Origin of the sequence: Parabacteroides sp. AF27-14 (assembly GCF_003635425.1) — a bacterium.
GTDB classification, from domain to species: Bacteria; Bacteroidota; Bacteroidia; order Bacteroidales; family Tannerellaceae; genus Parabacteroides; species Parabacteroides distasonis.
The window spans coordinates 1-57,671 of record NZ_QTLZ01000018.1 but is presented as its reverse complement, the minus strand read 5'-3'; the positions used below and the strand labels follow the sequence as shown (position 1 = coordinate 57,671).

The 57,671-nt window shown below is 47.1% G+C and carries 47 protein-coding genes and 4 pseudogenes (1 of these 51 running past the window's edge); 6 read left to right on the top strand and 45 right to left on the bottom strand.

Annotated features, from left to right (window positions below):
- Nucleotides 1–971, bottom strand: partial view of an efflux RND transporter periplasmic adaptor subunit gene (locus DWY79_RS16570; protein ID WP_008778321.1) — the 5' portion only. It extends 79 nt beyond the left edge of the window; the window shows 971 of its 1,050 coding nt (coding positions 1–971); its start codon is at nucleotides 969–971; the stop codon falls past the left edge of the window.
- Between the two features lie 93 nt (nucleotides 972–1,064).
- Nucleotides 1,065–2,078 (bottom strand): DNA/RNA non-specific endonuclease, encoded by a 1,014-nt coding sequence (locus DWY79_RS16565; RefSeq protein WP_057326361.1) that lies wholly within the window; start codon nucleotides 2,076–2,078, stop codon nucleotides 1,065–1,067.
- A 236-nt stretch (nucleotides 2,079–2,314) separates the two neighbouring features.
- Between DWY79_RS16565 and DWY79_RS16560 the strand changes: the two genes are divergently transcribed.
- Nucleotides 2,315–3,373, top strand: a complete 1,059-nt coding sequence (locus DWY79_RS16560) for an ankyrin repeat domain-containing protein (RefSeq protein ID WP_122369823.1) — start codon at nucleotides 2,315–2,317, stop codon at nucleotides 3,371–3,373.
- A gap of 294 nt (nucleotides 3,374–3,667) precedes the next feature.
- Here the strand turns inward: DWY79_RS16560 and DWY79_RS16550 are convergent, their stop codons facing one another.
- The 5 genes from DWY79_RS16550 to DWY79_RS16530 form a co-directional block, all read right to left on the bottom strand.
- Complete coding sequence (locus tag DWY79_RS16550) at nucleotides 3,668–4,153, bottom strand: agmatine deiminase family protein (RefSeq protein ID WP_233564000.1); 486 nt, start codon at nucleotides 4,151–4,153, stop codon at nucleotides 3,668–3,670.
- A gap of 28 nt (nucleotides 4,154–4,181) precedes the next feature.
- The gene (locus tag DWY79_RS16545) at nucleotides 4,182–4,694 is read right to left on the bottom strand and encodes a hypothetical protein (RefSeq protein ID WP_233563999.1); all 513 of its coding nucleotides are present in this window, start codon (nucleotides 4,692–4,694) and stop codon (nucleotides 4,182–4,184) included.
- Nucleotides 4,695–4,838: 144 nt separating this feature from the next.
- Nucleotides 4,839–6,194: an ATP-binding protein gene (locus DWY79_RS16540; protein ID WP_122369821.1), complete on the bottom strand. Its 1,356-nt coding sequence runs from the start codon at nucleotides 6,192–6,194 to the stop codon at nucleotides 4,839–4,841.
- Nucleotides 6,195–6,389: 195 nt separating this feature from the next.
- Nucleotides 6,390–7,421 (bottom strand): DUF1848 domain-containing protein, encoded by a 1,032-nt coding sequence (locus DWY79_RS16535; protein WP_122369861.1) that lies wholly within the window; start codon nucleotides 7,419–7,421, stop codon nucleotides 6,390–6,392.
- 280 nt (nucleotides 7,422–7,701) lie between these two features.
- The gene (locus DWY79_RS16530) at nucleotides 7,702–8,895 is read right to left on the bottom strand and encodes an Ig-like domain-containing protein (protein WP_158593853.1); all 1,194 of its coding nucleotides are present in this window, start codon (nucleotides 8,893–8,895) and stop codon (nucleotides 7,702–7,704) included.
- 535 nt (nucleotides 8,896–9,430) lie between these two features.
- Here DWY79_RS16530 and DWY79_RS16525 point away from each other — a divergent pair.
- A complete protein-coding gene (locus DWY79_RS16525; RefSeq protein WP_122369817.1) occupies nucleotides 9,431–9,844 on the top strand; it encodes a hypothetical protein in 414 nt (137 codons plus the stop codon).
- Between the two features lie 72 nt (nucleotides 9,845–9,916).
- Here the strand turns inward: DWY79_RS16525 and DWY79_RS16520 are convergent, their stop codons facing one another.
- Nucleotides 9,917–11,197 (bottom strand): ATP-binding protein, encoded by a 1,281-nt coding sequence (locus tag DWY79_RS16520; RefSeq protein WP_121960916.1) that lies wholly within the window; start codon nucleotides 11,195–11,197, stop codon nucleotides 9,917–9,919.
- A gap of 411 nt (nucleotides 11,198–11,608) precedes the next feature.
- Here DWY79_RS16520 and DWY79_RS16515 point away from each other — a divergent pair, with 411 nt between their 5' ends.
- Together DWY79_RS16515 and DWY79_RS16510 are read left to right on the top strand one after the other, a co-directional pair.
- Nucleotides 11,609–12,250, top strand: coding sequence for an HU family DNA-binding protein (locus tag DWY79_RS16515; protein WP_122369815.1), 642 nt, complete (start codon nucleotides 11,609–11,611; stop codon nucleotides 12,248–12,250).
- Nucleotides 12,251–12,296: 46 nt separating this feature from the next.
- Nucleotides 12,297–13,400 carry an esterase family protein gene (locus DWY79_RS16510; protein WP_122369813.1) on the top strand — a complete coding sequence of 368 codons (1,104 nt, stop codon included), beginning with the start codon at nucleotides 12,297–12,299 and terminating at the stop codon, nucleotides 13,398–13,400.
- A gap of 8 nt (nucleotides 13,401–13,408) precedes the next feature.
- On the opposite strand, the gene DWY79_RS16505 is transcribed toward DWY79_RS16510, so the two are convergent.
- The 7 genes from DWY79_RS16505 to DWY79_RS16475 form a co-directional block, all read right to left on the bottom strand.
- Nucleotides 13,409–15,628 (bottom strand): alpha-L-rhamnosidase C-terminal domain-containing protein, encoded by a 2,220-nt coding sequence (locus tag DWY79_RS16505; protein WP_122369811.1) that lies wholly within the window; start codon nucleotides 15,626–15,628, stop codon nucleotides 13,409–13,411.
- 205 nt (nucleotides 15,629–15,833) lie between these two features.
- A complete protein-coding gene (locus DWY79_RS16500; RefSeq protein ID WP_122369809.1) occupies nucleotides 15,834–18,431 on the bottom strand; it encodes a family 78 glycoside hydrolase catalytic domain in 2,598 nt (865 codons plus the stop codon).
- A gap of 20 nt (nucleotides 18,432–18,451) precedes the next feature.
- Entirely contained in the window at nucleotides 18,452–20,200 is a 1,749-nt protein-coding gene (locus tag DWY79_RS16495; protein ID WP_122369807.1) for an alpha-L-rhamnosidase C-terminal domain-containing protein, read from the bottom strand.
- 3 nt (nucleotides 20,201–20,203) lie between these two features.
- Entirely contained in the window at nucleotides 20,204–21,004 is an 801-nt protein-coding gene (gene rhaD / locus DWY79_RS16490) for a rhamnulose-1-phosphate aldolase (RefSeq protein WP_008771954.1), read from the bottom strand.
- Nucleotides 21,005–21,015: 11 nt separating this feature from the next.
- On the bottom strand, nucleotides 21,016–22,041 hold the full coding sequence (rhaT, locus tag DWY79_RS16485; protein ID WP_122369859.1) for an L-rhamnose/proton symporter RhaT: 1,026 nt from the start codon (nucleotides 22,039–22,041) through the stop codon (nucleotides 21,016–21,018).
- On the bottom strand, nucleotides 22,041–23,300 hold the full coding sequence (locus DWY79_RS16480; RefSeq protein ID WP_005856475.1) for an L-rhamnose isomerase: 1,260 nt from the start codon (nucleotides 23,298–23,300) through the stop codon (nucleotides 22,041–22,043). Before DWY79_RS16480 ends, rhaT begins: the two co-directional genes overlap by 1 nt.
- 38 nt (nucleotides 23,301–23,338) lie before the next feature.
- Nucleotides 23,339–24,760 carry a rhamnulokinase family protein gene (locus DWY79_RS16475; RefSeq protein ID WP_122369805.1) on the bottom strand — a complete coding sequence of 474 codons (1,422 nt, stop codon included), beginning with the start codon at nucleotides 24,758–24,760 and terminating at the stop codon, nucleotides 23,339–23,341.
- A 94-nt stretch (nucleotides 24,761–24,854) separates the two neighbouring features.
- Here DWY79_RS16475 and DWY79_RS16470 point away from each other — a divergent pair, with 94 nt between their 5' ends.
- Nucleotides 24,855–25,742, top strand: a complete 888-nt coding sequence (locus DWY79_RS16470) for an AraC family transcriptional regulator (RefSeq protein ID WP_005856470.1) — start codon at nucleotides 24,855–24,857, stop codon at nucleotides 25,740–25,742.
- Between the two features lie 15 nt (nucleotides 25,743–25,757).
- Here DWY79_RS16470 and DWY79_RS16465 read toward each other — a convergent pair whose 3' ends face one another.
- Nucleotides 25,758–27,629 carry a glycoside hydrolase family 127 protein gene (locus DWY79_RS16465; RefSeq protein WP_005868312.1) on the bottom strand — a complete coding sequence of 624 codons (1,872 nt, stop codon included), beginning with the start codon at nucleotides 27,627–27,629 and terminating at the stop codon, nucleotides 25,758–25,760.
- 196 nt (nucleotides 27,630–27,825) lie between these two features.
- On the opposite strand from DWY79_RS16465, the gene DWY79_RS16460 reads away from it, so the two are divergent.
- Complete coding sequence (locus DWY79_RS16460; protein WP_122369802.1) at nucleotides 27,826–29,370, top strand: HAMP domain-containing sensor histidine kinase; 1,545 nt, start codon at nucleotides 27,826–27,828, stop codon at nucleotides 29,368–29,370.
- Nucleotides 29,371–29,486: 116 nt separating this feature from the next.
- On the opposite strand, the gene DWY79_RS16455 is transcribed toward DWY79_RS16460, so the two are convergent.
- The 29 genes and pseudogenes from DWY79_RS16455 to DWY79_RS16315 form a co-directional block, all read right to left on the bottom strand.
- The gene (locus tag DWY79_RS16455) at nucleotides 29,487–30,569 is read right to left on the bottom strand and encodes a dipeptidase (RefSeq protein WP_122369800.1); all 1,083 of its coding nucleotides are present in this window, start codon (nucleotides 30,567–30,569) and stop codon (nucleotides 29,487–29,489) included.
- A gap of 47 nt (nucleotides 30,570–30,616) precedes the next feature.
- The gene (locus tag DWY79_RS16450; protein ID WP_122369798.1) at nucleotides 30,617–31,720 is read right to left on the bottom strand and encodes a D-TA family PLP-dependent enzyme; all 1,104 of its coding nucleotides are present in this window, start codon (nucleotides 31,718–31,720) and stop codon (nucleotides 30,617–30,619) included.
- Between the two features lie 3 nt (nucleotides 31,721–31,723).
- Nucleotides 31,724–32,197, bottom strand: a complete 474-nt coding sequence (locus DWY79_RS16445) for a RidA family protein (RefSeq protein ID WP_005856453.1) — start codon at nucleotides 32,195–32,197, stop codon at nucleotides 31,724–31,726.
- A gap of 40 nt (nucleotides 32,198–32,237) precedes the next feature.
- A complete protein-coding gene (locus DWY79_RS16440) occupies nucleotides 32,238–32,759 on the bottom strand; it encodes a DUF4833 domain-containing protein (protein ID WP_005856451.1) in 522 nt (173 codons plus the stop codon).
- A gap of 18 nt (nucleotides 32,760–32,777) precedes the next feature.
- Complete coding sequence (locus DWY79_RS16435; RefSeq protein WP_122369796.1) at nucleotides 32,778–34,097, bottom strand: gluconate:H+ symporter; 1,320 nt, start codon at nucleotides 34,095–34,097, stop codon at nucleotides 32,778–32,780.
- 63 nt (nucleotides 34,098–34,160) lie between these two features.
- Nucleotides 34,161–35,252, bottom strand: coding sequence for an ABC transporter permease (locus DWY79_RS16430; RefSeq protein WP_008771944.1), 1,092 nt, complete (start codon nucleotides 35,250–35,252; stop codon nucleotides 34,161–34,163).
- 3 nt (nucleotides 35,253–35,255) lie between these two features.
- Nucleotides 35,256–36,341 carry an ABC transporter permease gene (locus DWY79_RS16425; RefSeq protein WP_122369794.1) on the bottom strand — a complete coding sequence of 362 codons (1,086 nt, stop codon included), beginning with the start codon at nucleotides 36,339–36,341 and terminating at the stop codon, nucleotides 35,256–35,258.
- Nucleotides 36,342–36,344: 3 nt separating this feature from the next.
- Complete coding sequence (locus DWY79_RS16420) at nucleotides 36,345–37,079, bottom strand: ABC transporter ATP-binding protein (RefSeq protein ID WP_122369792.1); 735 nt, start codon at nucleotides 37,077–37,079, stop codon at nucleotides 36,345–36,347.
- A gap of 44 nt (nucleotides 37,080–37,123) precedes the next feature.
- The gene (locus DWY79_RS16415; protein WP_008771941.1) at nucleotides 37,124–38,044 is read right to left on the bottom strand and encodes an ABC transporter ATP-binding protein; all 921 of its coding nucleotides are present in this window, start codon (nucleotides 38,042–38,044) and stop codon (nucleotides 37,124–37,126) included.
- On the bottom strand, nucleotides 38,022–38,912 hold the full coding sequence (locus DWY79_RS16410; protein ID WP_005856439.1) for an HlyD family secretion protein: 891 nt from the start codon (nucleotides 38,910–38,912) through the stop codon (nucleotides 38,022–38,024). Before DWY79_RS16410 ends, DWY79_RS16415 begins: the two co-directional genes overlap by 23 nt.
- Before the next feature lie 27 nt (nucleotides 38,913–38,939).
- A complete protein-coding gene (locus DWY79_RS16405) occupies nucleotides 38,940–40,226 on the bottom strand; it encodes a TolC family protein (protein WP_122369857.1) in 1,287 nt (428 codons plus the stop codon).
- Between the two features lie 37 nt (nucleotides 40,227–40,263).
- Complete coding sequence (locus DWY79_RS16400) at nucleotides 40,264–40,893, bottom strand: TetR/AcrR family transcriptional regulator (protein ID WP_005856435.1); 630 nt, start codon at nucleotides 40,891–40,893, stop codon at nucleotides 40,264–40,266.
- Between the two features lie 132 nt (nucleotides 40,894–41,025).
- The gene (locus DWY79_RS16395) at nucleotides 41,026–42,030 is read right to left on the bottom strand and encodes a glycoside hydrolase family 43 protein (protein WP_122369790.1); all 1,005 of its coding nucleotides are present in this window, start codon (nucleotides 42,028–42,030) and stop codon (nucleotides 41,026–41,028) included.
- 39 nt (nucleotides 42,031–42,069) lie between these two features.
- Complete coding sequence (locus tag DWY79_RS16390; protein WP_008771936.1) at nucleotides 42,070–43,281, bottom strand: L-serine ammonia-lyase; 1,212 nt, start codon at nucleotides 43,279–43,281, stop codon at nucleotides 42,070–42,072.
- 27 nt (nucleotides 43,282–43,308) lie between these two features.
- Nucleotides 43,309–44,445, bottom strand: a complete 1,137-nt coding sequence (locus DWY79_RS16385) for an acyltransferase family protein (protein ID WP_036651084.1) — start codon at nucleotides 44,443–44,445, stop codon at nucleotides 43,309–43,311.
- Nucleotides 44,446–44,452: 7 nt separating this feature from the next.
- A complete protein-coding gene (locus DWY79_RS16380; RefSeq protein WP_122369788.1) occupies nucleotides 44,453–45,571 on the bottom strand; it encodes an acyltransferase family protein in 1,119 nt (372 codons plus the stop codon).
- A 185-nt stretch (nucleotides 45,572–45,756) separates the two neighbouring features.
- A pseudogene (locus DWY79_RS16375) lies at nucleotides 45,757–45,936 on the bottom strand (AAA family ATPase); the annotation flags it as partial.
- Between the two features lie 230 nt (nucleotides 45,937–46,166).
- Nucleotides 46,167–46,919 carry a glycosyltransferase family 2 protein gene (locus tag DWY79_RS16370; protein WP_122369786.1) on the bottom strand — a complete coding sequence of 251 codons (753 nt, stop codon included), beginning with the start codon at nucleotides 46,917–46,919 and terminating at the stop codon, nucleotides 46,167–46,169.
- Between the two features lie 15 nt (nucleotides 46,920–46,934).
- Nucleotides 46,935–48,392, bottom strand: a complete 1,458-nt coding sequence (locus DWY79_RS16365) for a B12-binding domain-containing radical SAM protein (protein ID WP_005868285.1) — start codon at nucleotides 48,390–48,392, stop codon at nucleotides 46,935–46,937.
- Nucleotides 48,393–48,425: 33 nt separating this feature from the next.
- Complete coding sequence (locus DWY79_RS16360; RefSeq protein ID WP_005868283.1) at nucleotides 48,426–49,544, bottom strand: glycosyltransferase family 1 protein; 1,119 nt, start codon at nucleotides 49,542–49,544, stop codon at nucleotides 48,426–48,428.
- A gap of 13 nt (nucleotides 49,545–49,557) precedes the next feature.
- Nucleotides 49,558–50,589 (bottom strand): EpsG family protein, encoded by a 1,032-nt coding sequence (locus tag DWY79_RS16355; protein ID WP_005868281.1) that lies wholly within the window; start codon nucleotides 50,587–50,589, stop codon nucleotides 49,558–49,560.
- Nucleotides 50,589–51,320: pseudogene (locus tag DWY79_RS16350) on the bottom strand (glycosyltransferase); the annotation flags it as partial. The pseudogene DWY79_RS16350 and the gene DWY79_RS16355, both read right to left, overlap by 1 nt.
- Before the next feature lie 128 nt (nucleotides 51,321–51,448).
- Nucleotides 51,449–53,377: a hypothetical protein gene (locus DWY79_RS16345; RefSeq protein ID WP_008780476.1), complete on the bottom strand. Its 1,929-nt coding sequence runs from the start codon at nucleotides 53,375–53,377 to the stop codon at nucleotides 51,449–51,451.
- A 42-nt stretch (nucleotides 53,378–53,419) separates the two neighbouring features.
- Complete coding sequence (locus DWY79_RS16340) at nucleotides 53,420–54,859, bottom strand: lipopolysaccharide biosynthesis protein (protein WP_008780475.1); 1,440 nt, start codon at nucleotides 54,857–54,859, stop codon at nucleotides 53,420–53,422.
- Between the two features lie 300 nt (nucleotides 54,860–55,159).
- Nucleotides 55,160–55,270: pseudogene (locus DWY79_RS23335) on the bottom strand (DNA-binding domain-containing protein); the annotation flags it as partial.
- Nucleotides 55,271–55,320: 50 nt separating this feature from the next.
- Nucleotides 55,321–55,965: a sugar transferase gene (locus DWY79_RS16330; RefSeq protein WP_122369784.1), complete on the bottom strand. Its 645-nt coding sequence runs from the start codon at nucleotides 55,963–55,965 to the stop codon at nucleotides 55,321–55,323.
- A gap of 72 nt (nucleotides 55,966–56,037) precedes the next feature.
- Complete coding sequence (locus DWY79_RS22800; protein WP_005856415.1) at nucleotides 56,038–56,184, bottom strand: hypothetical protein; 147 nt, start codon at nucleotides 56,182–56,184, stop codon at nucleotides 56,038–56,040.
- 555 nt (nucleotides 56,185–56,739) lie between these two features.
- The gene (locus DWY79_RS16320; RefSeq protein WP_122115058.1) at nucleotides 56,740–57,129 is read right to left on the bottom strand and encodes a hypothetical protein; all 390 of its coding nucleotides are present in this window, start codon (nucleotides 57,127–57,129) and stop codon (nucleotides 56,740–56,742) included.
- Nucleotides 57,130–57,169: 40 nt separating this feature from the next.
- A pseudogene (locus DWY79_RS16315) lies at nucleotides 57,170–57,671 on the bottom strand (transcriptional regulator); the annotation flags it as partial.

Here is a 57,671-nt window from a genome sequence, read left to right as displayed (position 1 = left end):
AAGCCATCCGTTACGATCACGCCATCCTTGCCGATCAGCATAGACTCGGTAATCTTGCGACGCTCAACCTTTTGAGACTGCCCATTATAAACAAACACATACTTATCGCTATTGGCATCGTCAGCCACGACAGCGGCTAGCGGAACCAATACGGCGCCTTGCGTGAAACTCTCGCTATCCACGTTCAAGATCACACGGCAAGAGAAACCTACGGCTACCTTATATTTCTCTAAATTAAAGTTCGGATCGTCGATATACAGATACACGGGAACGCCGGAACCATCCGGAGAGGCTTCCACGTATTCTTTCACCTTCGCCTTGAAGCGAACGCCCTTGTAATTATCGAATTCCACATAAACAGAATAAGGAGAAGAGAAGTAATTGATATTACTCTCCGGCATCGTAAACACGACCTGTAACTTATTCGGGTTGATCAAGCAAACGATTCCTTGTCCGGCCTGTACCTTCTGGTAATTCTCCACATATTTCTTCTGGATAAATCCATCGAACGGCGCACGAAGCTTTGTCTGGTTCAATGTATTTTGCGCATACTCGAAAGCCGCCTTGGCATTTGAGTAAGAGGCTTCCGTAGACTCATACTCTTGCTTGGAGATAGCTTGTTTGGACAATAACTTCTTCGCACGTTGCAATTGCGCCTCAGCGGTCTGGAAAGACGCTTTCTTCGCCTCATATTCCCATTTAAAGTCCAGCGGATCAATCTCGGCCACGATCTGTCCCGTACGGACCTTCTGGCCTTCATCCACGTTTAATGAGATCAGCGGGCCGGACATCTTAAACGCCAAATCACTGAATTGATCGGGCGATACCACTCCACTGAATGATTTCTCAACCATGTTCAGAGAAGTAACGTCCGCCAATTTAACTGGACGAGGACCTTGCTCCTTAACGGGTGGTTGACTACAGGAAACCAATGCTGCCAAAACAAACACAGGGATTAATTTTCCTTTCATGATAACTTGCATTTTGTTATTTAATTATGATTTCTTTTTCTTCACAGTAAATATAAAACATTCTCGCCTAGAGATTGTTGAGCATAACGTGCCTTAAAAAGACCAACTACCATCATTCACGTATGCTTCCATCGGATTTTCTATCGAATCAGGCAAAGAAGGGAAAAAGTCAATTCCGGTAACCTTCTCAACGCTATCGATAGGGATCATCATCGATTTCAACGGAGTCTTTCCATAGTCTTTATTATCAAACAGAAAACCTACCCCTTCTGGTTTACCGTTCGTTATCGTACAGATTACCTTATAAAAGGTCTTCGGGATTCCCACCCGATTCTTACCTAACCGTTTCAGGTCGTCCGTGATCACCGGGCCGGTCACGATCAACAAAGAGCCATTCTCTTTCGCCCACAAACGAGCCTGCTCTTCCAGATCTTTCCAGATACCCCGGTTCAAGCCGGGCTTTTGCGGACAGATATTACTTAGGTAGAACGATTCCCGCATGGCCTTGGCGGACCATTTCATATCGCCGGCAGGCGCCATATGTCCTCGGTCATAGCCGGAACGGGTATAGTCCTCGTTCGTGGCGCTAACCCCTTTCACCATGGGGTCCGAGACGAACTTATTAGACCGCTCGTTCTTCTTACTTGTCGCCTCTTTCGAGGTCAGTTCATAGGCTACCCAATTGGCGATCTTATAATCGGAATTATAAGAAACCGTATAGCCCTCATGCTTTATAACCTGCTCTTTTTGTTTATTCTTTAGTCTCGGTATCTCAGCTCCCTCTTGAAAAGTATAAGCGGAGGTCCCTTTCTTTGGGTTTGTCGTTTGCTTGTTTTTCGTCGCTTGCGCGGCTTTCTTACCCGATGTTCCGGAACCGCCCTTGTCCGAGATCTTCGGACGGACTATTGTCTCCGCCCGATCCTGTTTCTTCTCTACAGGCCGTGTCTTGGATACCGGATAAAACCAGTTATATATGAATAATACACCGATAAAACAAACAACTACCGCAAAAGCGCCAAGAAGCATCTTCTTTACAGAAGACATGAATGATGATGCCCGCTTCTTCTTGCTTTTCCGGGGTTGAGGCTTACCTTTCTTTTTTGCCATACCTAAAACTTCCTATTCTTAACCTTTCGTATTGGGCGCAAAAATAGATAAATCCGGCATGTTATACAACACTATTCTAGGATAGTATTGGTCTCGATTACTATAAAAGACGGCTTAATTTAATGCAGACAGCATCCGGTGCAAATTCTTAGGGAAAATCATCGGTTGAATAATAAATATCTGTAACTTTGCTTACGGTAACAGAGTGGTATTTAATTTGTCAACAAATATTTCTTATGGAAGAACTCTTTCGACTCGTACGGGATGAAAACGACATTGACAAAGCCTTGTCTATGATTCGTTCGGGCTACATGCTAGAACCGTCTTACAAGGACCAATACAATTGCAGTCTCTTGTTCCATGCCGTTTATCGGAAAAGCCTGGAGCTGGTCAAAACACTGGTGGAAAAAGGCTTTGACGTGAATGACAGGTTGCCCGATGGTGCGACACCCTTGATGTCTGCGGCCAAAAACAATGTCATCGACATTGCAGAATACCTGCTGGAGAATGGGGCGGAGCTGGACGCGTGTGACGAGGAAGGTTGGACTGCCTTGATGACTTCCGCTTCTTTCAAACATTTCGACATGATGCGTTTTTTGGTTGAAAAAGGCGCAAATATTCATGCAAGAGCCAACTGGGGATACACAGTCCTGTTCTATGCCGTGATAAAAGGAAGCCTTGCCGATGTCCGATACTTGGTAGATAAAGGTGCGGACGCCAACGATAAGAACGATGGCGACCGAACCGTACTGATGGACGCGGTAACAAGAAACGACCCGGAAATGGTACGTTTTCTCATAGAACGAGGTGCCGATGTGAAGATACGGACAACTGAAAACAACTGTTGCGTGTTGGGAGAAGCCGCCCGTTGGGCTAACGCAGAGATTGTGCAACTGTTAATTGAGCATGGAGCGGATGTCAATAATGTCGATACGATGGGAATGACCCCATTGTTGTATGCTGCCACACACGATAATGTCGAAGCTGCCCAAATGTTGATAGAAAACGGAGCTAACCTAGAAGCTCGCGAACGATATAAAGGTTTCACCCCTTTGCTGTATGCCTGCCATTTGCTCAAGCCGAAAATCATACCTTTGCTGGTAGAGAAAGGGGCAGATTTAAACGCAAAAGACAAGAAAGGCAAGACCCCATTGGGGAATGCCTGCAAAAAAGGAGGGCTTGAAATCGTGAAGTACTTAGTGGGACATGGAGCCGGTTTACAGGTCGGCAAAAAGAATGTAGCGGATGTGGTAAAAGACAAAGCGATCAAGCAGTATCTTTCCGAATTGCCATGAATCTCATATTGAATCAGACAATCCTTAATAAATTACTGTAGTTATGTCAATGCATGCAATAGAAAGTTTGGTGGAATATTCCGTAATAGCCGTAGCGACCGCTTCGCCTGTTCCGCCTACGGCACAAAGACTGCGGGTACACGGTCTTGCGAGTTCGTGACGAACTGGAAAAATCGGTTATCTCTCCCTGCTCTCACCGGAGCAATTGCCCAAACCCGAGCGTTCTGAACACTGAGCCACATTCTTTTGTACGCATCCTTTCCCTATCATTTTGACAATTCCCGATTGTAGAGATCATCCTTGTCTTATAGTCCAACTTACACAATTCAAACAGCCCTCGTGAAGAATCAAGTCTTTTGCATTTATCATTTCAGCATATCCTTGATACATAGGCATAAGTGCTGTTATCTGTTTAAAGGCTTGCTCATCTTCTGGATAACCGAAAGAGGGGATGAGCAACACTTTGTCCGTTTGAAGCCAATTGATGTATGCCCAATTATGTTTGTGTTGGCGTTGTACGTTATATTCCAGCTTAAAAACCTCCTTGAAATGTTGTCGCAGAGCTTCAATAACCTTACGAGTAAAACTTTTGTCAAACCGATCGTAGTTGGTTATCAATACTCGGTCATTGCCTATATACCTAACCAATCCATCTGCATGGCCATAAATTTCAGATTCATCCCATGGCAGAACAATCAACTCAGCCATAAAATGTTCTTCTATGGCTTTGGCAAGATTGTCTTTTGAATAGTTGTTCTCTCTAAACACCTTTTCAATCATGATAATTTTATTATCACAGCGAATCACATTACCGCCATCTATTATCAAAGGTGTTGCATATACCTATGCGTTTTGTGGCATCACCAATGCTTCTGTCTTTCTTGAATGTATCAGGAATGGCAATGACATCTGGCATCCTAGAACAATGATTGAATATCTCATACATTGATAGTTTGGGGCCACCGACAACTCCAATCTGTTCCCATTGTTCCTGTTGGTTCTGCTTGTATATTTCAATACCTCGAATGAGAACGCCGCCGAATCGCATCAATTCATCACCATCTCTAACCGTTTCAAAGGCTATATCTACACCGCTGCCATGAAAGAACCATTCCACACGTTTGCAATCACGACTGTATGTACTTATATCCTTGTCCTGTTCCTTGATATCATATAGGTAAAACTCTATCTCTGCAAACCGATAAATGATATCGCTGTTATCTCTTGAATCATGTTTGAGAATGCAATAGTGGTTCATTAACTCTATTGCAGTTTCTCTGAAACACTTCCTTTGTATATCTGTAAGAAAACTCAAATCCATAATAACCTTAATTCCGCAACATTTTAATTAAACATTCTTATAATATGCTGAGCAACGAAAGATTGCAAAGGATATTACCATGTCAGAATAAACCAATTCATAATCCTCCCCTAACGCACGTTCCCTAAAATCTCCCATACCACATTATTCTATAATTTGCCAATACCCTTGTTTCCTACCACCTACACGTCTCAATAATCCAAGTTCTTGAAGACGTGAAAGATTATATTTAACACCATTCTCTGTAATATTAAGAAGTTCTTCGCTTATTTCCTTTCGGGTCGCTTCGGGATGTTCTTTTAGAAAAGATAGTATAGCTTGTTGCTGCCCCGTCAAGTTTTGTATAGTCTTTTGGGTAGTCTTTTGGGTAGTCTTTTGGGTAGTCGCTCTTTCCGGATACTCAAACTTGAATATAGTCCAAATACCCGAAGCGTCATAACGAAACTCCGGTGTAGAGAATCCGTCATTCTTACAAGCCATGATGATACGTTCAATACCACGTCCCCATGCTTCAATCTCCCCAGAGCGAAAGAACGTATTAGCTATGTCGGGGTTGTAAGGGAAACTTCGATGAGAAGATAACAATGTTTCTACAGTCCAACCATCTGGCAATACACCACCATTTACGATTTCTAGTTTATTCTCATATACACGGATTTGTATAGGAGAAGGCTCTGCATAATCTTTATTGATACAAGCGTTCAGTAACGCCTCACGTAGAGCTTCCCTAGGCATAGGTAATGTTTCTATTCGATGAATGCCCTCGTAGGTAATAATGGCTTTCATGTATTTGGTACACAGCAAATCCATCAGTTTCCCAATTTGCTGAAACAGATTGCCATGTACTTCATCCTGATACACCAAATCCATACCTTCGCAAAAGAAACCGACTTTAACAAAAGCTCCAGCCACATATCGTTCTGGGTCAGGATGGAACAACAAGGTAGCGGCCCGTTTCAGATAACAGCCTTCATAAAGCCGAAGTTTCTCTAACAAGCCATGATTATCGTCCATCAAATCCGCATCCTCCATGCGTCCGCTTCGTTTGGCATATTTACGGAACAAATCGAACGTAACGTTATCCAAATCCTCTGCTTTTAGATAAGGTACAGGTACACCATCCCATGTCTTGCCTTGCTTGCGAAGCATAAAGCGATCGAGTGCGACTCCTTTCAATTCTTGATTGGTGGCACCGCTCCGCTGGTAATACTTACCACGAAAACTAATTGGATAAGGATATGCCTCTGTCACAATTTCCAGATATTGCTTTTCATCTTTCTCTTTAAGGTTGACATCTACTAAGATACCGAGCATATCACGAACCTTGTTCGGAATATCCTCCATTAATTTCTGGGCATCCTTCACACCGCATACTTCGCCTTTGTCCTCAATACCGACAAATAGTGTTCCACCCTGTGCATTGGCAAAGCCACATATCCATTTCAGATATTCGTCACGCCAAGATTCTTTAAATTCTATGTTTTGGGATTCAATGCTCATATCTTATGTTTATATTACAAAATGCTTCCGTAAAGAAATTGCATAACAACTATGTTTATTTATCGGTCAATATACAATAATTATAGTTCACGACATATAGCTATTGGATCAATTATGCACTCTGTATCAAATCTTCGACAAATATTTCAAAAATACAAATAAAATCCGATAACTCACACCTTTTGGCAAAGTATTCTAAATTAGATTTTCACTATTGCCTGAACACTGAGCCACATTCTTTTGTACGCATTCCCTACTTGTATTGGCATAACAATAGACACAGAAATGGGAGCAAGTGTTATACCTACCGATATCTTTGCTTATCATGCAACCACAGGCTTTCCGTTGGCCTTTGTCTTTTAGCTCTTTGCGTTTGTCGGGTAAAGCGGGAAACGTACCAAAAAGATCCGGTTCGGGTAATTGGCCTGTTCGAAGATAATAAACCAATTCATAATCCTCCCCAAACACACGCTCCATTAAATCACCGTCGATACACCGGTTATGCTCAATGCCATAAACCGTAAGGTCAATATCCTCGGCACAAGTAGCGAGTGTCACATTCCAACCAGTAGAAGCCCAAATTTCCCTCAACTTCACCAATCCCTCTACAGTTTCTTGACGTTGCATCGCATTCATCTCAGCGGTTTCCACATCCTCTTTCGTAAAGCAATTCGTCTCTTTTATAAGATTGTTCTGTACCTTACGATACGCCTTTACATCTACGAAACTGAACACGAGCTTATCAGTATATCCTTTCAACTGATTGCCGATCTTCCAAATACGGCTAAGCAGGACACGAGGCGTGATAGATGGAGTTATAATCAATGGGTCGAATCGCCAGATCACCCGTTCCTTCCCTATCATTTCCGACAACTCCCGAAATGTCTCCACCCGTTGCGTAACGCTCGGCACATTCGGCTCAAAGCCTTCGCTCACATAGTCATTCAACGTGAACTGAAAATAATAATGGATACCCCTCCTATCCAACTCATGCAAATAAGGCAATATCGGCTTCGGGTTCTTTGTCCAAAACACGATTGCCTTACACCGCTCAAACGACACATACATCTTCCGCCGATTAAACGGATTATACCAAACACAATACCCCTTGGCCAAACGATTAAAGAACCACTTGACATAAAAGGCCGGGATATCCGTTGACCGGCTGGCCGAAATGATGATGGGAGCAAGTGCCTCGACTTGCTCACCGGAGTCGCTGGTGATAATAGATTTATGACTCATCTTTCTTTTCACCAATTAAAACAAAGATCATTACCTTTTTATTTTTTTAGTATATGCTTTGTTCCCGTATTGGAAATGTAATATATAATATGGTTGATATATGTTTTGAAAACTATTCAACCAATATTTCGACCTTAGATACTCTATTTCTCCATTATATTTGAAGTATGCAGAATTTGAGTTTCCACTGCCGGGTGATGGCAAAACTTCTAGGCCGGTAACCCGTATTGGATCATTATTATAGTTCCAAACTTGACATTTTAAATTAGCAGAAGTGTAACCTGCAATAACAGCCCATCCTGACAAAGATATTTTTAACTTCAATATTAGCTACAACTTTATTCAGAACTACGACCTTACATACATCCGTATACCCGCCCTCTTCTGATATAGCTTTAAAATAAGCTACACCTTCTTGTAATCCTATAATACTTTTACCATCTGAAGATATTTGGGCAACATCATGTCCTGATATTTGTTCCAATTTAAAATTTTTGATTGATGCATTGTATGGCGAAACTGAAATATATTCATCATCAAGAAGAAAAGACTCACCTTCACCTATTTCAAATTCTTTATCATCAGCAAAAAATATACCATCCACTTTCACTTCTTGAACTTTTATCTCATATGAAGCTGTAAATTTACCATCTACGGATGTAGCTGTAATAATACAAGTTCCTGCGGATACAGCGGTAAGCCATCCTTCTTCATCTACTTTAACTATATTGGCATTGGAAGTACTCCATTGTATTTTAGGACATATAGCTCCTTCGGGATAGCAATAAACATTCAGCATTATACGACCTTCCCCCAATCCACTAAAATAAAAGTCATTTTCTTCCAGTGAAATCCTTTCTAATGTAGGCGGTGTTACCGTACAAATACATTTCGCTTCTATTCTATGAACAAAAATATTAGTGACATGTTCTTCATAATAAGCCGTAATTATACACTCTCCAGCACGTTTCGCCTCAATCCTACCATCGTTAACTATTGCTATGCTCTCATCCGAAGATTCCCACTTCACATCAGATATTGATGCATATTCTGGTTCAATCGCACATGACAATAAAGTATCGTTTCCAGCCTCTATAGCAATAGTATCATTTGAAAATCGAATTGAAGAAATAGGCAAAGCCTCTACTATCACATTGCTAGATGCCGAAAAAAAATTCTCTTTCGCTGTTACACTCACAGTAAAAGAACCGGGGTTAGTTGATTTAAACAATCCCGTATTCGATATTTCCGCACCTTTATCTTGTGGAGATAGGCTCCATTGACAATTCGGGATAGGCGCATCCGAAGGTTCAGTTATAACTACAAACTGAAATTCAGCACCTGCATTTACAGTAACCTCATTAGGTTCTAAATAAATTGCAGTTACACTTTTTTCTTTATCACACGAAGATAGAATAAAAGAAAACAACAATAGAGACAAAACACCTTTCATGTCCATAATTAAATTCATTTCCCCGCTTGGCTGCCTTAGCGATGGTTCATAATAAATTAGATACCTCTATACACACAAAACGTGGAGCCAGTCCTGTCACCCGTTCCACTGTTTGAAGGCCTTCGCATTGCCCTGTTCGTCGAAACGAGCAACGTCGAAAGCCCCACGCCGATGTGAATATATAGTCTACCCTTTACGCTTCAACGCCTTTCTTTGGCATCGAATCGATCAAGGTAGTATATAATACACCCAAGGGGCATTCACCGTTGCTTTGTTTTTGACGAACAGTTGGAAGTTGCGAAGTTCTCAAACAGTCAAAACCAAAGCGTTCAGTAAACGCCTTTATGTATATGCCCTCCCTCGCCCGCCGGCTTTAACGGCATCGGCGTAAGGAGACTTCGCAAATATACGGAATTTCCATCATCTTCTCCATAAAGAACAATAAATATAACAGCTCAAATGAAAATATCCATTACCTTTGCCCCAAACCTTAGCCTAGGTTTCATACTAGAACATTAATAACTTTATAAAAATTTACGCTATGGATATTTTTGATTTACTATTCGGCTGGGGCGGGCAAGCCATGCAGTTAACATTCCAATATGGATTTATCCTTAAAGAAGAAGATTTCCTTGAGCTTACCGATGAACAATACGTGCAGTTTCACATCAAGATGGGGGAATGTAACGAAAAGATCTTTTTGATCGCACCGGCAGATCCGAGAAACGCAATAGAGGCGGACTCAACGAAGCTACCGATCGTGACCGAATCCCAAAAGGACGCTTTTCTTGAGGCTGCCAAAGACATAGAGAAATATTGCGAAGGAAAGGATTTCCATACGGATGAGGAGAAGTTACGGTTCGCGGCGAGACATATGCCGAATGTATTCTCCAAAGGCTCCAAGTATGAGAAATACTCTAAATTCACAGTCACCAAGCGACAGAAAGGCAAGTAGATAATGCTTTCCCGTATCGTCATCGCCTTGGGTGTAGGCGATGATGATAACCGGGATCAGCCCTTTGCTACTTCATACCGCATAAAGAGGAATATTCGTCAGGTTGCCTTGCTCCTTGTAAGGCAGCATGGAATATCGCTCCGCATGCAGGCTTGGTACCTTGTCCAATAAGTTCATCAAGGAATTAGCCCGGACATTTCCTTCGGCCTTCACTTCTATCGGGATCATTTCCGCTCCCCGCTGGATGATGAAATCAAGCTCTAGGCGCGAATTGTCCGCCGTATGATAATAAATGGGAGACACGCCTTTGCTTTTCATCTGTTGCAAAACGTATTGCTCAGTTAGTCCACCCTTATACTCCTTGAATATATCATTCTTTATTAAGACTTGCGCAGGATCGGTCTGGACCATCGCTCCCATCAAGCCAAGGTCTACCATATAAAGCTTGAAAGCCGATAAGTCCTCGTACACGGCGAGCGGCAACTCGGGTTTCGCGCATCGAGGTACCTTATACAACAAACCCGCATTGACAAGCCATTGTATGGAAAGCTCAAAGTCGTTGGCCCTCGCGCCTTTACGTAAAGCGCCATAGATAAACTTCTTATTCTCCTTGAATAATTGAGAAGGCACACTGTTCCAAACCATCCGGATACGCGGCACTTGCTCTTTGGGCGCATGTTTCGAGAAATCAAGATCGTAACCTTGGAGAATCTCCTGCTGGATACGCCTTACCTCCCGTAAAGCTCCGGTCTCCACGTATTTGGAAACAGCCTCCGGCATGCCTCCCACATAATAATACTGGCGGAGAAGATCCACATACTTCTCATGCAACAGACTCATCATCCCATAGTCACGGCTCATAAGTAGTTTACAGGCCTCTTTCTCTCCTTTCGCCATAAGAAACTCCTCGAAACTCATAGGATACAGGTTGATGACATTAACCTTACCTACCGGATATGATACATTCTCATGCAAAGAAATTCCCAAAAGCGAACCCGCCACCGCGATATGGTAGTCCGGAGCTTCCTCCTTAAAATACTTCAACGCCTCCAATACCTCCGGAATATCTTGTACCTCATCCAAAATGACGAGCGTATCACCCGGAGTAATATCCACCGAAGTCATGGCACGGAGACCACGCAAAATTCTTTCCACATCAAAGTCCTGCGTAAAAAGCTGCCGGGCAAGATTGTTCTTACGACATACGACATAAGCCTCTTTCTTATATTCAAGCCTGGCAAACTCATGGAGTAACCAAGTCTTGCCCACTTGTCTGGCACCATTAAGGATAAGAGGTTTTCTGTCCGCTCTTTCTTTCCATTCAATAAGTTCCTTTAAAACAGTTCTTTCCATATGAATACAACATTTTTACGCGGATAAATATAGCTAATCATCACATTTTTCAGCACCAATTCGCCATACAAATATACATAAATACGCGGATATAAGGTATACGGACGTACATTTTTACGCGGCATACGTTCTTTTACCTACCTGTCTACCCTCTACTCCCCTAAGCAAAAAACGCTCTACTCCTATATGAATTCTTGCTCGATAGCTTATGGATTCTTGTTCGCATACTGTATAATTCTACAAACCACGACGTGGTCTGTACAGATCAAGACGTGGAATATACAAATCACGACGTGGTCTATATATTCCACGGTGATAATTTGGAAATAGATCAAGTAGTTAGTATATTTGTATATAGTAAGAAGAATGTTTTTAACTTGAAGATACAAACAATTATACCTAGTAGCAGTTATGGCAGAATATATCAAGCAAGAGATGTGCGACCTGAACGGGACGGGGGAAAAGCCGGTGTATTATCGGATGAAGATACAACGGAACATGGACATGGAGGATTTCGTGGAACGGATCACCTACCCCGGATCGGGCTTGAGCAGGGGTAGCGTAATACAGGTGATGACGACAGTAGCGGAACATCTGGCCTATTGCATGGCGGAAGGGCAGTCGGTCACGTTGGATGGCATCGGTACGTTCACGCCCCGCCTAGGCGTAGCGAAGGACAAGGAGATCGACTCGCTGGATGGTGACGAACCGAAGCGTAACGCACGTAGCATCGAGGTGAATGGTATCAACTACCGGGCCGACAAGGAACTGATACGGGAGACTAACCTGCGTTGCGATTTAAGACGGGGAGGTATCAGCCGTGTCCGGAAATCGCCCTTCACCGAAGAGGAACGCCGGACACGGGCATTGGATTATCTGGATGAACATCCTTTCTTGCGCATACAAGACTACATGGCTGTCACCGGACTAAAACGTAGTAGCGCAAACCGTGAGCTACTACGCCTCAGTAGCGACCCGGCGAGTGGAATCACCCTATCGGGTTATGGAAGCCACCGGGTGTATGTCCGCAGGAAAACAGAGGGCGATCGCTAATTTGAAAATGATTACCTTTGTCTTATTATCTTAAAACATATTATTTATGAAAAAAATAAAGAATATATTGTTGATACTATGTCTGTTAAGCCAAGTATTACCTCTATCCGCTCAGTGGAAGCATGAACCTACACCAAATGATACGCTACAGTCGGTACGTGTGTTGGATAAGGGTGACCTGTTAATGAGTATTTACGCTCCCGAGGCCAAGAAGGTGAGCGTGATGGGCGATATCGCCATGCATGAGGCTACCCGGGCGGAGAATGGTGTTTGGTTTGCCACGGTGCCGGGCGTGAAGGATGGCATTTATCGTTATTGGTTCGTGGTAGATGGCGTACGGGTGTATGATCCGAAGGGTGCCTTGTCTTCCGAGACTTCCGCTTTGCTGGAGGTAAACAAGGGGGGGACGGATTTCTTCGCCATGAAGGATGTTCCGCATGGGGCCATGGCGGAACGTTATTACCAATCGAAGACGTTGGACACCATGCGCCGTTTGCATGTATGGACACCAGCCGGTTATGAGAAGATGTCCGGCAAATTGCCTGTATTGTATCTGATCCATGGCGGTGGCGATAATGACAACGCTTGGCCTACGGTAGGTGCCGCCGGATTGATCCTTGATAACTTGATGGCCGAGGGGAAAATGCAACCGATGGTGGTGGTCATGCCCAACGGTACGATCCATACCGAGAGCTTGGAGGGTGAGGTCCCTTTGTTCGCAAAAGATTTGATGAACGATATCATTCCTTTTATAGAGGCTAATTACCCGGTATTGACCGATAAGGATCATAGGGCGTTGGCGGGCCTTTCCATGGGTGGTCTGGAGACACTTGAGGTTGGATTGGATCATTATCATCATTTCGGGTACCTGTGGGTGCTTAGTTCCGGATGGTTCGCTACCGACACGGACAATTACGCCAAGAAAGCCGTTTATCTAAAGAAGATAGCCGCCGACTTCAACAAGACCGTGCGTCAGTTGTATTTCACGCAGGGAGGCCCGGAGGATATCGCCTACAAGAATGGCCAAGCGATGCTGAAACTGTTCGACGCTGCGGGCATCAAGTACGAGTATAGCGAGATGCCCGGCGGACATACTTGGTATGTATGGCGCCATGATTTATATAACATGGCGCAACAGCTGTTTAAGTAAGACACGACCTACTCCACCCAATGGTGCCCCGGGCCGAGATGCTTGCGAGTGCCATTTGGCTTTATCAGTTCGGCGGAGGTGCCTTCCGGGATTTGGAGATCGAACTTCAATCGCTTGCCTTTCTTCTTGATACTTACTTGGATGGTTCCATAATGGGTCTCTAAGCTGGCCGAGGCTTCCGATAAGGGACCCAATTGAGGCGAGATATTAAAGGTACGGAAGCCGGGAGAGGTTGGCTCGACACCGCAGACCTTCTGGCTCAATAAGGTAAGCGGGCCACCGCTCCAAGCGTGATTGATCGTGCCGCCACCGAAGCCCTCGGCTCCGATGCCCCATCCCTCGAACAAGGTCGTGTATTCGGCATAATCCAGCATACGGGTGTAACGTTGCTTCATCCGTTCCAAGGCAAACGCCGGCTCGCCCATCTGGAAAAGGGCCTCTAGGACATACTTCTCCATATAAGGGCTGGCGTGATACTCCTTTTTAAGTACCTTCGTCAGCGCCGGATACTTATCTTTCGAGGCCAGCCCGGAAACAACCGCCATGGCTTGGGAGCGATCGTCCGTCTCCCCTTTATAGCCGGGGGAGCGATAGGCGGAACCTGTCCAGAACTTCGTGTCGAAACAACGTTCTATGCTACGCATCATCCGGGAGATCTCATCGGCATCCTTATCCTTGCCGAGTTGCAGGGCGAAGGCTCGCTCCGCTTTCAAGGCCAGATAATACCAGCAATTGGTCAATACGCCCATATCGACATGCTCGCCCCAGTCGCCCCAGCTCCAAGCACCTTGACGCTCGATCACCAAGCCACTCTTATCGACTTGCCAAACCTCGTGCAGGTAACGGCGCATCCGGTCGTATATCACCGGGACGAAACTACTGTCGGCACTATAATAATATTGCGTATAAAAACCGTACCAACCGATAGACGCCAACATCTGTAAAGGAAGCTCCTTATCCCAATTACCCGCCGGAACCGGAGCGTAGAGCGTTCCGTCCTCCCGCTGCCAATTCATTAATTCATGGATGCCTTTTACGGCTAGTTTCTGCCCGGACGGAGAAAGGGCGTAGAAAGCCTCGCCTAGCTCATTCACCTCGTCGCCCCACCATTGGGCACGTTCACGATCCGGACAGTCCATATAATTATCACGCATCGTTATGTATAAGGTACGGGCAGAACGTTGCCAAAGCTCGTCGTAGAACGGGTCGTCACAATGGAAAGAGCCGGCGAGGTCCGTGTTGTAACCGGTCTCACGGTATTTCACATCCAGCACCTTCACGCCCTCAGGGATGATGTAATAGACCTCATGGCCGTTCATCCAGCCATAGCTTTCGTATTCCTGCTCACCCTCATGGGTAATATATTCGGCACGTACGTTGCGCTCGCTTCCTCCCTCGTAATTATCCATCCGGATGTGGATAGTCTTCCCGGCCTCCGCCTCTACTTTCAGATACGGAGTGATCTGGGCATTATAGGGCAAACGACAGAACAGGGTATCGCCTCTCAAGGATTCCCGGACGGATACATAGGATAACAGGCCGCTGTTTTTCCACTGGGGTATCGGACGTTCCACCAGATCCCCGAAAGGAGCTTTCCCCGCCTTACCGACGCAGACCGCCCCCGGAAGGGAACCTTCGAAACTCGTACGGTTCCAGTTTGTTATCGCTTGACGGGCATCGAAGCGGATATTACTCTCCGGCATACGGTAATTCGGGAAAGGGGCCTCGGTATTTTGATAGGCCTCATACAAGGCGCACTGCCAGCTCGCATCGGAGACGATCTCCAGCCCCGGAGCAATCGCCTCGAATAACAAAGCCGCTTTCCCGCTGTTGATATGACTGAAACCATCTTTCCCGAAATGCCAGAGCAAGATGGCGATGGTGTTCGAGCCTTTTGTCAGGTAAGGGGCGATATCTACCGGATCGTAATAAGTCCCGGAAGGAGAAGGCCCTCTTTTCAAGCCACCCTCGAAGATAACCAGTTGGTCGTTGATCCAAAGCCAATACTTGGAATCGGCGGCGATACGGGCGATGAGTTGATTCGGGACATCCGTCACAGCGAATGATTTACGGTAGATCAACCAAGTATTCGTAGCGCTTTGGCAACGCTCGGTATTGATCCATTGGGCTTTCCAAGGGAAGGCAGCGGGACAACTGTCCGAGGCAGTCACTTTTATCCAGCTGAAAGATAGGAGAAACAATAGAAGAGCAAGAAGTAGCTTGTTCATACGTTTAATCTTTAAGGTTCTCAATTATTTGCTTTCGAAATCCCCAGTTGTAGAGACGGGGCGTGCCCCGTCTCATCCCAGCTAAATGGCAACTTAAATACTATCAGTCTATGGTGAGACGGGGCACGCCCCGTCTCTACAACTAGGTAAAATAAGCCAATATAGGCGATGTCATTACCGGCTTACTAAAGTCATACGGTTCTTATCACACCGGATATGAAAACGTATGCGTACCGGCGGATACGGTCTCGGTCTGATCGCCTACCACGATATCGGCGGAGCAATCAGCCGGAATCGTCACGGTAAGCATAACCTTATCCCCTTCCCGTTTCCATTCGCTGGCGATACGGCCGCGTACGGAATGGTACTCACCTTTCGCCCAATCCAGTTCTTTCACGAAATGAGGCGTGATACGGATATGACGGAAGCCCGGAGCCGAGTCGTCATGATTGATACCGGCCAGCTGGTTCATCATCCAAGCGGAGACATCTCCCATAAAGACATGGTTCAAGGAAGCGTCGGCAAACTTCGGACTAAGTGTCCACGTCTCCGGCAATGTGGAGTAACCCATCGTCTCTACCCAATATCCCCAAGAAGGTGCCTCGGTCTTCGTGATCATCTTCATGGCATCCTCGATATAGCCATATTTCGTAAGCATGGCCGGAACGGTCTTACTGCCTAATAGACCAAAATCCAAGAAATAGTTATTTCCCGCTACCACCTCACGCAGCTTATCCGCCACAAGTTGTTCCTTTCCTTCCGGTACAAGTCCCAGATACAAGGCCAAGGCTTGCGCCGTTTGGGTTCCTTCGGCATACACACTGGTCTCGGCGTTGAAGAACTTCTGGTTGATCAAGGATTTGAGCGTATTCGCTTTCTCTTGATAAGGAGCGGCATCCTTGCCCAGTAAAGAGGCGAAGCGAGCCATCAACTTATAATCCAGATAATAGTAGGCGGTAGAGGTATATTCATTATTCGTCGTAGCTTTCCAATACACCCAGTCACCCAAGCCAAAAGGCAAGTAACCGTCTTTCTCTTTCGTCTTCAAATAATCCAGATATCGCAGCATCGTAGGATATAAGCGTTCTATACTGCGAGACTCTCCATAATAATCATACAAGGCGTTCGGTATGATAAACATGACAGCGTCCCAAACCGGACCCGGCCACTCGCCATATCCCCAACCGCTGGAAGGAATGATACCGGAAATCTCACCCGCCTCACGCTGGTTATCGATAATATCATTCATCCATTTCTCATAAAGCGTGATACCATCGAAGCCCAGCAAACCGAGGTCGATCGCGATATGCGCGTCGGCTGTCCAGCCATTCTTCTCCCGTTGCGGACAATCGGTCGGGATACTGTGCAGGTTACTGCGGTAAGCCTGCATCGTAGCCTCCCATATCTTATTCAATAGAGGATTCGAACAAGCGAAGGAACCGGACGGACGGACATCGGTATGCATAAACAAGCCGGTCAAGTTCTCTTCCGTTAAAGTAACGGGACGGCTGCTCTCCACCTCCACGTATTGGAAACCGTGATAAGAGAAGGAAGGCATGAAGATCTCCTCCTCTCCCGTACCTTTCAAGGTAAAGACATCCATCTGGAATACCTCGTCCGGTTTGACCGGATGATAATATACATTGATATTGCCTTGCTCCAAGCGACCGTCTGTCTTCAACAACTCACCATGTTTTAACGTGATACGGGTTCCCGCCTCACCTTTCACCTTCAAGCGGCAAAGGCCGGACATGTTCTTCGGGAAAGAATATACATATAACTGATCGGAGAAACGTTTCATCGACACGGGCCTCACCTCTTCCGTGATACGGATTCCCGGCATTTGCTGGGCTACCAACAGAGGTGCCGGAGCCTGCGCCGGAAGTGCCGCTTCCCATTTACTATCGTCGAAATGAGCGTTTTTCCATCCGGCCTCTTCCAGCCGGGCATCGAATTTATCGCCGCTGTATATATTATTATAGGTATAGGCCCCGGTGGAAGTCTTCCAAGTCTCGTCCGAGCCAATCACCTCCGTCGTACCATCCGTATAGGTAATACGTAACTCACATAGCAGGCGGGGACGATCCCGCCAGCGTGCCTCATGGAAATTCCAGACCGCCACGGACTGCTCGTTGTACCAGCCGTTTCCCAGAACAGCGGCCACGGCGTTGTCGCCTTGCTTCAGCAAAGAGGTAACATCATGCGTCACGTACAAGATACGTTTGTCGAAATGCGTATACCCCGGGTCCAGATAATTCGTTCCGACCCGCTCGCCATTGATGAATAACTCATGATACCCGGCGGATGCTACGTACACACGGGCATCCTTCACTTCCTTGCCTACCGGGAAAGACTTGCGGAACAGAGGGGCAGGCTCGAACTCCTTATCCTTATGATCGGTAATCCAAGAGGCGGACCAATCCGAGGGATCGAACTTAGCGGTCTCGAAAGAAGCCGTCTCCGAGGTAGCGCACGGACGCCCTTCACCATCCCATACCGTAACATTCCAGTAATAACGGGTATGAGGTTTCAGGGCCATTCCCTCCGCATAGGGCCGCAAGTCGTCCGGACTCGTACCGATCCGTACCTCATAGCGGGAAGCCTTAAAGCCCTCCTCATTTCCGGAGTATTCCCATGTAAAGCGAGGAGACGAAGTATCCAAGCCGATAGGCTCCGTAAGGTATTCCGTACGGAGATTCGTAGGTATCGTTAATTCATTATTGCTTTTGCAACCGCCTAATAAGAGGGCGGCGAAAGCGTAGATGCAAATAGTTTGTTTCATATATTCTATAATTATATACATTCTACAACTAAGTATAAGAGCTACGGGGTAACTCGTATCTCTTCAGGAGCGTTGATATGGCTTATCACCTTACCGTCCGCACCTTTCTCATGCCGGATCTCAATCACCCCATAAGGCGTGGGGAACGTACCTTCCACCCATTCGAGATCTCCCAGATGTGGGATGATACGTACCGTACGGCAACCCGGTTCCACCACTTGTACGCCCAATACGTACTCGCTTAACCACGATGTGGGGCCCGAAGCCCATCCATGGCACAAGCTATGGCGGAAACCTTGATAGCAATACGCCCCATAATCCCCATGAATGTCTTTCTTTCCGGCGGGGACCAGCTCATCAATACGCCCTGCGTCAGGAAGCCATTCCATATTGAAATCCTCCCAAAACGTCGTAGCACCTACATCCAGCATAGCTCCCCAATACGTACGGATCACATCTAACGCACCTTGGTAATTACCAGCCAACGCCATCGCCCGTAGCATATAATACCCGTAAAACGTAGAGAAGCCTTTCGCCCCGTCCACCGCCAAGCAACGCTCGTTCGCCTCCTTAGCATCCATGATACCCGCCAGAGCCATCAAGGCGGCGGCCTGTTTATCCCCGGGCGTAATCCGATCTTTCTCCGAAGGGAACCGGGATTTCTTCCGAAGGGAAAACTTAATAGCCTTGGAAGCTACCATACGACATTCCGAAGCCAACGCATCCTCGCCTAAAACGGTACATAACTCCTCTCCCGCACGCATGGCTTGTATCATCAGCGATTGAAGGCCGGCATCGATAGCGGGTGTATTCTCACTGGAAGGCCAATCCAAGAAACGGTTCCCATCCAGTCTCTCTTGTCCGCTTGGGTCAACCTTCGAGATCAAGTGACGCAACAAAGCAGTCATATAAGAGCGTTGCTCTTGTAGATACGCAAGATTCCCTTGATAATAATACCAATCCCGCTGAATCAACAACCACCAGATCGAGTACGAACTGATACCGTTCATCCAACTAGGCAGCGGCGTAATATCCCGAATCAAATCCAAGCTCTTAGGAACCACCTCATTATAACCGAAGACGGTACTGACCGTCATTACCTCCGGATGTAAATCCCCCACCCAGACCAGACGATCCCGCTTTACGCCGTCCCATAGATATTCCTGCATATTCAAGTGGACCGTGTACGCACCAGTCTTCCAGATCCGGTTCAACCGCTCGTCATTACAACGGAAAGAGCCCAGATAAGGAATATCCCGGAACGTGGAGATCGCACGGACCTCTTTTAATTGCAACTCCGTAGAATCACCCAATACATCAATACGCACGAAACGGAAACCGGAATTACCGATCTCCTGCACGCCCAGCCAAGGGAGCGATACCACGAAATCCCGCATCGCATGATCGTTGCTCGCCCCGTTCGCGCCATCTATCTCGCACATAGCCTCACTAACGGACTCGCCGAAACGAACCCGTACGGAAACCGGATCGTGAGACGGCGGCATACCGGTCACCAGCTGAAGGCCGCCTTGCAACTCCTTCCCGAAATCAAGCAGCAAAGCGGGATGTTCGGTTGGCGTACTTTTCAACACACACAACCGATTATTCGCCAAATCCGACTGTCCGTTGCCCGGAACAAGCAAATGGTCCGCTCCCGTAATTCGCGAACTATCTTGCTGCCAGACAATACGGACCGGAGCGATATACTCCCGTGTCCGATGGTCTCGCTGCTGGGCGAACAACGTGAACGAACCGATCCCTATGAATAGAATGATTAATTTCTTTCGCATACGCTAGAGTCCAAAAGCCGGAACCAAGTCATCCAATTGCTGATCCGTCATACCTTCCGGCTCGTAACCGGTCATGCGGGCACTGAAATAGATCTGGGCGGATTTACTCAACGTATCGATCGCATCGAAGCACTCGATCAGGTCCTCACCGACGGCAAGGATACCGTGCTTCTCCCAGAACACCACGTCGTGCTCCTCCAACTGACGGATCGTAGCGTGCGCCAACGCCAAAGTGCCCGGTATCTCGTAAGGAACGATACCGACCCCTTTCGGCACGATAATCCGACATTCCGGGATCATACTCCATAACGTGCGGGTAATCTTCTCCGAATCCAAGAACGGCTTGCAATGCGTCATGCCGATAATATCCGTCGGATGCGTATGCAATACCACCCGGTTATCCCGTCCCTTCGCACGCAAGAAATTGTGCATCAACAAATGGGAAGGCAACTCGGAAGTCGGTTGGATCGGTTGCTCCGCTAGGATATCATACGATTTCCCATCGGCGGCGATACGGATCAAAGAGCCGTTGGCGAAAGGATCTTTCGCCACGTAACGCATCCGTTTTCCGGTACCCGTCACATAAAAGACGTGCCCGCATAAGGCCGTCATCGCCTCTTGCAAGGGAATCGAGGAAACCAAAGCCGGCAACGCCTTCTCCTCCTCGCTCAATAAAGTAGTCAGGTTCACCGATATATTCCCGCCGTTTCGCTCAGCCCAACCCTTGGTCCACAAATAGCCGGCGACCTCGGCGATACGATCTATTTCCGCCATCAGGCGTTCATTGTTTCTTAGTGTTATCATGTCTATTTTAATTAAACTATATTCGGATATAATAAGGAAAGGATCAAGATACACATGCCGGTAATCAATACCACGATCGTCCGGCGATCCACGCCCTTCCATTCTTTTAATAAGATGCCCCAGACATTACTGAAAATAACATTCAACGACATCAGGATACTCCACGAGAAAGCCAGCATAACCGGGGAATCCGAGAAATAGCTCTTTCCCATCCCCAGTCCGAAGAACTGCGAGTACCAAAGCACGCCTGCCAAAGCGCAAAATAAGGCATTATTCAGCAATGTACCTCCCGATACCGAGAAATAATCCTTGCCCGTCCCGTTTTTCACGTTCTGGAAAATACAATACACAGCGTTCGTACAAAAGCCGCCCAAAGTAACCAACAGTATTACGGGATTCAAGGCGAACAGATCGCTAGCTCCCGCCTCTTTCGCTTTCGCCAGCACCTCGTTTCCCGATTCCAAACCCAAATTGAAGCAGGCGCTCATCACACCGGCAAGCAAGGCTACCGCCAAGCCCTTAGTCAAGGCAAAATCCTTCACCGCCGCTTTCTTCTCCTCCTCACTCATATTCCGGGCCCGCAGGCTTCCGGCGTAACCGATCACGGCGATACCTGCCAAGGTAATGCAAACACCGGTCAACAGGATCAATCCGGTTCCCTCAAACAGATTCGTTCCACCGAACAAAGCCGGGAAGAGCGTACCGAAACCGGCGCATGTACCCAAGGCGATGCTCTGTCCCAATGCTACGCCCAGATAACGCATACTCAACCCGAAAGTCAACCCGCCGACACCCCAGAGCATGCCATAGATAACCGCTCCCAAGCTACCCGGCGAACACCATAGCTCCAGTAAGGTACTCCCTTCCGGTACCGCCAACATCGCTCCGAGATAAGGGAAAACCAACCAAGCGAAGATACCTTGCACCAGCCAAAAGCTTTCCCAACTCCAATCCCGGATCTTATTGATCGGCACGTACGAGCTACTCTGCCCGAAACTGCCGATCGCAATGATCAACAACCCGATCCCGATCTCTATCATTGCCGTCTTGAGGTAACGTCGGACTCATATTTCTCGATCTCAGCGATATAAGACTCTCCTACGGGGACCCCACTTTGTAGACAATACATATCCCAAACCGCCCCCCAAGGCAGACTCTTCGCTTCCTCCTGCAAGGCAAGACGCTGGAAATACTTACCCTCATCCTCGTACTGGCGAAGCAAGGCGATCGGCTCCAGCAAAGCGAGCATAAAGGCTTTTTGCGTAGCACGGCTACCAATGACATAAGCACCGATACGATTGATGGTAGCGTCGAAATAATCCAAACCGATATGTACCCGGTCCAAGGCGTCGCAACGCACGATCTCACGGGCTAAATCCTGCACATCGTCATTCAAGATCACGACATGATCGCTATCCCAACGGATCGGACGACTTACGTGCAACATGATCTCGGGCGTAAACAGCAATAACGAGGAAACCTTGTCGGCGATACTTTCCGTCAAATGGAAATGGCCGGTGTCCAAGGTAACGATCTTGTTCTTTTTCGCCCCGTAACCCAAATAGAAATCATAGGAACCTACCGTATAACTTTCCAGACCGATACCGAAGAGTTTCGCCTCGATACAATCTTTCATCCATTTATATTCGGTAGCGAATATCTCATCCAGCGATTCCTCCAAGATACGGCGATAACGTAAGCGGCTGGCCGGTACTTCCTTGCTCCCGTCATGTATCCAAAGGTTCATCATGCAAGGATCGTTCTGGGCTTTACCCATCTCATCGCTGATCCAGCGACAACGCTTCGTATGCTCGATCCAGAAGTTACGGATATCATCGCTGGGGTTCGCCAAGGTCAAATCTCCGCTTTTAGGGTGCGAGAAAGAGGTACTGTTGAAGTCTAGCTTGAAATCATTCTCTTTCGCCCATTGTATCCAGCTCTCGAAATGATGGGGTTCTACCTCGTCACGGTCTACTTTCTCCCCTTGGAAATCCCCGTAGATCTCATGCAGACTAAGCCGATGATTACCGGGGATATAGGATTTCGCTTTCAATACATCCCGACGCAACTCGTCGATAGTACGGGCACGTCCCGGATAATTGCCGGTCACTTGTATACCACCGGTCAAGGAGCCGCCTTGGTTCTCGAAACCGCTTACGTCATCGGCCTGCCAGCAATGCAGGGATAGGGATATTTTCTTCATATCCTCTAAAGCTTTACGAACGTCTACACCTACGGCCGCATAACGTTCTGCCGCTACTTCAAATGCCTGTTGAATTAAACTGTCTTTTGTCATGGTATGATGTTTTTAAATTTATATGATTTGAAAGTGTATCACCTTTCCGGATAAAATTCCTTGGGAGGGAATGCGGTGGCTATCAGTCTTCGCATCTCCCAACAATCCGTCAGTAATCCTGCCGACTTAGCCTGTATCAAGCAATTTCCAATGGCAGTCGCCTCAGACGGGCCTGCCAATACGGGAATACCGATAGCGTTGGCTGTCAACTGATTCAGCAGATCGTTCCGAGAGCCACCACCTATCACATGCAATCGTTCGATCGGATGTGGCGACATCGGTTTGAGTATTTCCAGCACCTCTTTATAACGATTCGCCAAGCTATAAAATATACAATGTACATAATCGGCGTCCGAAGCGGGAACAGCCTGTCCGGTTTCCTCACAATAGGCCGTGATCTCACGTAGCATACTCTCAGGATTGGCGAAACGAGGATCATCCGGATTGATCAAAGAAGTAAATTCGCTCAACTCCGCCATCCGAACCATATCATCGTACGAATAATCCAATCCGGACCGCTTCCATTGCTCCCGGCAACGTTCCAAGATCCACATACCTGTAATATTCTTCAAAAAGCGAGTCGTACCCTCGATACCCCCCTCATTCGTGAAATTATTCTTGAAAGATACCTCGTTGATGATCGGCTTCTCCACCTCGATACCCATCAAGCTCCAAGTACCACTACTCAAGTAAGCGAAATTAGGAGAAGAAGCAGGAACAGCGGCTACCGCCGACGCCGTATCGTGACCAGCCACGGCGATTACCGGGATTTCCCCGATTCCTGTCTTACGGGCGATCGACTCGCTCAACCGCCCGATCAACGTCCCCGGCATCACCACCGGACACATCAAAGTAGGAGATACACCCACGGCCTCCAAGAGCTTGTAATCGAATTTATGGGTTTCCGGATTCAATAATTGAGACGTGGAAGCGATCGTATATTCACATACCATACGCTCCGTCAACATATAAGCCAAAAGGTCCGGTATGAATAATATCTTTTCCGCCACTTCCTGCGGTATAAACGAGTCTTGCCCCGCCCTGAAAAGCTGGAACAAGCTATTAAACGGCATCACTTGAATACCTGTCCGCTTATAGACCTCTTCCTTGGGAATCCGTTTGAAAAAGTCCTCGGGAGCGCCGTCCGTATAAGGATCTCGGTAAGCACGAGGTAAGCCCAATAAAGAGCCATCCAAAGCCACATACCCAAAATCCACCCCCCATGTATCTATTCCGATCGAGTGCAACCGGATTCTTTGCCGGACGCATATCGTCAAGCTTTCTATAAGAGAAGTATAAAGATGATAGATATCCCAATAAAACCGTCCGTGTAATTCCACCATCGGATTCGGGAACCGATGGATCTCTTTCATTTCAAATTTGGCATCCTTTAAGGTCCCGAGCACGGCCCGTCCACTGGTAGCCCCTATATCAAAGGCTAGAAAATTATATTCCTTCATGGCTTAACAAAGTTATTTGTTTGACGAAAGCAAAAGTAGAAGCATTATTGCTATATTTGCTTACGAAAATGATTTTAAACCTTTCAAATCTGACATGAACGAACTGCGGAATGATTTACTACGTTACTTGACGATCAGCGCTACGGATGAGGAATGGGGAATCGTCGTCACGACGGTCGGATATCAATTCATCCCGCCGGGTTGCGCCTATCCACTTTCCCGGCATCCGGAGAAGTATAATTTCAAGCCTCAGACCGGGCGCATCCTGAATGAGTATCAATTGGTATATATAACGAAAGGTAGCGGGTACTTTTCCTCCCAGTCTTGTAAATCGCAAAAGATAAACGCAGGGACGATGATCCTCCTTTTCCCCGGGGAATGGCATAGTTATTATCCGGACCGGGAAACGGGATGGGATGAGTATTGGGTAGGTTTTCGGGGTATTCATATCGATAAACGTGTGGAGAAGAAATTCTTTACCAAGGAAGAGCCGCTACACCGGATCGGGCTGAGCGCTACGATCGTCGGACTTTATGAGGATATACTGAAGTTCGCCTCGGAGGAGAAATCCGGTTACCAACAGATGATCTCCAGTATCGTGCTTCATATATTAGGCTCCGTATATTATAAGGAAAAGAACAACTCCTTCACGAACACCTATGTCGTAGATAAAATCAACGAGGCACGTATATTAATGAAGGAGAACATCGAGGACCCATTAAGCCCGGAAGAGATCGCTGCCCGTCTTGGTTTAGGTTATTCATGGTTTCGCCGGATGTTTAAGGAATACACCGGCGTCTCCCCCGCCCAATATCAATTACAACAGAAGCTCCTTCGTGCGAAAGAGCTTCTGACTAGCACCCCTTTGACGATCTCCGAGATCGCCTATAGCCTACATTTCGAGAATGCCGGCCAATTCTCCACATTCTTCAAGAAGAAAGAAGGGGTCACGCCCTCGGAGTTCAGGGATCGGACGCATTGAGCTGGAGTGAACCGCTCAATAAGGTTTATAAGGCGTACGCATGACATTCCATGTTTTTGGTAGCCACACTCTATAACGTTCTGCCTGATTCCACGTATTACCAGCTGATGCGAAATCGCACAGATGAATCGGGCGAGCCTTGCCGTTTCCTTCCAAATCCGTTCCTAAAACCATAGGAACGGTAAAAGCCATCCAAGCGAAATCGGGGGCTTGTACCGGAGTTAATTCCACATAACCATCCTTGCTGACGATCACGGAAGCCTCATCCACATCTCCATCCTTAAAGCGGCTATCTCTAGCCAGCACCAAAGGGCCTCTTACGATCGCTTGAGCCTCGTTCAGCTCCACCAAGCGAGCCCGCATATCCAACTCCACCGTAATTTCATCCCCTTTCTCCCAAGTCCTATGAATCGGTAGGTATGCTCCAGCCAACAGATCCGTTAAAGGCTCACCATTGACAGACACCACAGTTCGCTCACTCCACGCCGGGATACGCAAGGCGATCGTAAAATCACTCGTCTTCTCCGGTTCCACCACAATCCGGACTTGCCCATCTATCGGGTAGTCCGTCTCCTGCGTCATCGACACCCTCGTCTTTTTATCCAACTCTACCTCCACGCTCGAAGCCGCATATAGGTTGACATCGATACGTCTACCGTTTACCTGATAAGCGAACCGCGGAATCATCGCGAAAGCACGAGGTCCATTCGCATTGCAACAATTGATATGCATACCGCATTGCTCCTCTCCTTCATGCCGCCAGCCCTCCAACGGACTGTATTTCGCTATTTGAGAGGCATCCGCTTTCAGCGAGGCTAGTAAAGCGTTATACATAGCCTTCTCTATCTGGTCCGCATATAAGGAATTTCCGGTTAGTCCGAGCATCCTGTCACAAATCTGCATCCACGTGAACGTCACACAAGTCTCCATCGTATGATAAGTAGGATAAGTTTGTAACGCCTTGCCCCCATACCAGCACTCGAACGCACTACCGGAACCGGCCACATTGATTTCCTCATTGATAATATGATTCATCGTTTTCTCCACCACAGATAAATATAATGGATTCTTAGTGACCTTGTAAAGTTCCAACAAGCCCTCATAACAAGACATCATCTCATATGCTTTTTGTCCATTCTCCGGAGAGAACCAAACCTTTGGATGTGGAAAACGTCCGGCGACAGGAATATCCGCAATCGCCTTACTAATCAATCGAGGGCCTTCCGGAGTCTCCCATTGCTTTACGATGTACTTGGCAAAATCCAGATATTTATCTTGCCGGGTACGATTATACAGATACATCACCGGCTCAAGTACCGAAGAGCTTGGCATTCCTATATAATTACCGGTCGTCACGATATTCACTTTTCCGGGTCCCACCTGCGTCATCAAATGGTCGATCACCCGGCAGGCGGCATCCAAAGCTTTTCGATCCCCGGATAAGTCATAATAAGCGATCAAACCTAAAGCCGTGTATTTTCGCCCCCATATATCCCACTGGTTCAACTGTGCTTCCTCGGAATAGTTACCGATATATCCATTCGGCAATTGGGTTTCCATCAACAACTCCGCTCCATTCTTAATAATCTTGTACAACTCAGGATCTTTATCATAACGGTATGAGGCGATCGCCCCTTGTATCCATTTTCCCCAAAATTCCGATTGCCAGCGCGAGGTCTCTTCCTTATGCCGGAAAGGTTCCACCAAATGATCCACATCTTGAGCTTTCACTCGATATTCGATACAAGCGTCGATCCGTTGCCCCAAATAACCGGATATCCTCAAGTGACGTACAGGATCAGTGTTTCTTACTTGCGCATTCATACAACAAACACAAAAACAAAAGAATAGACACGACATGCCTTTTGTTAATACGGATATACTCATAAACACAATTCTTAAGGTTAATAAATGTGATAAAGATAGCACATTCCACTTGTTCGGAACTTTCAGAATTGACAAAATAAATATGAATATTGACACACAAATCGTATCTTAAAATAAAATATCTATTATTTTTCCCCTGATATATTTTGTATGAATCCCAGTAAATACATATTTTTACTTCAAAAAAATTTAAGTTATGAGGGTCATTTATCTTTTACTATCTTTTATGCTTTGTTTCTACCCTGTCACACAGGCGCAAAACACGACGAATCAATTTATGACACAGGCACAAAGCAGCCTAGAAAAAAAAGACTACACCAAAGCTCGTTATCTTTTTTTACAAGCTTACAAGAGCTTATCCCAAAAAGGTGATTACAAACAGGCGATCGATGCCGGTACGCAGGCGGCTTATCTATATTATCGCGAGAATTATTACCAAGAGGCATTCGATCTTTGCCGCCAGATGAACCAATTCATCTTAACCGAGGAACAGAAGTTGCAGAAATCGCTCTATGAGCAACGCTTCCAAGTAACGAAAGAGCGGTTGGAAATGTATATTAAGCTAAAGAACGCCGCCCAAGCGCAAGTTCAACTCAATACATTAGATAATCTGGCCAGCCAAGCGGGCGATGAGAAGTTATCGAACAATTTATTATATACCCAAGCAGGTTATTATTATACGTTCGGGCAAAACGAGCAGGGGGATACTGCTTTCCAGAAACTGATCAACCAGTATAAGGAGAAAAAAGAATACGAGAAGGTGAACGATTGCTACCGGAACCTGATCTCTATCGCTCGTAAGGCAAACAACGCCCCACTGATGGAACGTACCTACGACAAATACATCGTATGGACGGATTCCGTAAAGGCTCTTACGGCAGAGGCTAAACTAGGGGCATTACAGCAAAAATACGATCAGAGCCTACAGACAATACAGGAGAAAGACGATAAATTGTCTGTTAAGCAATATATGATTGTCGGACTTATCACATTCGTGGTAATCCTGATAGCCGCCTTGCTTTTCTTGGGATTCCTTCTATTACGCTTTATTGTGCTGAACAAGAAATTAAAGAAAATCATCCAGACGACAAACGAGCATAGCGAACAACAAGCCCAATTCATCCAAAACATATCGGTTCAGATGGAGCCTACCTTGAACAAGCTTAGCGCATCCGCCAAAGAATTACAGGCGGTAGCTCCGAAGCAGGCCGAGGATGTATGGACACGGGTAGAGGCTTTGAAACAGTTTACGGTTCATATCCAAGAGCTTTCCTCCTTGGAGAATACGTTGATGGAACCGTATGAGGTTAGTTCTTTTAATGTAGGAAACTTCAGTAAGAAAATCGTGGAGAAGGTTAAAGGGGATATTCAACCGGAGGTCAATCTCGTAACAGACGTGCCCCAATTGGAGATTAAGACGAATGCCGAGCATCTGGAACAAGTCTTATTACATTTGTTAAAGAATGCCGCATTATATACTTCCAGCGGTAACATCCGTCTGGAATTTAAACGGAAAGGCGCTCATGTTTGCCAATTTATCATTACCGATAATGGTACAGGCATACCGGATGATCTAAAAGAGAACTTATTCAAGCCATTCAATGAGGCGAAGGATCTAGCACAAGGCGATGGTTTGGGATTACCCATCTGCGCACTGATGGCTAGTAAATTAAACGGAACCCTATCTATCGATAAGGAATATAAGAAGGGATGCCGGTTCGTCTTGGTATTGCAGATATAAAATAGACTCACCTTGTTTGTCTTTTTACCGCGATGCGGATACAGTGACGCTGCAATCCGGGTTGCAGTAACACTGCATCCACATCGCGGTATCACTGCAACCCGGGTTGCAGTAGCTTATTCCGGCAAATGCTTCCGTAAGAACTCAATCCAGTTACCAGAGGCGATACGGTTGATAGCATCGTCCGTAAAGCCACGGTATTGAAGGATCGGGAATATCTTTTGGAGATCGGCGATCGTTACTAGGTCATACGGGCATTGCTCCGTACCGAAAGCACCATCCAGATCACTGCCGATAGCCACATGGTTCGCGTTTCCGGCCAATTGGCAGACATGATCGATATTGTTCGCCATAATCTCCATACCACAGTTCATGCCTCTTGGAGTAGACTCGCCTCGCACCCAGTTTGGTACCATCATCCAAGCGTCTAGGGCGATACCGATCACGGCGTCACGCTCTATCAACGCCTTGATCATCTCGTCGCTAAACTGACGGTTGTGATCTACGAAGGCCCGACAGTTGTTATGGCTCGCCCAAATCGGTCCCTTATACAAATCCAACGCATCCCAGAAAGCCTCATCACATAAATGGGTCACGTCAAGAATCATACCCAAGCGATCCATGGTACGCAACAACTCTTTCCCCATGGCATTCAGATGACCGGTAGAATCCGTACCGTTGGCATACCTTCCGGGGCCGTAATGTGCCGGGCCAACCGCCCTCAAGCCATAAGCATACGCCCTTTCCATATGATTCACCGTGATGAACGAGTCGGCTCCCTCGATACTTAATACATAACCGATCGGCTTCTTGTCGGCGGGTTCACCGTCTTTCCAAAGAGCCAGATGCGTATCCAAGGCCTTCTTATCCCGGATCATAACCATCTGGCCCTCCTCTTCCATCGCCTTATACCAAGCAAGTTGGCCTTGGGTCTGCGCCCAAGCTTGTTCCGGGGAATGCCAACCGGGAAGTGGATTATCCGGCCCTACATAGCGACCGATCTGGGTGGCGACTACTAACCCGACGTTTCCTTTACGCAGTTCCTCAAACGATATAGTGGCGTTTCCACGGTCGGGCTTATCGGTCATACCGATTTCTCTCCGGTTTATTTCCTTTAGGGGTTGACGCAAATCCCGGTTCCACTCCAAAGCGTTCATGCTAAGGTCGAGATGGGCGTCGATAATAAATGGCTTATTCATTTTATTAATTGAGAGTTGATAATTGATAATTGAAAATTTGATTACCGTTAATAGGTGATGCGACGTGAACGGGCAATGATAGGCCATTCGCCGATCGCCTCACGATCCCGGATCACATAAGCCTTGTCGTATAAAGCGACCGTAGGACAAATATGAACGGGAATGCCATAGAATACGGAACCTAATGGATAGAGCCGACTGTCCGGGACTTCCAAGACCAGATGCTCCTCGCTCTGGGAGATAGGTTTCGCCTCCGGATGGTTCAAGAAAAACACACGGGGCAAAGGACTTTCCGAGGCTACCGCCTTGTAACCAAGATCTACACAAACATGATGCTCATCCAGCACGGAAATGACCCGAGTTATCAATAAGGCAGCTACCTTGAACGGCATATCCGGATAAGCGTTTCCATACCCCCAATCCCAGAACACAAACGTGCCGGGACTGCATTCGCAATCCTTCCGCTTCGCGTACATCGGGAATGTAGGAGTACCTCCCATCACCTTTACCAATGGATAGGCAAACTTGCGGGATATCTCCCGGAACACACGTTCGGTCAAGGCGTACGCGGCATCCGCACCTTGGCAACGTACCGATAGCTCCACGTCATGTATATGTCCGTCGTAGCCATGCAACCCGATAATCTGCAGAGACTTCAGCGGCAGGATGGCATCCACCAGTGCCTCCGCTCTCTCCGGGAGGACTCCGGTACGATTCATTCCCACGTTCAGATCGATAAAGACATCCAAGGTGATATTCCCGGCCTCGCAAAGAGCCGAGATCGCACGGGCATTCTCCGCTTGATCTACCAAGCAGGAGTAATGGGTGGCGGGATATGCCTTTATCAAATCTAATAAGCGGGAAATCTTCGGGCCTACCGGCTGATAGGCTAATAATACATCGGGGGCATTCATATGCCCCAGCATCTCGGCCTCGGCAATCGTAGCGCACTTGAACTTCCGGATTCCGGCATCCAGCAGCATGCGGGATACCTCAGCCGCCTTATTCGTCTTCACGTGCGGACGAAGCCGGTTCGTATCGCCTATGATCCTCTTGGCCAACTCGATATTGCCGGAAATACGATCCGGATAGAACGCCAAGGCTGGCGAGTCTATCCGGTCTACATTACTTATGACGTACCAATCGTCCATGGCTTATTCGTATAATTCGAACAAAGCCTCTATCTCTACAGGAATATTATCGGGAAGAGAACCGAATCCTACGGCGCTACGGGTACCTACACCGTTATCCGGCCCCCATACGGCGGCGAACAACTCGCTACAGCCATTGATCACATAAGGATGCTTTCCGAAATCGGGCGTACAATTTACCATACCCAATACCTTGATCACTCTCTTTATCTTGTTGAAGCTACCAAGGTTCGCCTGGATGGTCGCCAACATGGTAAGTCCTACTTGCTGGGCGGCGAGTTTGCCTTCATCCATCGTCAAGTCCTTACCGATACGTCCGATGATCAAGGATTTATCATTCCGCACAGGCCCGTGACCGGAAAGATACAGGTATTTGCCATCTATCACACAAGGCTTGTAAACTCCGGCCGGAGCCGGTGCGGGAGGTAAGGTCAACCCTAATTTCTCAAAATTCTCATCTGCGTTAATCATGCTCATAATTTCTTTCATTTATATGTTAGTAAAAAAATATATTGATCTATTTCCTGACTCTTTCCGTTACCGGTTGATTCGTGGCGACAGAGATTCCTTGTAGCTCTACATACTCGACGCTTAAAGGATTCTTGGAGCTGGCTTTAACGTAGAGGGATTGGAGAATCGCCTGTTGGTTGTTGATCGTTATGTAGCATACATAGCGGGAATCACGTTTGGTAATCGTCAACTGGCGGGAGGGATAAGCGGTCAATGAGCATACACAAGCATTATCACTCGCCGAGATCAGTTTATACCCATAAGCCATTTTCCGTTGGATATAGCTCAAGCCATTGGTTTCCCCCGGATGCTTTTCCCGATTGACCCAATAAACGTTCAAGGGATCATGTGTATCCAGCTTACCATCCCTCAGATTCACATCGTAACAAACCAAGTTCTTATTCACGCTTCGTGCTATATGAAAAAGCCTCCCGACCGTTGGATAAGTACCTTCCTCCGGGTCCGCCGCAAACGAGGCGACGAAAGGGAAAAGCATAATAACGATACTAAGCAGCCATCTCTTTCTCATTGCTCAATCATTCTTTTGTTATACAATCAAATTTAAGATCATTACCCCGATCAATCCTACGACCGACACGATCGTCTCCATGATAGACCATGAGCAGATCGTATCCTTTATGCTTAGGTTAAAATATTCCTTGAACATCCAGAAACCGGAATCGTTGACATGCGAGAACATCAAGCTACCCGCTCCTAAAGATAAAACCATCAAGTTCGGGTTCGCACCCGTTTGCGTAACTAAAGGCATCACCACGCCCGCCGCCGTCAACGCCGCCACCGTAGCCGATCCCACGCACAAACGGATCACGGCAGAGATCAACCAACCCAAGATCAACGGATGAACGGGCAATTGCTCTAGGCTTGTCGCCAGCTCATTGCTTACCCCGCTATCCTCCATGATCTGCTTGAAGATACCGGAACCCGCGATGATCAAAAGGATCATAGAGATATCTTTCACGGCCTCCCCATAGACTGCCATAACCGACTTGATACTACGTCCCTGCCGGATGCCCAGCGTATATGTAGCGAACAACAAGGCGATCAGCATTACAATGGAAGGAGAACCAATAAAAGAGACTATCCCGCTCGCCATCTCGCCCATATCCTTAAAGCAATAAGGAATAACCGTCACGATAATCAGTAAAAAGACAGGCAACGTAGCGCTGATAAAACTATTCGCCTTGCCCGGCATGCTATATCTCCCGCTATCCTCTTTCTGCTCGAACAACGTGACCGGACCGGATTTTATATGTTTCAACCGACTGCCGAACACCGGCCCGGCGATAATGATAGCCGGAATCGCCAAACATAAACCGTAGATCAGCGTAAGGCCGATATTCGCGTTGAACTGTACCACCAAGGCTACCGGAGACGGATGCGGGGGCAGGAATCCATGCGTCACGGACAACGCCGCCAACATCGGCAACCCGATATAGACCGCCGGAAGCTTGTATTTATACACGATCGAGAAGATCAATGGCACCAACAACACAAATCCGATCCCATAAAATAACGGAATACCCACGACAAAGCCTGTCACCATCAGCCCCCATTGTATATGCTTAGTACCAAAAAGCGACACCATCACGGAAGCGATCTTCTGTGCCGCTCCGCTCTCGGCCACCAACTTGCCTAGCATAGCGCCTAATACGATAATCAACGTCAACCCACCCAAGATACTCCCGATACCGTTATTCACCGAGTCCGGCAGCTTCTCCAACGGAATGCCCAAAGCGATGCCCGCCAAGATAGAGGAGATCAGAAACGCAATGAAAGCATCCACCTTAAAGTAGGATATCAAGACAATCAATAAGGCCAAACAAAGTACGACAATGATAAATGACATGTTTTTTCGCTGTATTAGTTTATAATCCGTAAACGGGATACAAAGAAAACATTTATTTCCGAACTACCCCTTTTTACGATAACTAATTACCGCTAACAGATTAAAAAAAACAGCAAATAGACAGACAATCACAAAATGTCCCCGTAAATCGGCAAAGCCGCTCCCCTTTAAATAGACCATACGCATCACCTCCACGAAATAACGCACCGGGTTCGCCAGCGTGATCTTCTGCGCCCATTCCGGCATACTGCTGATCGGCGTGAACAATCCGCTTAGCAAGGCGAAAATGATCAAGAAGAAAAACGCCGTAAGCATCGCTTGTTGCTGTGTGGACGAAAAGGATGAGATCGCCAAGCCAAATCCCGTAAAAGCGATCAAATATACGGCGGCGAACAAATAGATCACCCCGAAACTCCCCTCCGGCACCAAGCCGTAGATCAGCCAAGCGATGAGGATCGCCACCGTCAGCAGGACAAAGCCTATCACCCAGAAAGGGATCAGTTTCGACAGCAGGAACAGGGACTTGGGTACGGGCGAGACGTTTATCTGCTCGATCGTCCCTTTCTCCTTCTCGCTCACGATATTCAAGGCGGAGATCGATCCCCCGATAATCGTCAGCAAGAATACCATGATGCCGGGAACCATATAGATCTTGTAACTCAAGTGGGGATTGAACAGGTTAATCGAAGCCACTCCCCTGCCCGATCCCATAGAGGCGAAACCTTTCTCCCTATTGAAATCCTGTATAATCGAGGAGAGGTAGGAGCTACCCAAGCCGCCCTTGGTTCCGTTCACGGCGTTAGCGGCGATCATCACGTCCGCCCTGCCCTCCTTCCCCAAGTCCCGCTCGAAATCAGAGGGGATTTCCAGAATGATATCGGACTCATTGCTCTCCACCGAGGTCAGCGCCTCGTCGTAACGATCCGACCGGTCTGTCAGGCGGAAATATCCGGAGGATAGTACCTTATCTACCAATTGCATGGAGGTGACGGAATGATCGTTGTCCACGATGCTAAGGTTAATATTTCGCATCTCGAAATTAGCGGCGAAAGGCAAGATGATCAACTGCATGATCGGGATGATGAAGATAATCTTCGGCATGAACCGGTCCCGACGGATCTGCTTGAACTCTTTCTCTAACAAATATCGTAACATAGCTTATAATCGTATTTTAAAACGTTTCACACTCAAGAATACCAGCACGACCGCCATGAACGACAGTATCCCGATCTCCTTCAAGATCGACACGGCGGGAAGCCCCTTGATCATCACGTCCTTCACGGCGATGATATACCATTTGGCCGGAACGATATGGGAGAACCATTGCAGGATATCCGGCATATTCTCTATCGGGAACATCATGCCGCTCAACAACATGATCGGAAGCATCAAGGCGATACCGCTGATCAACATAGCCGCCTGCTGGGTATCGGCTACCGTGGAGATCAGCAGGCCCAGGCAGAGGGATACAATCGCGTACAGGATGGACACGGAAACCAGCAACAGCAGGCTGCCTTTTATCGGAACGTCCAGCAGGAAATAGGATAGCAGCAAGATCGTAGCGATATTCACCATACTCAGCAATAGGTATGGAATCGCCTTGGCCAGAATGATGTAGATGGGTTTCAACGGGGAGACCAGCAGGACTTCCATCGTTCCCATCTCCTTCTCTTTCACGATGCCGATCGAGGTCATCATGGCACATATAAGGATCAAGATCAAACCCATCACGCCGGGCACGAAGTTGTAGGCGCCTTTCATTTGAGGGTTGTAGAGCAAAGAGGTAACCGGGGTCACGGCTTTACCCTCAACCGCCGACTCTCCTTTCAACTGCTCCGCAATGATCGCCGAGCAATAGGCGATTAGCTGCGTGGCCTCGTTCGGATCGGTAGCGTCCGCCAAGACTTGTACTTGGGCATCGGCCGTGGAAGCGTATTGAGGGGGAAAGACAACTATGACGTGTACCTTTCCTTGCCGAAACAAGGCCCCGGCATCCTCATAGCTATCGACGGTCGTATACAGCTCGAAGTACTCGCTGGCATTCAAGCGGTCGGCCATCTTCAGTGTCAGCTCATCCCGGCTTTGGTCGAAAATAGCGATCGGCACACGCTTGATCTCGGTCGTGATGGCATATCCGAACAAGATGATCAGGATGACGGGCATGAGCAAGAGGATCATTGTCGTGCGTGCGTCCCTGAAAATGTGATAGAACTCCTTTCTAACAAAGGATATAAATTGTTTCATCGTTTATTCTCCTCTCGTTGCTTTTCGAGCCAAGGCGTGAAAGACTTGGTTCATATTCGTTGTCTTAAAATCCCGCTTCAAGGCGGAGGGACTGTCTAACGCTTCGATCTTTCCGTCTACCATGATGGAGACACGGTTACAATACTCCGCCTCATCCATATAATGGGTGGTGACGAAGATCGTAATCCCCCGGGCGGCGGCCTCATAGATCAACTCCCAGAACTGGCGGCGGGTGACGGGATCGACGCCTCCGGTAGGCTCATCCAAGAAAACGATCTTGGGCTCATGGATGATCGCCACGGAGAAGGATAGCTTCTGTTTCCAGCCCAAGGGCAGGGAATCGACCAAGGTGTTCCGCTCCTTTTCCAGCCCGAGGATATCCAGCAACTCATCCGTTTTCTGGGACAGCTGCCGTTTAGACAAGCCGTAGATACCGCCGAAAAGACGGATATTCTCCCATACCTTTAGATCGCCGTATAGGGAGAATTTCTGGCTCATGTATCCGATATTCCGTTTGATGGACTCGCTCTCCCGGTAGACATCGAAACCGGCTACCCGGGCCTCGCCGGATGTCGGGATGGATAGGCCGCAGAGCATACGCATGGCTGTGGTCTTCCCTGCCCCGTTTGCCCCGAGGAAGCCGAATATCTCGCCCGGCTCCACCTCGAAACTGATATGATCGACGGCGGTGAAGGTACCGAAACGTTTGGTCAGTTGTTTTACTTCTATCGCTTTCATTTTTTATCCTTATTTCATAATTACAATGCCGCATTTCCCCTCTCTTACAAGGCCATGAAACAATCCTCAACGCTTGGCTCAAGGCGTTCGATGCTTACGTCCGCGTAACCTTTGCCTTTCAGATATTCCTGTAATCGCCTCATGACATCCTCCCCATCCCTCCTCAACGTAAGATGATGAGCATCTCCAAAAGCGAAACACGAGTTTGTATCCGGGAACTCCCGCAAGTCTCCCAACAACTTATACATCGACGCGCATCGCACCGCGTATAGCCGCCTATCGAATGAGGTACGGATACCTACCGGCGTATCGATAGACAGGCATTCCCCAGAACGCACCAAAGCGATACGGTCGCAACGGGAGGCCTCATCCATATAAGGCGTAGAGACAAGTATCGTAATGCCTTGCCGTTTCAGACGATCCAGCATATCCCAGAACTCAGAGCGGGAGACAGGATCGACCCCCGTCGTAGGCTCATCCAAGAACAAGACATCCGGACGATGGATCAAGGCGCAACTCAAAGCCAGCTTCTGCTTCATACCACCGGACAGCTTCCCCGCCCGCCGATGCTTGAACGGCTCTATCTGACTATAGATATCCCGTACCAGATCGTAGTTCTCCTCGATCGTCGTATTGAAGACCGTAGCGAAGAAGTTCAAGTTCTCCTCTACTGTCAGGTCTTGGTAGAGCGAGAAGCGGCCGGGCATATATCCTACCCGCCGACGGATCTCCTTCAAGTCTTTCACCACGTCCAAGCCGCAGACAGAGGCGGTACCGCTATCGGCCAGCAACAACGTGGTCAGGATACGAAACAGGGTGGTCTTTCCCGCCCCATCCGGACCGATTAACCCGAACAACTCACCGGAGCCGATCTCCAGCGACAGATCCCGCAGGGCCTCGACATCGCCATAACGCTTGGTGATATGATTTATATGAATCTCGTTATTCATATTTAATCTCCCCATATTGCCCGATCTTCAGATAACCATCGTTGCGGACGGCGATCTTGATGGCATATACCAAATTAGCCCGTTCGTCCTTCGTCTGGATACCTTTCGGGGTAAACTCGGATTTATCGGAGATCCACGTGATCGTACCGGGGTATTCCCGGCGATCATTCCCATAGTCGGCGAAGACCTTGAGAGATTGCCCTAGTTTCAGGTGGGATAACTGATCCGCCGTCACATAGGCACGGAGATAAAGCAAGTCCGTATCGGCGATCTTGTAAAGCGGTTTGCCTGCCGCCGTCACCTCTCCCGGTTCGGCGTATTTCACCAATACCGTACCGGTCTGGGGATTGAGGATACGGCTTTTCATCAGTTGATCATCCAATTGCATGATCTGGTATTGCAGGCCCTCCGCCTCGGCGTCGGCACCTCCCGTCGTCTTGCTTAAGGAGGAGTATTGGGCATCCAGTTGTTTCTGGAGATATTTGATGTTATTCACGATATCGTCCAGTTGCTTTTGGTTACCCGCTTTGGCGCGCACCAAATTCTCTTGTCGCTGCTGCTCGGTCTTGGCCGTGGCGATTTGTTGTTCCAAGACAGCGATCTGCTTACGGATATCCGGCTTGCGAATATCTACTGAGCGAAGGCTGGCAGAGAGTTGCATCTTCCGCAGAAAAAGCTGGGTGCTATCCACGTAACCCACGATGGCGCCGGCATCCAAGCGATCGCCCTCCTCGATATTCAGTTCCATGATCTTACCGTTGGCTTCCGAAGATACCAAGATCTCGGTTGCCTCAAAGGTACCGGAAGCGTCAAAATCATTGTCTGTATTACCGCAAGCCGTCCATAGAAGGCTGCATAAGCTGATAAAAATCAAATGTCTCATAAATCAATTGTATTTGTCATACTCTATTTAATTCGTTGTATACATATAATTATAAATGGTCATCAAGCGCTGTACACGATGCGCCGCGGCGGTTTGCCGGGCCATGTCCTCGGCGTTGATCTCCCGGATTAGGTCCGTGACGGAAATCACGCCATTCTCCAGCTTCACCTCCGCCGCCTGCTTGATGCTTGTTCTCAGACGGATGATATCGTCATCGGCACGCATCAGGTCCGTCATTTTCTTTATCTCTGTGTTTTGTTGCAAAAGTTGCAGGCGGGTATTGAACAAGAAGGTCTCCCGCTGCACATCGATCTGGCGACGGCTTACCTCGATCTTCCTCCGGTCGTTCTTCAGCGTGTACAACTTCCCCAGATTCCAAGAAAGACGGACACCGGCCACATAATAAGGCTCGAAACTATCCTCCAGCATGTTCAAGCCCGGCCGTCCGTAACCACCTTGTACGAAAGCTCCGATACGAGGCATCAAGCCCGCCGTTACCTGCTTGTTTTGCGTCTCGATCCATTCGCTCTTAGCATCCAAGGCCCGTAATTCCGGACGGTTGATTTGCGTGGACAATGAACGCTCGGGTGACTCCGGAGTCTTCAAGACGACTTGATCCGTCAGCGGTTTATTGATAAAGGTCGCCAACATCTGCCGATATGCCGTGCGAGACGCCCTTAGCTCAATCTCATTTTGGCGGGTATTCAGCAATTCCACTTCCATACTTTCCAGATCCGATTGATTCGCCACGCCATTGTCCATCATCGCCTTGATACGCTCGATATTGACCTGCAACTCCTTTTGAAGCAAAGCGTTCTGACGTATCAACTCGTCTTGCAGCAGGCAACCGAAGTAGATTTGATTCACCCGGTCGTTCAGCGCATACAACTCACTTTCCAATTGCTCCCGGTTGGCGATCGCCTCGGCACGAGTCAAGGCACGGGCCGAACGGGTGCTACCGCCGTCCCAAATCGTCTGGTCCACCTGCGCCACGACTTGATACTGATCCTTGCTCAAGCTAGGGATCTCAAAGCCGGGAAGAAGCGAGGAGATCTTATCGCCATCCAAAGGCAACTTCGTCACGTCGCTCTGATAGCTTGCCTTACCGCTTACCGAAAGCTGGGGAAGCCAAGCCTTGCCCACATTACTCAAGCTATAACGCTCCGTCTGATCGATCAAACCCATTTGATGAATCTGCGGATAATTCGCCCTCGCCCACTCGTAACATTGGGTGATCGTGACCGATTCCTGTCCGCTAACCCTTCCGGTATAACCCAACAGGCTAATTAACAATAATACATATACACCTCTCATATACTCTATGATATGTTTATTAAATTGAACAAATCCATCATCTGGCATCCGGGACCATCAGCTGGGTTATTACCTCGACGATCAAATCCCTGCGCCTATCCATATATTCCTCAAACCGCCCCATATCGTTATCCAAAAAAGCCGCCGCTAGTGGCTTGCGGATCAACAACGGGAAGACCACTAGGCTCACCAAGGTCGAAACCAAATCTATGACCGGCATCTTCCGTAGAAGCCCCTTGTCCATCTCCTCCTCTATCTGACGACGAAGACGCAAGATGGGCTGTATTTTTTTCGGATCTTTCAGCACGGTCTGGAATAAACGTTCTGGATCTCTGTTTAACTCGCCCACCACAAAATTCGGGAACATCGGGTTTGCACGAACAATTCCCATATACAGATCAACGATCACCGGCATTTTCTCCAGCATCGTACTCTTCTCATCCAAAACCCGATCGATGTTCGGCAACAATGAAGAAAGCAATTGCCCGAAAATAGCGTCGAACAGAATCTCTTTCGTCCTATAATAATAATGTAAGGCCGTCCTGCCAATACCCACTTCTGCCGCCACGTCACTCATAGTAGCCGCCTCGTACCCCTTTCGGACAAACACTCGCTTCGCCGCTTCTATGATGCGAGGCTCCATCTCATTCATGTCTTTCGCTTCCATAATTAAATGTTATTTTTTGTTTTGTCACTATCGTTTGTCATTATAGTTTGACACATGCGTCAAAAGTAGTATAAAAAAATTACATAGCAAATAAAACCTAAGTTTTCTTGCTATGTAATCCTTCTTAAATAATTATTGGATCGTGCGAGCCTCAACTCCTTCGGTCGTAATCTCCACAGGATTGATCAATCCCTCCTCGTTAAACGTCATCTTCTCAATACAAGTCTCCCGGTGGTCACGTGTCTTGACCCCGGCCGGCCGGCGATGGTACACGATGTAGTAATCTTCCGAATTCGGCACATGCATGATCGAGTGGTGACCCGCTCCGTTGGCGATATCGAAATTTTGCCGCAAGACCTCCCCGATACGATTGAACGGGCCAAAAGGAGAATCGGAGATGGCGTAAGCGACCTTGTAATCCGGTCCGGTCCAGCCACCCTCACTCCACATGAAGTAATATTTACCATTCTTCTTAAACATAAACGGGCCTTCCACGTAATCCTTGGGAGTTACCTCTTTATAAATCGTTCCGTCCTCGAACGGTATAAGTCCGGTAAAGTCTTTATTCAAGCGTACCATGTTGCAGTGTTTCCAACCACCGTAATACATATAATACTCATCATTGTCAGTGTCGTGGAAAACAAACTGGTCGATCGGCTGCGCCCCATTCACGATCTCGTTGATCAGCGGCTTACCCAGCAAATCCTTATAAGGCCCTTCCGGACGATCGCTCACGGCAACACCGATACCTCCGATCTCTCCCTCGTGCACGTCATTCGCCCCAAAGAAAAGATAATACTTACCGTCCTTGTTGATTACCGAAGGAGCCCACATAGCGATCTTCGCCCATTTCACCTCTGCCGTATCAAGAATGGCGGTATGCTTGGTCCAATTCACCAAATCCTTGGAAGAGAAGCAATCGAAGAAGGTTTGCTTCTCATATAAATCACTCGTAGTCGGGTAAATCCAATAGGTATCCCCGTAAATAATTCCCTCCGGATCGGCGTACCAACCCTCGAATACAGGATTACCACTCTTCGCTACCTCTTCATTTGGAGCCTGTTTAGGGCCACCACAGGACATCAAGGCACCGGCCATCAATACAGTGTAAAACAGGCTTTTCTTTCCGTTTATCATCAATAGTAGATTATTTATTAGTAAATCAAATAGTATCTTTTAATTATTCGAGTTCTCCATGTTCTTCGCCAAACCACCTTCCGAGGTCTCCTTATAAAGACTGGGCAAATCATTACCTGTCTGGCGCATCACCTCAACCACCTGATCAAAACTTACCCGGTGTTTTCCGTCGGAGAAGTTCGAGAACGTATTCGCGTCAAGCGCACGGGCAGCGGCAAAAGCGTTTCGCTCGATACAAGGGATTTGCACCAAGCCACAAACAGGATCGCAAGTCAATCCCAAGTGATGCTCCAATCCCATCTCGGCGGCATACTCGATCTGTGCGGGCGTACCACCAAACAACTGACTGGCGGCAGCGGCAGCCATAGCGCAAGCCACGCCAACCTCACCTTGGCAACCTACCTCTGCCCCCGATACGGAGGCATTCGTACGCACCACATTTCCAAACAAGCCTGCCGTAGCCAACGCACGCAATATACGGGAATCACGGAACTCACGCGTCTCCTTCAAGTGATAAAGGACCGCAGGCATTACACCGCAAGAACCACAAGTCGGAGCGGTCACGATCTTCCCACCGCACGCGTTCTCCTCAGACACCGCCAAGGCATAGGCATACACCATTCCCCGGCTCTTGATACTGCTGCCATAGCCTTTCGCACGGATCATATAATCGGAAGCCTTACGACGAATGCCCAAACCTCCCGGCAAGATGCCTTCCGCTTCCAGACCACGACGAACCGCATCCTGCATCACTTCCCATACCTCAGCCAGATAATCCCAGATAGAAGGGCCTTCGTGCTGCTCGACATATTCCCAATAGGAATGGCCAGTCTTCTCACACCAAGCCTGTATCTCCTTGATCGTATGCATATCGTATACTTGCTCTGTCCTCAACTCATTGAAAGACTCGTTCGCCAAGGTTCCCCCGCCGATACTATATACGGTCCACGTATCCAGCTCCTCGCCACTCTCATTATACGACTCGAACAACATCCCATTCGGATGGAACGGCAAGAAAGTCTTGGGTTCCCAAGTAATATTTGTCTTCGCGACCGGCTGTAATACCTCAAGAATAGCTGCGTCCGTCATATGGCCTTTTCCCGTAGCCGCCAGACTACCATATAAGGTTACGTTAAAACGAACAGCGCCCCGGTTACGTTCCAAGAACATTTGTGCCGCACGCATCGGCCCCATAGTATGACTGCTTGAAGGGCCATGACCCATCCGGTATATTTGTTTGATTGATTCCATCTTTCTTCGATCTAAGTTTTCTTGTTTCTATACTTTAAGGAAAATATTATGTTTATAAAACGCATACAAAAGTACATAAATTACCGATACATTGCACATGGCAATGAGCACCGGATAATAATTTCCTAAATATTGCTGGGTTCCGAAAAACAAGGATTCGCCGATACACCTAAAACTTACCACGTTAGTAAGCATATAAGCCAGTATTGAATTCATGCCGTACACTTTCAGCCAAGTCGTATACTTTCGATGCCCTTTATAGTCGATCCAATAATAGAACAACCCCATAAGCAAGAAACAGTACCCACTGCTCACCAATACCATCGAACTGGTCCACAGTTTCTTAATAACGGGAAGCTCGATACCCCAAAGCCATCCGGCGATAACCATACCCAGACCAATACCGAATAACATCCGTAATTTGAGCCGCTCGGAATATAATTTGTTCTTTAGGATATATCCGGCGAACAACCCGGTCAACACGGTTACCCCGAAATTCAAGCTGCTCAGTATCCATGTATAACGATACCAAGTAGCGAATATCACCTCCCCGTTCTCCACCGTCGCCCCATCCCGGAAACGTCCCAGTACGGTGCGGTCGATCCATTCGGCTAAATTACTATCCGGTGTGTACGAACCTCCCCCATAGTTACCGACTGTAATAAACTCCATCGCTCCCCAAAAGATTAATAAAAGAGCCGCCGCTATACCGATCTGTACCCGTATCCTTACATGCAAGAATAACAAAGAAGCAATCAAATACCCCATAGCGATCGACTGCAAAGTATTTGAATACAGATAAACCCGGTCTGGGTCCAAAGCCAATAAATTACCTTGGCACATCATACCGAAGACCCAAAGCAGTAGCACCCGTTTCCCGATCCGCCGATATACCGCCATCTTATCGGGCATATCCTTATAACGAGACAAAGAGAAAGGCATGGAAACTCCCGCCATGAATAAAAATAAGGGCATCACGAGATCCCACGTAGAGAATCCCTCCCATTCCACATGCGAGAATCCCCACATAAAAGAATTAAACCAAGGCATATCGATCGCATGGGCCAGCGGATGCAACACCATCTCCAACACCACTAAGCAAAAAAGGTCGAAGCCACGGAGTACGTCCAATGACTCCAACCGATTTAATTTCTTCTTCTCCATCCGTTTATTATACTTTCAAGAAAATACGTTGGCGATATAAGAAATACAAGAATCCCCAACAAACAGCGATATATGCGATAGCGCTAACCAAAGGCTGGGCGGTCTCGGGCATCAACTTCTCCAACCCTCCGAATATAGCCTCGGAAGTATAGGAGAAACGGATGAAACGCTGCGCCAAATAGATCGTAATAGAGTTCATGCCGATCACGGTAAAAAACAAAGTCCATTTACGCCACCCCAATACATCTATGATATAGAAGAACAAAGCAAACATCCAAACGGAATAAGCACCTACTACACAGACAAAAGAGCTTGTCCATAGCTTCTTATTGACCGGAAAGACCAAGCTCCATAACAAGCCGACGATCAACAATACAGCTCCCGCTCCTACTAAACAAAGCACTTTCTTTCTGTCGGTCAGCCCCTCTTTCCCTAACTTAATCCATTCACCAGTGAACATACCCAACATTGCCGTAGCAATTGCGGGGACGGTGGAGAATAAACCCTCCGGATCAAAAACAGTCTCGTGCAAACGTCCGGGAAGAAACAGGCGGTCAATATACCCCACCAAATTTCCCTCGAGCGTGAACGGCCCCGCTCCACCGGCGTCCGGCACAGGCACAAAAGCCATCACCAGCCAATAGCCAACCAAGATAAGAGCCGTTATCCCCGCACGCGCTTTCCAACCGAAACGGACAAACAACAAGGCTGCGAACATCCATCCCAACCCGATACGCGCCAGCACACTCGCACAACGCAGGTGGTCAAATTCAAACGACAATAGCCCGTTATATACCAATCCCAAGAAAACTAAGGTAATCCCCCGACGGACGATCTTCTTGTAAATCGCCCCTTCCGTCATACCTTTTCCTCGTTGCTTCTCTAGTGAGAACGGAAACGAGATACCCGCAATAAAGAGGAACAATGGGAAGATCGTGTCGTGATGCGCCAATCCGTTCCATTCCACATGTTCCATCTGCCCGGCTATCGCCTGAAAAAAAGGATTCGGAAACAATGTCGCCAAAGCGACAAATAAAGAAGCACCGCCCATAATAAAGAGCATGTCAAAACCCCTAAGGGCATCCAATGATTGCAACCGCTGGGGTTGTTGTTTTTGTTTTTCCATATAATCTATTTACATTTAAAGTCAACACAAATATACTCAAACTCACTTACATACGAATGGGGTTTGACATAAAAGACGCTCCTAATCTTTCCCCTCGCATTTAGCCTCCAGTTTTTCAGCGTACGCCTCTTTCCTCATCAGATATAGATGAATAAAAAGGAGTTATAAAGTTCAGAAAACCATAGCGCTTCTAACGTAGATATCAATAAACTTTTCCCAAAACGGCGAGGACGACTCAGAAAGTAAGGCTTACCTTTCGTCACCAATTGGTAAATCAAGGCAGTCTTATCCACATATAAATAGTTCTCATTCCGAATATTTTCGAAACTCTGTATTCCTATCGGTAATTTACGCATAGTCGTCATAACCTTTTTTCTTACCACACCTGTTGTTGAACAAAGATAGAACTTTTTTCCGGAACAAGTCTCCGATTATAGTTTTCATTCTATGAAATACTCAATTTTTTCTACACTAATAGAGGGCAATATTTTACTTTCCATAAGCTGGAAGTAGAATATCGCCCTCTATTTTACAAGACAGTTTGTCTATGAGTAAGCACTAGATCTAAGGCATACAAATATTTCACTGAGTAAGATCACCTCATAGCCTTAGCAAAAGCTCTAATCGCATAATGAATAAAATAATAAACAGCCTTATACACCGGCAAATCCATCTCATTTCTCAAAATGTTCCACTGCCAACGCATGGCTTTTAATTTATTCGAAGAGACCGAATGGTCACTAACTCGGTAAAGAGCCGTCACCGTATTTGTGTTCTGCGCTTTATACCCTTGCTTTAAGATAGAAAGCCAACATACATAATCCTCATGCCCAATTTCCTTGAAAAATATCTTTCCCGTCAAGGCTGAATCATACATGGCTGTCAAGCATCCTATACAATTCCCTTTCAACAACAAACGATAATCAACCTCACAAGGAGCCATTACCTCACGCCCGCATCGCTCTCCGCCTAGACTTACTTTCTCATAGTTAGAGAAAACAATAGCGACCTCGGATTTCTCGAAGACTTTTAACTGATCGCTTAGCTTATTCGGTAACCATATATCATCGCTATCCAAGAAAGCAATATACCGTCCTTTCGCTTCCTTTATTCCCATATTACGGGGTAACGTAGGCGAACCGGATGGTTTATCCGTCCGTAAATATCGAATACGGGAATCTATTCTCGCATACTTTTGAATGATTGAGAGTGAATCATCACTAGAACAATCATCCACAATAATCATCTCCCAATCCCCAAACGATTGAGCCAATACGGACTCAATCGCTTGGGATATAAAAGGAGCCGCATTATAACACGGGGTTATAATGGATACAAGAGGCAACACGTTAAATACAAATGATTATTTAAATAAATAACGTTTCAACTTAGCGAATGCCTTAAGCGAACGTTTCAAGTCTGAAGGATTACGCAAACCGACTCTCAGCCTGTGTAAAATGTAACTGGCACGTAAATAATATTTCTTCCGTGCCCTATTACAGAAATCAACCATTTCCCCTGCGGAAAGATCCGGTAAAGACAATACGGTGTTATGTGTACCATCCGGCAAACAATACTTCTCATAATCCGTCTCTATATAGTTATTTTCCCTCGCCCACTGATAAGCCTCCGTACCGGGATAAGGTATCAACGGGAAAAACTGGGCGGTATCCGTATTCAACCTTAACGCTAACCGAAGAGTCTCTTCCATGGTTTCCCGGGTTTCGCCTTGGTTACCGACCATATAACAAGCATGTATTAACAAGCCCGCCTTTTTAGCGTTGGCAACATACTGATAGAAATATTCCACCTTCGTTCCTTTCTTGATGTTATCCAATATCTGTTGGCTACCACTCTCTATACCCGGAATAATCAAACGACATCCGGCCTTTTTCATAGCCAACATCGTTTCCAAATCAAGGTCCACACGAGCATTACATAACCATTTCAGCCGTTTATTCAATTTCTTTTCCACTAACAAACGACAAATGTCCAATACTCGCTTCTTATTGGCTGTAAATGTATCATCCTCGATTACTACCTCCTTCACATCTGGGAAATTAGCGGCAATGTATTCGAACTCGGCCACCACATTCTCTGCGGATCGTGCCCGAAAAGCATGCCCATGCATCGTTTGCGGATAGACACAGAAATTACAACGGAAGGGACATCCACGCCCGGTAAATATCTGGATAGAGGGATATGTGGCAGCAGCGAAAAAGTAATCCCTCTCATTTAAATGTTCCTTGATAAATTGTGAGGCAAAAGGAAGATCATCCAAATTCTTCATCGGTGGCATATGCGCGGTTCGTACAAACTCCTTCCCGTCCCAAAAACAAAGCCCTCGAACCTCCCGCAGATCCTTTCCTGCGTCCAGAACATTCGCTAGCTCATTCACGATACAATCATATTCCCCAATAGCGACCGCATCCACCGCATTCGAATAACCCAACGTCTCTTCTGCGCAAGCCGAAGGATGAGTCCCCACAAGCACGACAAACGAGTGAGGATACAATGCCTTCAGCTTCCCGGCAAAAGCAACGTCACTTTTAATGGAAGGCGTACTTGTATCTAAAACAAACAATGAATGCTCATTATCCGTCTTCCGAATAATGTTTAAAGACCGTTCCTCATTTAACTGTTTAGCTGGAGCATCCAAAAAAGAGACATTATGTCCCTGTTTGCTTGAATACAAAGCCGCATAAATCAGCCATAGAGGATAATATAAAGCCCCACTTTTCGTAATTGCCGGACTACGGGACTCACGAGAGAATTTTCCATACTCAGCTTTGAAAGGGGGATTAATGAAATAGATGTTCATGATTTATCAAGTTTACTTATTAAGTATATAATCTTATCCTTTGGAATCCATGGATAATGAAATCAGCAAGTCATATATTTTCTTGCCCTGCTTCGTATTATCGTATCGCTCCCGAAAAGTGCTCGCTATTTCCGATAATCTGTCAAGAGATATCGGGTTCGTCAACAAGCGTTCTATCTCATTCGCCATCGCCTTGTCGTCCGTAGCCGGCTCATAATAATTCAAGAGCCCCATCGTCGTCTCGAACAAAGCCGTTTCCTTATTCGTCAATACCGGTGTACCATAGATAGCCGCCTCGATAGGGGTATATCCGAATCCCTCCATCAAGGACGGATGGATAAACAAATCCGCTTGATTGTAATACTGAGCCAAAGTCTCGTCAGAAACAGGTTTCGTTACATGGTAAATCCGGGATGAAAGGTTTTCTTCTTGGATAAAAGGTAACGCTTTTTCGGTCCAGACGGGCCTTGTCTTTCCGATGATCACCAAGGTGTGAGGAATTTTATCTTTTAGGCGATTAAACGCTCTCAGTAAGGTCATCACATTCTTGTGTTCCATCAAGGAACTGACGTACAGTAAATATTTCCCTTTAACAGGAAGCGTATCCCGTTTTTGGGGAAGTTGATCGACTACAACCCCGTTATAGATGGTATTTAGCTTTCGGGGAGAAATGAACGGATAAGTCTTGCGCACGTCCTCTCTCACGAAGTCGGAAATGACAATCGAAGCCTTGCATCTCCATAAGGCCAAGGGATAAAAGAAACGGCAAGCCCATAAGCGAAGCCCTTTATAGATTCGTAACCCCTGTAAATCATGGAGAACAAGAACCGTCTTATCCCGTCTGTGAAAACAGAAGTTCGGGGGAAATACATGAGGAACAAAAAGAACATCATGTTCTATGTTCTTTACAGTGTTCTTCCAATGTCGGAAATTCCGCAAAAGAGTCATAGGATTCCTCCCCGTATCAAAAGCGATTTCCAAACAAGGATATTCCGGAAACGTGACGTGCACATGATCGTATATCCGGGCATCACAGAGAATCGAGATATCTTTATAGCCGTTTTCTTTAAATCCGGCCAATATACGTAAACCGTATACGGTAATCGCGTTGTACGGTTGATTGCAACCGGACAGGTCAAACAATATATTCATATGATTGGATTAACTAGAAATGGAACGGTATCAGTTTTCCGTCTGGAATTGATAACACTGAATATACCTGTATCAAGACATATCCAAACAAGAGATATGCTATGATCAAACGGTTCTCTTTACGTGAGGGCAAACTGGGTAAACCTGCCAAGGTCATACATTCTACAAACCGATAGTTCAAGGAGAGGCGAGTAGCCACGATTTCTATCTGCCCAAACAATAGATAAATAGCCATATTAAATAATGCGCTCCAAAGAAAGATATTCTTTAGTCGATCATCGATCTTCATCCGAGGTACAGCGTAAACGATTAACCCCGTGATCATGACTCGATGAACCGTACTAAAAGAATAAAGAATATTTCCATTGTAAAAGTCATCCATACTATAATCCATGACCTTTTTCACCGCATACAGATCTCCTCCAATCTTGCTTATTAAAGGATCTAAGACATCGACAAACAGCAAGACAACATAAATGAACAGGAATATGAGCTGTATACCTTGCGTACAAGGTCTGCCCACAAAAAACGCAAAAGGAAGGAATACCAAAGCCGAATTATGAACCGATATGGCTAACCCTATAAATATCCAATAAAAGAACATCTTCCCCTTCCATGCGTGATAAACGGCTACACCAATAAATCCCAACGCAAGTCCCTGACGGATACCATTCATCTCATAAGACAAGAACCAGAAACCCAAGTAAATCATCAAAGACAAATATGGATTGGGGGACATCTTACGAAACACATAGTATTTCGTAAAGAAGGACAAGGAAAACACCAATACGATCAGATGAAAATAGTCTCCTCCGAACCACTTAATGATCCGGATAAGTTCAGAGAATCCCGCCTCCATGGTTTCGTCCCCATGCAGGAAAATACGTAAATAGGCATAGTAATCGGCTCCGACACCCTCGCCCCGTAATGCGCCAACGACAAAACAAAGCAATAGCAGAATGACGACAAGAGGGGTACACCGCCTTTTGTTAAGACGAATAAACGCTATGACGAAAGATAATATGGGAAGCGTATAATAAATCATCACATGGATACAGGAAATGTAACAAAGCCCATTATACGGCCTCGCAACGTATAATAATAATACTTCGTATGCCGACTCAGCAAGCAACCGCCGACCGAACGAAGTACATAATAAATAAACCTAAACAGGAAAGCGTAATGTTTACGTCCTACCACCTCTTTCTTGAACAAGGCTCCGAATCCCAACCCATAAGCATAGGCCTTAGGGATGTTAACGAATACATCCGCTATATATGGATGATTAATATAAGTGTCCCGCAGAAATATCCCGACATCTTTTTCATCAAGGATCTCCCACAGGTAGTCGCTTTCCTCACCAGATCCCCAATAGGCACCTACACCCAAACGGACATCGAAACGAGCCTCCGTCTTTCGGACAAAAATATTATTTGAAAAACAATATCTTAATGTCTTGTTACGTGAAATTAGCTCTCTCTCCGAAACCTTCCAAACCCTTCCATCAAAAGCGTCCTTGACAGCCGTGGCGACAAGAACAATATCCTTTTGCCGCTGGAAAACATCGATGACCTTCTCCAAGACATCCTCCTCGTAAAAGCAATCATCATCAGGGAAAGCGACGATCTCTCCCCGGCTATAATCCAGACCGATATTTCGGTTCAGGGAAAGCCCTTTTGCCTCGCTTCGGATATATTGGATCGTTAAGCGGGAAGCGTACTCCGCGACCATCTCCCGCAATATGAAATGCGGATTCTGGTCGACCAATATAAACTCAAAGTCTTTGTAGCTCTACCTCGCGAGAGAACCCAATAACGTTCGTACTTCTTCCGTGCGCCCATAGGTCGCGGTAATTAAAGATATCATTACGTCGTAAAATTAAGTGTATGATTCATTCCGTTCCCTTACCCGTTTAAGTGACTCAGTAATCTTTTAAGAGCCTCCACTCCGAACAAGAATACTCTATTTATATATCTATAACCCATCGTTGTCCTGAGAGTAAAATAGACGGATCCTCTACGCCAATTAACTGTATGTCGCTTCAATTCCATAGGCGACAATCTTTTTACGATATAGGCGTAGTGGCCCTTTTTGCTATTTACCCTTATCGCACGTAGGGCTTTCAAATAAGAATATACAGGTCGTTGGCTGAAATAAGCGAGCGATTGGGTCGCAAGCGCAAGTGTTGCGGGTAAATGCAGGTATAAATAATTCCTCATGAATAAACGGGTAAACAAAGCGACGGTCTCCTCGTGACAGGTCATGAGATCCCGTGTATCGCCCTCCTTTTCTCCATTTTCAAATACGGGCCGTACTCGCCCGTCATCTTCAAGATAAGCGATCGTCCGCTTATGTGGAGAAACGGAAAAATACTGTTCGAGAATACTACCCAACTCATCACTGATGTATCGTAAAGACGAACTGAGGCGCATACGCTCCGCGTAATATAAGGCATGGTAGTCTCCTGCCTCCTGGATCGGTTTCCGTTCATCCACCACCTCCAGATAATACCCTTCCGCTGGCCTGAATCCCCCTTGTCTCAAAATAGCGTTTATCGCTTGTTGGCAAGAACGTGTACCCCGGATATCTACCACGACCGTCTTGTGAATCGGATCCGCCAATCCCTCTTGTATGAAGTATCTCAAAATAAGGTCTCTTTGCGTGTCATGATAACGAGACAATATCGCCAACACCTCCGGATTGGCGAACAGCTCTTCTCCTTTTCCGCTTCCACTTCCACTTCGCATGACGCATTCCACCTCATGCCATGTCTCTGAGGTGATGAAGTTCCCTAATATGTCAAGCTCAGTTTCATCCGTAAAACCGAACATTGTCTTTCTCAAAGACAACAGGCTATCCGGAGTGATCGCCGGCAACCCGGGTAAATACAAGGATGAGCGGGATACATAAAGATACTTCATACGCAAGCCGGGAAATTCACCTTCCAACTCTTTCGCTATCCGATAAAGGATATAGCCATCACGTGCGAGGAAAAAGAGGCTTCTGATCCCCCTGCTGACGGCATCTCGCAAGACATGATAAACGAAGGCCACATATAGCGGGGCTATCAAGTCCGCAGCGAAAGCGTAACGCGGCTCGTCAGGAAACGCAAGCCGTACGGCCCTCGATAAACCAGCCAGGTGCTGGTTGACGAAAAAGCCGGGGAAATAATCCTGCCGTACCAAGAAACGCTCATATACGGAATACACATGATGAATAAGCGAGGCCTTGATCCCCATACGACGCGGTATGCGATAATCGCTATGCCGGTTATCTCCCCAATGATACCAATCCTTGAAGCGTAGTCCGTTTTCTGCCGCTATATGCTTATACAGGTTTCCCGTATGCTTGGTTTTCCCACAAGCCGAGGAGACATATAGCTTATCCCCTTCCCGCCAAAAGCCATGCTCGATCAGCAATTCCGACAAGAACGTTCGCGGCAGATACATATCTGAGATATAATAAACGCTATGCCCTTCCCGATGCAGCGTTTTTATCTTCTCCCGGATGGCATACACGGGAACCAATTGCTCCCGCTCTACCTGCATCTCCAAACGTGCGATCTCAGTCTTTGATTGGGCGGTCAACGCCATGAAGTCACAACAAACGTAAATAGCCTCCAGCGTTATTTCCTCTACCTGAGACAAGGCACGGGCTTTCCGCTCCCCTTTAACCCGTTCCAACGCAAAATCAGCCCGTGCGCTCTCGTCGCTATTCGCTCCAAGAACACGATAAGCCAGAAGATCAAATACGTTACGAGGGGCACCGCAAGCCCGGATAAAGCAGGTGTCGAATAGATCGAATGAATAAATCACACGTGTATTCCTTTTCATAAATCAATGCGTGATGGTATAAATCATATATCAAAGAGATTGTTATTTTCTCTTTTTGATCATGTCAATCAAGTAGTGTATTTCCTCGGACCGAGTTAATAAGGAGATACCCGTATAGAGGACACATCCAAGTGGTACGCCCAAGGCGATCCGCAAAATATCCGAATCAACTGCGTAGTTCAATAGATAGACGACACCACCCATCGACAGAGCCCGCAACAAGATAGGTACCAAGACACGCATCTCGTTTTTGAACGTAATAGCCGGAAGGAGTCTTCGGGTGTATAGCGTAATGACATACAAATCAATGATACAATAAATCACCCAACCTACGCAGAGCACTACCAGCCCCATGAAGAGGGTGGAGAACAAGATGGTAAACGCAATGATCTTCTTGAAGATCTCCGACTTCATGTAATAATCACTCCTATGCTTCACGTTCAATATCTGCCAGTTCAAACCGGAAAGAGGTTGCCAGATCCATCCAAAACAGAGTATTTGGATCAAAGGGACCACATCCAGCCATTTCTCCATCAACAGCAATCTCACTAACGGTTCGGCTAACGCGGCGAGTCCCGTCATCAGCGGAAAAACAATGAAGGCATTGAGACGGACAAACCGATAAAAGGTATGCCGTAACGCCTCGTTGTCGTTCTGCAACTCACACTCAATAGGATAGGCCACGCGAGAAAGCGTCTCATCGATCGAATTAGGTAGTAAGCTCGTCATCTGGACCGCCTGACTATATAATCCCGTCAAGGCCGGTGAGTAAAACTTACCGACCAACAAATAACTCCCATTCATATACAACGTATGCAAGACTCGTGTTATCAGGATTTTCGAGCCAAACTTAAAGAAATACCGGAACGAGCGGCGGGAGAACACGAGCGAGGGCATCCAGCCCGCCGATACCCAAAGTAACGCCACGTTGAGCAGGTTTTGCAGCAAGGCCTGCCAGACCAACGTCCACACCCCGAATCCCCGATAGGCCATCCAGACACCCGTCCCGCCGCTCACCGAGATGGCTACTAACGAGATCCACGCCTGCCGATGGAAATCCATTGCGATGTTCAGTTTCGCCTGTTGCACCGTCCGGAACGAGTTGATCACGAAGATCAAGCCCATCCATACTGTCAGCTCCTCCAGTAACGGCTCCCCATAGAACCCAGCGATCAGCGGAGACAGTAAGAACAACACGCCATAGATCGCCGCCGCCACTCCGATGTTGAACCAGAAGGTGGTCGAGAAATCCACCTCCGTCCGATCCCGTTTCTGGATCAGAGCTTCCACGAAGCCGGAGTCCACGAAGATCTGCGCCACCACGAGAAAGATCGTCAGCATCGCCACCAGCCCATAGTCGGCCGGCGACAACTGCCTAGCGATCAATATGGAGAAAAAGACCATGAGGCCCTGGCGGGCGAACTTCTCAACCGCACTCCATGCAACACCTCGTATCGCCTTATTTTTTATGGATTCCGACATATATTATGTTTTGACAATTAATAGAATTCTAAAAGCAAGCATCCAACCCCTATGGCCATACCTCTTAGCCCCAGTGTTCACTGGGGGTTGAGAAGTACCATAAGATTGGATTAATTTGTAAATTATTTGATTTTAACACAAAATTTCTTGTGTCATGAGTTCATAATCCCTTCGACCTTCCGCAATCAAACTGTCAATTCATTTAAAACAGATATTTCTCTTTTAAACGCTATTAACCATAGCTTTAGATCCTCGCATGAAGTTGTATTGGGCTTGCAACACGCAAAAGCAAGACACCGGCACGTCATCCAAAGTTAAACTTCCAGCCGAAGCCAGTAACAAGATCTTGTCTGTCTTGTTGTCGGTGGTCACCGAATTGTCGATGAGCCAGCCTTTCAATACTTTCTTCATGGTATTTTGACTTAAAGGGGGGCGAAATCACCATTCCCTGCTTTCTTTGTCTAGAATTTCTTCCCGAACGCAATGTTCAAGAACGTCTTCACCAATATCTTGAAATCGAACCACCACGAGCGGTGCTCCAGATAGAACAAGTCATAGCGTAATCGACGAAGCATCTTCTCCAGCGTATCCGTATAGCCGTTGTAGAGCGTGGCATACGAGGTCACCCCCGGACGGATCTGGTACAAGAAACGATAGCGGGGATCGCGTTCCATGATCTGGTCAATGTAGAACTTGCGCTCCGGACGGGGGCCGATGAAGGCCATGTCGCCGATGAAGACGTTCCACAATTGAGGCAGCTCGTCCAGATGATGCTCGCGCAGGAACTTGCCCACACGGGTCATGCGGGGATCCGTACCTCCCTTGTAAAGGGCAGGACCAAACTTCTCAGCGTCCAAACGCATGCTACGGAACTTATAAATGTTGAACGGGCGACCGAAACGACCGATACGCTCCTGCTTGAAAATGGCAGGACCGCCATCCTCGCGCCTTACGGCGATGTAACAGATCAAGAACAAAGGGGAGAATACGACCAAGGCGATAAAGGCCAAAAGGCAGTCCCCTATACGCTTCACGTTACGCTCGAAGGCGTTCATCCCATCTGAGATAAAATCAGTAGATTTTCCAAAACTCTCTTCTAAAATCATGGCTAGTTAATTAGTCGATGAAGGCAGGCACGAGGTTAAAACTTAATCTCATTTGCATAGCCCATCCTTAAATTATTTCTTTCCTCCGTTCATTTCCTCCTCTTTCTTATAATCGATATACCGCTCCAAGGCCTCACGTGCCAGACGGCGGAAAAGTTCCTCGTCCGACAGATGGTCCCAAAGGAGATCTACCAAACGATAGTAAACGCTAAAGTGCATGTCCTTGCCTTTTTAAAAGAATTGTAAGTGTCACTGCCAATGCCTCCGCTTACGCGGATAATGGACTTGGTCAGTCTGGTGACTTGTAAAACCGTGGCGATGTAATCGCCCAAACGGGGAAATGATTGTCTGTGATACATGTCTGGTTTGTTATTATTTTTATACATCTATGTCCTTATGGATAGGCCCTAGTAATGCAAGTAATGCAAGTAATGCAGCACCTGTTTCCCACACACGTGCGTACATTATATAAAACAAGATATAGAACAAGAATTTTACACTAAACGATCGCAAACAAGGCATGGAACAATCCGGATGAGAAACGCTGGATAGCCGTATGAAAGTTTGATTCGACATATATAATGTACACGTGCGTGTGTGGGAAAAAGGTGCTGCATTACTTGCATTACTTGCACCTGTTTTCCCCGGCATCGGTTCCATCCCGCACGTATATCGGCATCGACTCACGCCTACGTTCGTATAGGCCTACACCGATATACGTGTGGGGCGACGTCGATATACGTGTAAAACGATGCCCTTATACGTATGCCACACTCATACGGTCTCGCTTAGCAATGGCAATCCCTCCACCTCTCTCTTATGCCAGCCTTGGTAATCAGACAGGGAAAAACCGGGGACGGTCAATTGCTTGTAATCCTTATCGTCTCTTCGCAAGATGTGCTTGCGGGCATACGAGCGGAGCGAACGATCCGTCACGGATACCATCACCACAGGAAACGGGTAGCCGAGCAAGCGCATCGGTGTAACCTCGCTGTCCGGGAACGCACGTCGCAACTGATAGGCTGAGTACTCGAACGCCACCCAGTAAGGACCCGTGCAATACAAATGGATGGAAGCAGTGTTCGTTCGCTCGCGGCTCATGATATCACCCAAATGCTCGTTCAGCAACGCCACCAAACGAACGCCAGAAGGAAGGGAAGACATTTCTTTTTGATTTATGATTTTTGATTTAAACTGTCAACTGTCAACTGATTTCGTGTTTCAGCCAGCGATCGCAATCGTCCAGCCGGCGGATCAAGGATAACTTGCTTTTCTTGGGCGAGGACTCACCCCGCCACGGATCCACCACCTCATGCGCCATCTGCCGGTAAAGGGCGCTGTCCGTGCAACCGTAGAGCGTCACCAGCAACAAGGCACGGGATTGCGGAGCTTTCACCACCGGGAGCATACCACGCATCGTGTCATGTAAACGTATGAACTCCTCCTCATCGCCCAACAACTTGTAGGCAGAAAGAAGCAATGAGTAGATCTTGCAACGCATCACGTCCGTCTCCGCACGGAGCGAACCGTAGGATCTCAACACCTCACGGGCCAAACGAGTATCCTCCTCTGATACGCTGCCGGAGGCATGGTAACGTCCCAAGGCATCGTGCAAACCCTCCCGCAGACGGTCGTTATCCAGATGGGTATAGACGTGCTTGCCCTTGGTGTTCAGCTCGATCAGCTCATACTCGCCCGGCTTCACC

What these genes read in the sequence shown, in the direction of transcription:
- DWY79_RS16565 (WP_057326361.1), bottom strand. Translation starts at nt 2,078, where the DNA reads ATGGCAAAAAAGAAAGGTAAGCCTCAACCCCGGAAAAGCAAGAAGAAG.
- DWY79_RS16560 (WP_122369823.1), top strand. Translation starts at nt 2,315, where the DNA reads ATGGAAGAACTCTTTCGACTCGTACGGGATGAAAACGACATTGACAAA.
- DWY79_RS16550 (WP_233564000.1), bottom strand. Translation starts at nt 4,153, where the DNA reads ATGATTGAAAAGGTGTTTAGAGAGAACAACTATTCAAAAGACAATCTT.
- DWY79_RS16545 (WP_233563999.1), bottom strand. Translation starts at nt 4,694, where the DNA reads ATGGATTTGAGTTTTCTTACAGATATACAAAGGAAGTGTTTCAGAGAA.
- DWY79_RS16540 (WP_122369821.1), bottom strand. Translation starts at nt 6,194, where the DNA reads ATGAGCATTGAATCCCAAAACATAGAATTTAAAGAATCTTGGCGTGAC.
- DWY79_RS16530 (WP_158593853.1), bottom strand. Translation starts at nt 8,895, where the DNA reads ATGGACATGAAAGGTGTTTTGTCTCTATTGTTGTTTTCTTTTATTCTA.
- DWY79_RS16525 (WP_122369817.1), top strand. Translation starts at nt 9,431, where the DNA reads ATGGATATTTTTGATTTACTATTCGGCTGGGGCGGGCAAGCCATGCAG.
- DWY79_RS16520 (WP_121960916.1), bottom strand. Translation starts at nt 11,197, where the DNA reads ATGGAAAGAACTGTTTTAAAGGAACTTATTGAATGGAAAGAAAGAGCG.
- DWY79_RS16515 (WP_122369815.1), top strand. Translation starts at nt 11,609, where the DNA reads ATGGCAGAATATATCAAGCAAGAGATGTGCGACCTGAACGGGACGGGG.
- DWY79_RS16510 (WP_122369813.1), top strand. Translation starts at nt 12,297, where the DNA reads ATGAAAAAAATAAAGAATATATTGTTGATACTATGTCTGTTAAGCCAA.
- DWY79_RS16505 (WP_122369811.1), bottom strand. Translation starts at nt 15,628, where the DNA reads ATGAACAAGCTACTTCTTGCTCTTCTATTGTTTCTCCTATCTTTCAGC.
- DWY79_RS16500 (WP_122369809.1), bottom strand. Translation starts at nt 18,431, where the DNA reads ATGTATATAATTATAGAATATATGAAACAAACTATTTGCATCTACGCT.
- DWY79_RS16495 (WP_122369807.1), bottom strand. Translation starts at nt 20,200, where the DNA reads ATGCGAAAGAAATTAATCATTCTATTCATAGGGATCGGTTCGTTCACG.
- rhaD (WP_008771954.1), bottom strand. Translation starts at nt 21,004, where the DNA reads ATGATAACACTAAGAAACAATGAACGCCTGATGGCGGAAATAGATCGT.
- DWY79_RS16480 (WP_005856475.1), bottom strand. Translation starts at nt 23,300, where the DNA reads ATGACAAAAGACAGTTTAATTCAACAGGCATTTGAAGTAGCGGCAGAA.
- DWY79_RS16475 (WP_122369805.1), bottom strand. Translation starts at nt 24,760, where the DNA reads ATGAAGGAATATAATTTTCTAGCCTTTGATATAGGGGCTACCAGTGGA.
- DWY79_RS16470 (WP_005856470.1), top strand. Translation starts at nt 24,855, where the DNA reads ATGAACGAACTGCGGAATGATTTACTACGTTACTTGACGATCAGCGCT.
- DWY79_RS16465 (WP_005868312.1), bottom strand. Translation starts at nt 27,629, where the DNA reads ATGAGTATATCCGTATTAACAAAAGGCATGTCGTGTCTATTCTTTTGT.
- DWY79_RS16460 (WP_122369802.1), top strand. Translation starts at nt 27,826, where the DNA reads ATGAGGGTCATTTATCTTTTACTATCTTTTATGCTTTGTTTCTACCCT.
- DWY79_RS16455 (WP_122369800.1), bottom strand. Translation starts at nt 30,569, where the DNA reads ATGAATAAGCCATTTATTATCGACGCCCATCTCGACCTTAGCATGAAC.
- DWY79_RS16450 (WP_122369798.1), bottom strand. Translation starts at nt 31,720, where the DNA reads ATGGACGATTGGTACGTCATAAGTAATGTAGACCGGATAGACTCGCCA.
- DWY79_RS16445 (WP_005856453.1), bottom strand. Translation starts at nt 32,197, where the DNA reads ATGAGCATGATTAACGCAGATGAGAATTTTGAGAAATTAGGGTTGACC.
- DWY79_RS16440 (WP_005856451.1), bottom strand. Translation starts at nt 32,759, where the DNA reads ATGAGAAAGAGATGGCTGCTTAGTATCGTTATTATGCTTTTCCCTTTC.
- DWY79_RS16435 (WP_122369796.1), bottom strand. Translation starts at nt 34,097, where the DNA reads ATGTCATTTATCATTGTCGTACTTTGTTTGGCCTTATTGATTGTCTTG.
- DWY79_RS16430 (WP_008771944.1), bottom strand. Translation starts at nt 35,252, where the DNA reads ATGTTACGATATTTGTTAGAGAAAGAGTTCAAGCAGATCCGTCGGGAC.
- DWY79_RS16425 (WP_122369794.1), bottom strand. Translation starts at nt 36,341, where the DNA reads ATGAAACAATTTATATCCTTTGTTAGAAAGGAGTTCTATCACATTTTC.
- DWY79_RS16420 (WP_122369792.1), bottom strand. Translation starts at nt 37,079, where the DNA reads ATGAAAGCGATAGAAGTAAAACAACTGACCAAACGTTTCGGTACCTTC.
- DWY79_RS16415 (WP_008771941.1), bottom strand. Translation starts at nt 38,044, where the DNA reads ATGGGGAGATTAAATATGAATAACGAGATTCATATAAATCATATCACC.
- DWY79_RS16410 (WP_005856439.1), bottom strand. Translation starts at nt 38,912, where the DNA reads ATGAGACATTTGATTTTTATCAGCTTATGCAGCCTTCTATGGACGGCT.
- DWY79_RS16405 (WP_122369857.1), bottom strand. Translation starts at nt 40,226, where the DNA reads ATGAGAGGTGTATATGTATTATTGTTAATTAGCCTGTTGGGTTATACC.
- DWY79_RS16400 (WP_005856435.1), bottom strand. Translation starts at nt 40,893, where the DNA reads ATGGAAGCGAAAGACATGAATGAGATGGAGCCTCGCATCATAGAAGCG.
- DWY79_RS16395 (WP_122369790.1), bottom strand. Translation starts at nt 42,030, where the DNA reads ATGATAAACGGAAAGAAAAGCCTGTTTTACACTGTATTGATGGCCGGT.
- DWY79_RS16390 (WP_008771936.1), bottom strand. Translation starts at nt 43,281, where the DNA reads ATGGAATCAATCAAACAAATATACCGGATGGGTCATGGCCCTTCAAGC.
- DWY79_RS16385 (WP_036651084.1), bottom strand. Translation starts at nt 44,445, where the DNA reads ATGGAGAAGAAGAAATTAAATCGGTTGGAGTCATTGGACGTACTCCGT.
- DWY79_RS16380 (WP_122369788.1), bottom strand. Translation starts at nt 45,571, where the DNA reads ATGGAAAAACAAAAACAACAACCCCAGCGGTTGCAATCATTGGATGCC.
- DWY79_RS16365 (WP_005868285.1), bottom strand. Translation starts at nt 48,392, where the DNA reads ATGAACATCTATTTCATTAATCCCCCTTTCAAAGCTGAGTATGGAAAA.
- DWY79_RS16360 (WP_005868283.1), bottom strand. Translation starts at nt 49,544, where the DNA reads ATGAATATATTGTTTGACCTGTCCGGTTGCAATCAACCGTACAACGCG.
- DWY79_RS16355 (WP_005868281.1), bottom strand. Translation starts at nt 50,589, where the DNA reads ATGATTTATTATACGCTTCCCATATTATCTTTCGTCATAGCGTTTATT.
- DWY79_RS16345 (WP_008780476.1), bottom strand. Translation starts at nt 53,377, where the DNA reads ATGAAAAGGAATACACGTGTGATTTATTCATTCGATCTATTCGACACC.
- DWY79_RS16340 (WP_008780475.1), bottom strand. Translation starts at nt 54,859, where the DNA reads ATGTCGGAATCCATAAAAAATAAGGCGATACGAGGTGTTGCATGGAGT.
- DWY79_RS16330 (WP_122369784.1), bottom strand. Translation starts at nt 55,965, where the DNA reads ATGATTTTAGAAGAGAGTTTTGGAAAATCTACTGATTTTATCTCAGAT.
- DWY79_RS22800 (WP_005856415.1), bottom strand. Translation starts at nt 56,184, where the DNA reads ATGCACTTTAGCGTTTACTATCGTTTGGTAGATCTCCTTTGGGACCAT.
- DWY79_RS16320 (WP_122115058.1), bottom strand. Translation starts at nt 57,129, where the DNA reads ATGTCTTCCCTTCCTTCTGGCGTTCGTTTGGTGGCGTTGCTGAACGAG.